The following is a 41,595-nucleotide window of genomic DNA, read 5'->3' as shown; positions in this document are numbered from 1 at the left end:
TTGCGGGATACCGCCTTCCTGCTCAGAGATAGGCAGGATGCGATCGCTTCTTTCCTGAACCATGTTCAGGAGAGTTCAGCGTGAATGTATCAGGTGGAAACCTGTGCCATCCTCAACACTGCCGCCAACCGTCTGATGCAGCTTTTTCACGAGCGGATGCCCGTGATTTTGACGGAAAACGACTACGACCTCTGGCTGGATCCCCAGGTGCAGGATCCCAAGCTGCTTTTGCCCTTGCTCCGCCCCTACCCAGCAGAAGCCATGGCGGCTTATCCGGTCAGCACCTATGTGAACAACCCCCGCCACGAGGATCCCGCTTGCCGTGCTCCTATCGGAGAAGCAGTGCAGGGATCCAGCCTCAGCGAGCCCGCTGGTAGCGCATCCCCGGCAGTTGTACCAGCCAGCCTTCCAATTCCATAAGCAGCAGGGTACTGGAAAGGGTGGCAATATCCATCTGGCTAGCCTGGGCCAGGGCATCGAGGCTGAGGATGCCCTCCCCTAGCAGCTGCCAGAGCAGTTGCTGTTGGGGATCGCTGGGGCCAGTGGACGAGGGCTGCTTTAGCACAGGGGATCCCTGGAGGAGGCCCAAGTCTTTCAACAGCTCCTCGATCCCCAGGATCATGCCGGCGCCACTGCGGATGAGGTGGAGACAGCCACGGGCCGCCGCCGTGTCGATATTCCCCGGCAACGCATACACTTCCCGACCGTAGTGGTTGGCCAGGTGAGCAGTGATCAGCGCTCCAGAGGTCTCAGGAGCTTCCATCACCAAAGTGGCGCGGCAGAGGCCGGCAATGATGCGGTTGCGCTGGGGAAAATGCTCCTTGGCCGGTGGCGTGCCGGGGGGATATTCGCTGAGGATGGCCCCTTGGGCCAGGATGCGCCGGTAGAGAGCTTGATGGTGAGCTGGGTAAACTTTGTCCACCCCCGTTCCCACCACGGCCACCGTCTTGCCGCTGGCATCCAGACAGGCCTGGTGGGCAATGCCGTCGATCCCCGTTGCCAGCCCCGAGACCACCACACAGCCAGCTTCCGCCAGGGCAGCGCTGACTTTCTGGGTCCACTGTCGACCGTAGGCCGTAGGGGCGCGGGTGCCGACGATGGCAATAGCCGGCTGTTGCCAATTGGGACATTCTCCTAGGGCATAGAGAATGGGCGGGGGATCTGGCACCTCCCACAGCAGCAGCGGATAGTCCGGATCTGCAGGCGTGAGAAAGGGGATCCCCGCTTTGAGGGTTTCCTCCAGGATCTGCTCGGGATCAAGGCCAGGACGGGCAGAGACAATAGCCTGGGCCAGGGTGGGGCCAATGCCTTCCACCTGCCGCAGGGCCGGGGCATCCGCTTGCCAAGCCCGCTCCAGGGATCCAAAAAACTCCGCCAGCCGCTTGAGCCGGTGGGGGCCAATCCCTTTGATGCGGGCCCAAGCTAGCCAGTAGGGCCGCTCCCGTTCTTCATGGCCTGGCCCACGGGAAGGCTCCCTCTTGCCAACAGGATCTGAAGGGGAAAGGGGAAAAGACAATTTAGCTCTGCGCAGTAGTGGCTGTATCTTAAATGATTGGCAAAAGGAACGCTTGGCAAAAAAGCAGGAGATGGGTAGATGTCAGGGTTGGATCCCGCCGGTAACCTTCAAGGATCAAGGCAGCTGCGGTTTGGGCGGATGCGCCAAGCTTGGGTGTGGGGGGCCTATCCCCTGCTGTGGCTGTTGACCTGGGTGGGATCCCGCTCGGCCCAGCCCCAGTTTTTGGGGATCCCGGCCTGGCATTGGCTGGCGGGATTGGCTGTCCTGCTGTTGGTACCTCTTAACTTCTACATTGTGCGCGTTTGCTGGCCGAGAGGCGGAGATGAGTAACACGGTTTTGAGTCTGGGTGTGGTGGGGGCATACTTGCTGCTGCTGGCGGCCATTGGCTTCTGGAGCTATCGCCACAGCGGCCGGGATCCGGTGAGCTATTTTTTGGCAGGGCGGGGGTTGGGATCCCTGGCTCTAACTTTGACGACGCTGGCCACCTTGCTCAGCGCCTTTACCTTCATTGGGGTGCCGGCAGATGCCTATACCCACGGCCTAGGGATCTTCCTGGGGGTGGGGGTGACCACCGCCCTCATTTCGGGGCTGTTTTTGTGGGTGGGCTACCGGGTATGGCTAGCAGCCCAACACTTTGGCTTCATCACCCCTTCGGAGTTCTTCGGCCATCGTTTTCAAAGCCCCCTGTTGGCGTTGTTGTATTGCCTGAGCGCTTTGGTGTTTACAGCCCCCTACATCAGCATCCAGATCATTGGCGGGGCCCGAACCCTAGCGGCTGTCTTGGGGGAGGGGATCCCCTACTGGCCCTTGGCGGTGGTGGTGGCGCTGGTGATCTTGGGGTATGTGCTCTTTGGCGGATCCCAGGCGGTGGTCTGGACGGACGTGGTGCAGGGGATCATCTTGATTCTGGGGATGGGGGTGGCCTTTGTTGCAGTGGCTTTCTCCCTAGGGAGAGAAGCGGGTAGCGAACTGGATCCCTGGCTGAGCTTGCCCGGCCCCCAAGGACGCTGGAGCTGGCAAGGGTTACTCGGCAATCAACTGCTGTTTTTCATGGCCACTCCCCTTTTCCCACAATTTTTCCAGCGCTTTTACATGGCCAGGAGTGCTCATCCCTTCAAGACCCTGATGGTAGTCTGGCCGCTGCTGATTCTGCTGGTCTTTTTCCCGGCAGCTCTTCTTGGGGTTTGGGGCCGCCTGGCTTTTCCCGGCCTGGAGAAAGCGGACCAGATCATGCCCCTGATGTTGCAAACTCTGCCCGGCGGTGTGGCAGCGGTGGTGATTACAGCAGCTCTGGCCGCCCTCATGTCCACGGCAGACTCACAGCTCCTTACGGCCAGCTCGTTGGTAACGCGGGATCTGGTAGTGACCCTCTTTAGACGCCAGCTTTCCCCCCACCAAGAAGAGTTGCTAGGCCGCTGGGTGGTGCTGGGGATCGGCCTAGCTTCCTTTGTGATTGCTCTTAACCCGCCGGGGCTGATTGTGGAGATTGCCACCTGGAGCTTTCAGGGCAACGCCATGCTGTTCCCTGTCTTAATTGCCGGCCTGTACTGGAAGCGGGCTACCCGCGCCGGGGCAGTAGCCGGGGCCCTCGTCTCCAGCGGCCTTACCCTAGGGTGGCTAGCGGGCCTGTTGCCGCGGGCTTGGACAGGAGGCTGGTTACCCGTAATCCCGGCAGTGGTGATCGGCAGTGGGGTGTTAATTGGCGTAAGCTTGCTTACCCAGCCGCCCAAGGAGCAGGTGACCGCCTACTACGAGGAAGGGCCTTGGGGAGAGTAGGTTATTCTTTATCGATCAGCTCAATCAACGCTTTTCCAGGTCTGCCGGTAGCCAGCCAGCTTGAGCCAGGCCGTTGAGAAATGCGAAAGTCCCTCCCAGGAACAGCAAGCCCATCAGGCCCGCCAAGGGGTTGCCACCAATCCCCGTTAGCCACGCTGGCGCCCTGCCGGTGTAGTCTATCCAGGCCAAGTTGTTGACCCAGGCCATGCCCCATACCCAACCCGCGTGCAGCCCTAGGCTAAGGCCCAGCTTGTTTTGGTTCCAGACCCTCGCCTGCACCAGCAGCAGCCCCATCAGCCACAGTCCGGGAAATTGCGGCCAGGTGGCGAGAATCTCAGGCAAAGGCTTCAGGAAATGGGCCATAGCAAACAGGAAGCTGGATCCCCACACCGCAGTGCTGCAACCGTAGTCCAGCAGCATCTCCTGCAGCAGCCAGCCGCGAAAAAACAGCTCCTCCGCCAGCGCCACCCCCAAGCCCAAAAGCAACCCCAGCAACCCATAGACCAGCAGGGATCCCCCTCCTACCGCCCTCCAACTCAGCCAACCCAGGGATCCCTCCAGGCCCAAAAGCAAGAAAAGCCCCCCGACCCCGATCCCCAGGCCCCACAGGATCCCGCCTCGGCAAGGCCAACTGCCATCCAGTCCATAGGCGGCAAACCCGGATCCCCACACCCATAGCCAGGCTAGCAGCAGGGCATACAGGAGCAGCCACAGGTACTCCCGTCGTTCAGGAAGAAGCCAACTCCCCAGCCCGAGCAACGGCAGCCAGGCTAGGAGGGGGATCCCCAAAAACAGCAACAGCCGCAGCGGCAAGGGCAAAGCCTTGAGTTTTGCAATCAGCAGGCCCACCCCAACCGCTCCTGCTTAGCGTTCCGGCTCAATGGAGCTGGTGAGGCCGTGCTGACGCAACTGTTCGCAGTAAAACTCCGCGTGCTCCCGCGGCACCACGATCACCACAGCAACACCGTTGTTGTGGGCCTCTAGCATGATCTCAGTGGCTTGCGGCGGCATCATCGCCGGGATCACCTTCACCAGCACCTGCACCACGTACTCCATGGTGTTGACATCGTCGTTGTGCAGCAACACCCGGTACATGGGCATGTGCTTTGGGGTTACAGAAGGCTTGACCAGGGTCTCTGTAGCCACAACGATCCCTCCTTCGGCAGGGTCAAAAGAAGTCTAAGGAACGCAAAACCGCAAAAATGGGGCAAAAGCAGGAAAAACTGTAATGAAATTTTAGCCTTCTCAGCAAGCTCTGTGAAAAGGCCGTGGGGAACCTGGGCGCAGGGGTCAGAGCCGTTAAACCAACCCTAACCCAGCCTTCACCTGCCCACAACCTCAGCTTGGGGGCAAAAGTGCTTGACTAAAAAGGCGATTGGCCTTTGTTGCGGATCCCTTTACATTTGCCTGCGTCCCTGAGGTGGGCCCTATGAGTTCCCTGAGTTCCCGTCGCTTTTTCCTGCAGTTGCTGATGTTTGGAGGTGGGGCAGCTGCCCTGGCTGCCTGTGGGGGCACCTCCAGTTCCTCCATTCCCCCCCTGGGAGAGCCCGGGTTCCCTCAAGGGGTATTTGCCGGGGATCCCACCTCGGAAGGGGCGGTGCTTTCCACGCGGGTGATCCCGGCCAGTGCAACAGACACGGTTGCGGTGACGTTGCAGGTGGCTGAGAATTCCGAGTTCAACCCCATTTCGCAACAAGTTTCGCTTACTGCTCGCCGTGTGGCGGGCCGCAACTACCGCACTGAGCCAGGCGACTACATTGCTCGTGCCGTCGTCACCGGCTTGAGGCCAGCGCAGCGCTACTTCTACCGGTTTGTCAGCGAGGGGTTTACCAGCCCTGTAGGCCAGTTTCGCACCCTGCCAGCTCCTGGGGATGGACGACCCATTCGCTTCTTACACATCAGTTGTGCCAACGAGCCTCCCTTTCCTAATTGTGAACGGCTTTTTGGCACCGGTGAACCCGACCAATCCGCAAGTGAGCGGGATCCCAGGGGTAACCACAGGCAACCTGCGCTTTTTGGAGCTGGCGGTGCCCAACTACAACGTTATTGAAGTGTCCGGCAGCCGCTGCACCATTCAAATCAAAGGCCCCGCCGGCAATGTCTTGACGGATCCCTTGGGGCGACGCGGGGAACTGAGCTTGCCACAATAAAACCACAATAAAGAAGTCGGCTCAACCGATGAGCCAGCTGCGCCGGATTGTCAATCAGAATTAAGGGATCCCTGCTTCGGTTGGGATCCCTTTTTTGTATCCCTTTTTCGCGATTTTTAACGTGGGATCCTTAACGTGATCTGGATCATTCGGGAAAGACGGATCCGGGTGCTAGAGTGTGGGCGTTGAGGTGGATCCCTGTAGAAAATCTATCTCCGTTTTTCAGTAGGAGGGCAGTCTTATGGCTTCGGTGCGGGGCTGGTTGGTGGCAAGCTTAATAGGAGCGGCCACAGTTATCGGGGGCGCTGCCGCCTGGGCTCAGAGCCGTAGTTTGTGGCTTCTTAATGGACAATCGACCGTAGTTACAGGCTATTTCTACCGAGGTGAAAACATCTGGGCGCAGTGCGACCAGGATTGCTTCGATGTGGATCTGGTGCTTTACGATGCCAGCGGTCAGGTGGTGGCTGCAGACGAACTGTTGGACGATTTCCCCATCGTGCAGGCGCCCTACGAGGGCAACTTTTCTGTCAAGGTGATCATGGCTAGCTGTCTCCACCCCAGTGGTTGTGCTGTGATCGTAGACTCGGACTACAGCTTCTAGAAGGGTGCTGGCTGTCCTCACTTCGCTGCTACTGCTTAGGAACTCAGTCCGTAGCCTAGGCTGCTTTGTGAGCAGCTTCCTGGACTTTGGCGTGGGTAAACTTGCTCAGGCCGTGGATGGTCTTTTCCCAGTAGAAGGGCTTGGTAAAGAGCTGCCACAGGGCCATGTAAGCTGCCATAGAGTGCAGTTGCCAGTAGATGGGGTTGAGCAGGGCATAGAAGGCCAGATCGTAGTACCCTCGCCGGAAAACGGCCACCAAGTTGAGGTAAATCCCAATGGCATTGCCCACCAGGAGGTTAAACAAGCCCAGATAAACCAGCCAACTGGGAAATAGGTTTTGCAGCCAATGGGCGCGGGTGAGCAGCCAGTAAATAAACAGCAGCCACATGATGGGGCTGGTGAGAAAGGTAAAGAAGCTGCCGCCAATAAAAAACTGGTAAGACAGCCAGTTCTTCAGGCCCAGCTTGCGCAACGAGCGCAGGGGGTTGCGGTTGTGCACCAGCCAAGTTTGCATGTAGCCCTTGATCCAGCGGGAGCGCTGCCGGATCCAGTTTTTAACAGCGCAGTTGGCCTCTTCATAAGTGGTGGAGTTGATCACCCCCACCGTATAGCCGTGCTGGCTGGCGCGGATGCCTAGATCTGCGTCTTCGGTGACGTTAAAGGGATCCCATCCCTGCAGCTCCCGCAGGCGGTCAGTGCGAAAGTGGTTGCTGGTGCCACCCAGGGGGATGGGCATTCTGAGAGTTTCCAAACCCGGCAGCAGATAGTCGAACCAATAGGAATACTCCAAGGTAAACATGCGGGTGAGGAAGTTCTCGTTGCGGTTGAAATAGTTGAGGGCGGCCTGGACGCAGACCAAGCTGGGATCCCCTTTTCGGAAGGCAATGACTGCTTTTTTGAGTTGGTCTGGATCCGGAATGTCTTCAGCGTCGTAGATGGTGAGGTATTCGCCACGGGCAAAGGCCAGGCCGTAGTTGCAGGCTTTGGGTTTGGTCTTGGGCTTGCTATCTGGCACGATGAGCAGGCGCACGTAGCGGGGGGGCTTGGCAGCCCGGGCCGCCTCAATGGTGGCGCGGTCGTTTTCTTCTAGCAAGATGAGCACATCTAAGCGCTCATGGGGGTAATCCAGCTTGGAGAGAGACTTGATCAAAATCGGCATTACTTCCGGTTCTTTGTAGACCGGCACCAGGATGGTATAGATAGGCAAGTCGCGATCATCCAAAGCGGCTACTTCCTCATCGGTAATCTGGTGGAAGCGATCGGCGGATCCCACTAGGCTGAGCAGCAGTTTGAACAGGATCGAAGCGACGTAAAAAAGATTGATCAGCAGCACCAAAATGGTCAGAGTCGTCCAGGGAGCAGTGGCCAACCCCAATAGAAATAGCAGCAGCAGGCCGTAGCCCACTGCAATCTGAGAAGGAGTAAACACCCGCGAGGCCGATTCCTCCGGCAGGCGGGCCATGAGCTTGTACACCGCCTCTTGGCTGAAGCGGGATCCCTGGTCTTGGCTGAGCAGTTGCGTGATATCCTGCTCGGTGCCCAGCACCTTTTCAATCCGCAAGCCTGGCCGCCAGCTGTAGAGCAGCTCATCCACCGCCCAGTCCAGGGGGTCATTGACCATCACTGTAAGGGTGTGCTCATCCGTCCAGCTCAAGGGGTAGAAGAGGTGGCGCATCATCACCTCGGGATCAAACTGCCGGCTCAGGCTCTCGTCGCGGTGGAGCAGCCCTGTCCCCATTAGTTCTGAGACAGCGGGGTAGCCCAGCAAATGGGCTAGGATGCTGAGATACTCGGGGGTGGAGAGGTAGCTCAGCCGGGTCAGCACCTGCCCCAGGCTGGAGCCGGTGCGGCGGCGGATCTCCAAAGCCTGCTGCCACTGCTCTAAGGTAAGACGGCTGCCCAGCAGCTCGGCGGCCAGCTTGCGCTCAAGGATGACCGTCAGGATCTGCTTTTCAGTGGCTGGGATCTCCCAGAGTTTTTCTGCTTCCGGGCACAGGTGTTTCACAGACTGCCAAATGGCGGGGAAGCCCGGCTCTTCTGTGGCCACCACAACAGTTTGCGGGTCGAGCCAGCCACAGGGCAAAAAGCGCACCGGCACCAAATCAATAGGCTCAATCAGCCAAGGCAGCTCTGGATCTAGGGAGTGCTTGAGCAGCCAGTCTCTCAGCCTAGGCCGGTCCAGAATCTGGCGACACAAGTTGACAAACTTGCCCGGGTGCATGACTCGCAAGCTCCAAAGAGCCCTAGGCAAGGAGCAACTAGCTGCTTCGCGATACTCCTCAGCCTCAGCCAATTGCTGCCGGGTAAGGTAGCCCGTGCGCAAAAGCGAGGATTTGAGGGACTGGAGCATGGAGCGTGGCTGGAAACCCTATTCGCGCAAGTGGGACGGAGTCCTTGCTTGACTCAAGTCTGGTTTAACCGGAAGTCCTCTGCCAACCCCCCTAGGAAAGGGTGGGCGACTCAGGGCGGCGGGCCAAGCGTTGGTAGGTATTCCAGGCTCCTACTGCCAGCAAAAGGGCCAGCAGCAGCACTAACCAATAGCGGTATTGCCACAACAAAAGCTGCCAACTGAAGCGACCGGGGTAGCGCACTCGATAGCCTGCCGGCGTGAGATCCCAGCTTTGCACTTGGGTGAGATCGGGGGCAGCGGCATAGGCGGTGAGCACGTTTCCCTGTAGCTGGTTGGCCAGGCGGGTGCGCGGATCGGCAAGGCCGCGGCTGAGGCGCTCTGCCAAAGCCGGGTCAGATCCCCACCAGGAAAGCCAAAGGTTCGGCTTACCTTTCAGGAGAAAGTACTGCAAAAGGCCGAGGTTTTCTTGAGGCTGAGCGGCCAAGGCCACCTGCTGGTTGAGGGGATTGATGATTTCAAACTGGGATCCCAGCCGGATGGGGCTATTAAGCTCCACCTGATCTGGCCCAGCCACGATCACCTGCCAGGCAAAGTTCCCCGTCTCCAGGTTGGCTTCCTCTTTGGGCAAAACCTCAAGGGTGGGCAGCAGGGGTCGGGCAGCCAGCCGGCTGAGGGCACCGACCAGGTAGGCGGCAGCCGGCAGCAGTTGGGGATCCCCCAGCCCAACCCGTCCGGATCCCTGCAGCACCGCCGGGATCTCCTGCAGCTCGCCGCTAGGGGCTTGGTAGCCGCTCCAGAGAAGGCCAGAGCTATCGGAACGCACTTGCAAAGTCAGCGGGGTCAGGGATCCCTGGCAATTACCGGGGCTGGCCCCGTAATCAAAGCGCAGCTCCAGTTGGTTGAAGCGGCGCAGCAGGCGGGTGGGGAGGGGGATGGTCTCGTTGAGCTGGGTGCGGCCCGTTAGGTTGTAGGTGCGCAACAGAACGCCATTCAAGAACACGTAGCTGGTGAGGCGATCCCCCACTCGGCCATCGACCGGGTTCATGATCACATCCAGTTGCGCCGCCAGATCCCGCGGTCGTCCCCCTAATTGGGACAGGCTGAAGTTGAAGACCAAAGACTGGCTGCCAAACCCCCGCAACATGGGATCCACGATCCCCAGCTCTCGCAGGCTGAGGCGGTTGGCCCTGAGCGCTCTCTCCAGATCCGCCACCCTTGTCACCTGGATGCCGCGGCTGACCAGCCCCGCCCGCTTCCATTCTTCATAGAGAGCAAGAATAGCTTCCCGGCGGGCGGCCACTCGCAGTCGGGATCCCTCTGGGGTAATTTGATGCTGCAAGTGGGGGGTGAAATTGGCCGGCTCTAAGATCACCTGTGCCCCCTGCTTCGGACGGTTGCTCCACAGGATGGGCGTTTGCGGAAACAGGTGAGAAAGGAGGCTGTACAGCCACAGAGCTGCTTCCGCCGTCTCAGAGGAAGGATTGGCCGGCACTACCAAAGTAACCTGAGGATACAGCCGGCCCAGAAAACCGGCCACCGTGGCATCAGGAACGAGGGGCGCCAGCTCAAAGAAACTATCCCGCCCCACCGTCAGCAGCAGGTTGCCGGTATTCAAGTCGGCACAGATGTCGTCGGTAATGCTCAGGAAAGGCTGCACCGACAAGGTGATAAAGCGCTCGCCAGCGGCCAAGCTGGGGATGGGCACTCGCACCACCGGCTCCTGCCGCAGATCTTGCACCAGGAAGATACCCGCCAGCTCGTCATTGATCAGCACCCGCACCGTGGACGTAGGTTTCAACACCGGCGAGGGATCCAGGCGCAACTGCACAAAGCTGGCCTCAGGGTCAACACCGTTCAGGGGGGCAGGGATCCCGATATCTAGACGCGGGTTAGCTCCTTGCAGCAGCACCGAGCGGTCGTAGCCCAGCCTTTGCAGAGAAATGACTTCCGCTGCCTGGGCAGCCGTTGGCCCGCAACACCAAAGCAAACCGGCAACCCACAAAGCCCACTGCCTTGCCTTCTGCGTCACCTTGACCCCCTCTTGCTTATCCCTCACTTGTCTAGTGCAGGCAAGCCCCTTGGCCCACCTGACCCAAGTTTGCCCGACATGCAGAAATCTGTAAGCTTTCGGGGGTCTTTACGCACAAACCGTAGATTCGGATGCCCAGGGGATCCCTTTACTGGCGGGCGTAGTCATCCTCAAAGCGCACAATGTCGTCCTCCCCGAGATATTCCCCGTTTTGCACCTCGATCAACACCAAGGGAAGGGTGCCGGGGTTTTCCAGGCGGTGCTTGGTGCAGGGGGGAATGTAAGTGGACTCGTTGGAGCTCAGCAGCATCACCTCTTCTCCACGGGTCACTTTCGCTGTGCCCCTGACCACGATCCAGTGCTCGCTGCGGTGGTAGTGCATCTGCAGGCTGAGCCGATGGCCAGGCTTCACCTCGATGCGCTTGATCTTGTACATCGGGCCTTCATCCAAAACCCAGAAGGATCCCCAGGGACGGGTCTCTGCTTGAGAGGGTACCAGCTCAAGCGCTGGAACTGCTGCATCATTCACGTCCCGCACAGCCTGCAACATAAGATCATGTCCTTGCAAAGTCGTCCCCATCCTCTCTCAGAATCCGAGAACACCTCATCGACAATATGGCTGAATTGGCCTACGCCAAAACTCGTAGATAAAGTCTCTCAGGCCAGGGAATGCTAATCTAGCCCTGTGTCCAGTGCCTAGACACGTCAGCCCATCCCCACGCCCTACTTGAGACATGTTCTCATTAACACTAAATAGCTCTTGAGGCTCGATTGGCGATTTAACCAGTTACCCTCCAATTAATCTCCAATTAATTCTAAATTCTTGAAGCTACTGAAGTAACCCATGTTTCTCAACAGGCTCAGGGCTTTCTTGCGGCTCTTCGGGTCTACCGGGATCCTGTTTCTGCTGCTGGCTAGCCTTCTGTGGGGTTTGAAGGAAGGCTGGAGCTGGGTGAGCTTGGAGATGCAGTTTCTTGGCTATAAGGGATCCGTGGCGGTTTTGGGGCCGGATCCGCGCCTGCCCATTGTGGGCACCACCTTTCCTCCCTTGCTGGTGCTGGCTACGGCCATTCTGGGACGATCCCCGCTGTTGCTGCAGACCATCTTGGGCTCTTTGCTGCTGGGCTGGGTGTGGCGGCAGTTACGCCGTTTGCCGGTGGAGGTGGGATGGTGCTGGCTGTGGGGTTTGTTGATGGTGGTGCAGCCGACTTTGATCTTGATGCTGCTGCGCAGCCCCGCTTGGACGGCCACCTCGCTTTTGCTGGGGGTAAACATGGCCTTGTTGTTTCCCCTGGCTGACGAGAAACGAGCAGCGGGGAAGTCAGTGGCGGCAGGGGATGAGCTGCCTATTACCCTGAGGCTGCTGCTCGTTGGGCTGGCGCTGGGGCCCCTGATGGTGCTGCGCTGGGAAAGCGGATGGCTGCTGCCCTGGGCGGGGATGCTGCTGCTGGTGGCCTTTCGCCGAGAAGTCTGGGGGTTTCGCTGGGCCTCGCTGTTGGTGGCCGGCTTTGTCAGCCTAGCCTTGATCCTGAGCTGGCTGTATGTGAATTGGCTGTCGGTAGGGGATCCCTGGGCTTTCACCTACCAGGTGGGCAGCGGTCTGCGGCTGCCGCAATTGCGGGAAGACTTGCAGCAGGCGGGTGGCTGGCGGGGGGTGCTGGAGGCTGGGAAATGGCTGGCGGTGCTGGCCCCTGCCTATCTGCTGTTGGGGCTGGGATCCCTGCTGGGCCGAGGCCCGGGTCGCTGGGTATGGGCTCTGGTCTGGGGGATGCCGCTGGTCATCCTGCTGGCTTCTCTAGGGCAGGGGCTGTTTTTGCGGGAGCTGAGCCGCTTTGGCCTTTTCTGGGTGCCGCTGCCTTTGCTGATGGGCGCCTACTTGTGTCGCGGAGCCGGCCCCGGCTGGGCTAAGCGCCTGTTGATCACTGCCCTCTTGGGGTTGAACTGCCTCACTGCCGGTTATGGGGTGAGCCAAGAGCCGGGTTTCTTCATGCCCCTGGTGGCCGAGGAGCGGGATCTCTGGGAGCGGCTGGTGGCAGGGGTAGTGCCCCTTAGTGGCGAGTTGGAAGCTGCCCAAAACCTGTATGAAGTAACCTCTGCTGGGCAAGCCCTAGAAGACTGGCGGAGGCTGCGGCAGGAAAAGCGCCAGGTTGGGCAGTATCTCTATCGCCACCTGTTGCCCGGACAAAAAGTGCTGGTGGACGACGACATCCACTTTGAGGCTATCTTTTGGGCAAGGGATCCCCGCTCTTTCCTTACTCCTCACCAGTACGAGTTTGCCCTGGCCCTTCAGCATCCCCAGGAAAGGGTGGACTACCTCTTGGTAGCGGGGCTGGCGGATCCCTTGCAGAGCGCCGATCGCATCCTGCAATTTTGGCCTGAGCTCAATTTTGAGGGGCTGCCGGGCTTCAGGGAGGTTTATAGCTCCCCCCAAGTGCGGCTGTGGGCTCGCCAACACCAAGAGGAACCGCAGGAGGAGAGGAGATGAAAAGGAGACGATCCTGGCAGCGGCGACAGGTGCTGCAAGCGGGCGGAGCGCTGCTGGCTGCCTATGGGGTTGCCGGCTGTGGCCAGGAGTTTTTGAGTCAGCAGGGGAGTCGCAGCCCGGAAAATGCCGAGACGGGAAGCATGAACTTGTCAGAGCTGCTGGCCCGCTGGCAGGTGGGCATTGGCGAGGATCCCGGTCGCTTCCTCTGGGAAATCGAGTCGGATCCGCAGGTGGCGGCAGTGGCGCAGGGGTGGGATCCCCATTTCCTGAGCGGCTGGCTGAACAGCTTTGATCACCGCCAGGGGGATCTCTCCTTTTGGCGCAACTGGCACCAGGCCGGGCTTTTGCGGCAGTGGTTTGAGCGGGGCTATACCCTCCACATCATCACCTGGGAAGACGACACCCACCGCCCCTGCGGCGACTATCACATCTCCCCGCAATTTGTGGAGGACGTGGCCGAGCTGGCGGGCTATATTGCCCAAGCCAATCCTCAGGGCCGCCCCACCTACTGGAGCTTGGCTACTGAGTTTTCCTATTGGCGGATCCCAGCAGATACCTACAACGCCGACACTGCTTTCTACTACCAAGCCCTAATGCGCAATGTCCTCACAGCCCGCCAAGCCATCAAGGAGCGGCTGCCGGCAGCCGAAGTAGCCCTGTGCTGGGGGGGCTGGATTGCCACCTTTGACGACCCTTCCCAGGGGGCAGGCCGCAGCATGGTGGAGCCCTTTGCCGAGACTATGAGCCAAATGGACGGGATCGCCTTCCAGTCGATGCGCCAGCGGCGGCCCGGAGAGTTTAATCCAGAGTTGAACGGCCCGGATCCCGGTAACCCGGAGCAGATCCGCCTCTGTTGCCGCCTGTTTTCCCCCATCCACTCCAACCTGATGTTGGCCCACTACGAGCCATCGATTAAGGACAAGCACCCCAGCGGCGGACGGGCCGACACCGTCCATACAGACTTTCAGCTCATGAGCCAGCCGGAGTGGCTGCAGGAAGTGTCTCAACTGGGGCTGCGGCGCTTTTCTCTCATGCACTACGGCCTGTATAAGGGGGATCCCTTCGGAGCGCTGACCGCCGCTCGCCAATTCCGGGCACAGGTGGGCCTACCGGCTGCCACCTCATAGTTAGCAGTCGTTCCAAAGCCGGTTTTGTCCCGGATCTTGGCCCAGAGCTTGATCCTGGGGATACAATCCCCCTGAAACTGCCGGGATCCCCCTGCCATGAAGAAGCCTAGATTTCCATGGGCAAGCCTGCTGGCGAGTCTAGTGGTTAGTGCAATGCCGCCGGAGCTGCCGGCCTGGGCAGGATGCGGTTTTCCCCGCGGTGCCGGCAAGACTTTTTTTTCGCTGCAGCCGGAGGTCTATCGGCCTCGCACCCGCTTTGATCAGGGGGGACGCCTGCAGCCGGCCCTTTCGGAGTACGGAGAAACCCGCCTCAACCTTTTCGCCGAGACTGGCCTTAGCGATCAGCTCACTCTCAACCTCAACACCAGCTACGTTTTCATCGAAAATCGCTTTGCCAGCGGGGCTGACACCGTTACCCAGCGCAACCAGGGCCTGCGGGATCTGGAACTGGGCCTGCGCCATACTTGGGGGAACGGGGATCCCTTCCTTTCGGCCCAATTGACGGCCTTGATCCCGCCGGGATACGCCACCCGAGACATCCCCCTGCCCTTGGGGTACGGTGTTTTCGGCTACGATCTCAAAGTTGGGGTGGCGGCCAATACCCAGTTGGGATCCCTGCCCGCCTTTTTCGACTCCTGCCTCACGTTCCGAGATTACTTGGGCTATCCCGGGGATCGGGTCAAGGCCAACCTGACCTTCGGGGCAGACCTGACTCCTGAGCTGCAGGCCATCCTGGCCCTGGATGGGGATTTTACGTTGGGCAACGGCGCGCCTTTGTTGTTCGGGGATTTGGCCGTTCAGGATCCCGACTACGACAACCTCAAGCTTTCTGGCCAGCTCAACTGGCGGCTGGAGGGAGGGTTAACGCTGGGCTTGGGAGGGTTTCAATTCTTGACCGGCCGCAACACCAATGCCGGCGGCGGCTTTACCGGCTATGTGTGGCTAAGTTACTGAAACCCAACAAAATGTTGCAGGATATCCCCTACGGTAACAGGGATCCGCAGGGGCAGATCTAGGATGAGTCTTGGCAAACTACGGCCCGGAGAACGGATCCCATGTCTCGATTTGAGAACCTCATTGCCGCCATCGATGGCAGCGGCCCCACTGAGCAAATGGTGCATACCCTTCTGTCTCTGCCGGCCTTTGCCCAGTGCCACGTGACATTGCTGCATGCGGTGCCTTCCCAGACCTCTGCCGAGGAGATGCGGGCTGCCTGGCAAAAGGGGCAGGAACTGCTGGCCCAAACCCTGCAGACTTTCCCCCCCCGCCCAGGGCTAAAGATCAGCACCCAACTGGTGGAAGGGGATCCCAAGGTGGTGGTGCTGCAGGTGGCCGAGTCTATGCCCAATCCCTTAATTGTCATGGGATCCCGGGGGCGCAACCGCATCATGGCCATTTTGCAGAACTCGGTGAGCCAATATGTGTTCCAGCTCGCCTCCTGCCCAATGCTGCTGGTCAAAGACGACGCCTACGTCAAATACCCCAGCCATGTCATGGTGGCCCTCAACAACTCCCCCGCTGCCCAGGCCGCCTTTGCCACAGCCCTTGACTTGATCTCCGGCATTCAAGGGGCCCAGATCTTCCTGGCCTCTGTGCAGTTGGATGCCGACAACCCAGGTAGAGATGAGGCCCTAGATCGGGCAATCGACATCCTCAAAAACCGGCAAATCGGCCACCAGGTGTTGACGGCTGTCGGGGATCCGGCTACGGAGATTGTCCGCCTGGCTGAAGAAAGCAAGGCCGATCTGCTGGTGATGGGATCCCCGGATCGCCGGCCCAGCATTGCCCGCAGCATCCCCGACCTGGATCGGCTGCTGGGGCGTTCCATCTCCGACTATGTGCGGGTGCACATCGGCTGCCCAGTGCTGATGGTGCGCTCCGTCCAAGACTAAACAGGACTCAAGAGCGAGGGATCCCTAAGGCAAGATAGAGCGGTGCTCTGTAACTCGGTCGCTCTGCTGCTGGCGATCCGGGCTGACGGCCCAAGCTTCAAAGATCAGCTCGGGGACGCCTGGGGGAATGGTCATGCGGGTTAAAGCTTGCCACTGCCCCTGATCGTCGCGGGAGAAGTCCAGCAACCAGCGGGGGCCATCCACCAACGAGCGGGTGCGGCCATGCTTGACCCAAAACTTGATCCAATAAGGTGGCTGGGAGGCGGCGCCGGCGGCGGAGGCAGGGGCCAAGGCCGGCAAACGCAGCACCACATCGAAATTGTCGCCCGCTCGCAATTGCTCAGGCACCAGCAGTTGTGGCGCCGGGCACACTTCTGGCGGCGGGGGCGAGTTTTTGGTGTCCTTGCTGGTGGCAGGCAGGGCGAATGCAGGCGGAGGTGGGGTGGCCGGGCTCCCTGCTGGGGCTGGCAGGGCGGCATCCTCGCCCATTGGCTCAGCTTGGGGGGGTGAGGGAAGAGGGGAAATCGGCGCCGCAGGCTGGGGGTTAGGTTCGGGTGCGGCCTTAGCAGAGGGCTCTGCCGGCTGAGTCGAGCCGGGATCCCCTCCAGCAGGAGCACTGTGCTGCCAGATGCGCAGCAGCTTTTGCAAGGTTCGTTCGGGAGAGAGCAGGGTTGCGGTCGAGGCAGGACTGGCAGCATCGGCCAGCCTCTCTTCCTCTTGCTGCTGCGGGAGGGGGATCCCTGCGCCAAGAAGTCCTGCCTCTTGGCTGCGACAGCGAATGGAAAAGGGGATGGTCAGGGTCTGAGGCGACGGCTCTGGATCCCACCAGGAGGAGGGAGTAAGGGCCAGTTCTCCCCGTAAAGGACGGGCCCACACTTGGCTGGGCAGGGTGATGGGGATGCTGAACACCGCCGTCCGCGCCCCCGCCGGGAGTTGAATTTGCCGTTGTCCCTGGAAAAGCGGCCTCTCCTCCCCTTCTGGCCAAACCTGTACCCGCAGCTCGCCGCTGCAGCCGATCCGCCCCGTCAACACCAGCACCTCCTCCGGGGATCCCTCCAATTCACTGTGCATTAGGGAAAACAGCTCTGGCGGGATGGCGACCTCTTTTTTCTGGGGGGGCTCAAACCCGGCCTCTTCAGCCACCGGGGCAGGGATCCCTCGTTCCGGCTCCAGAGGCGCGGGGGCAGGCACAACCTGAAAACGGAGACAATTGTCCAACTCGGTTTCACCGAACAGTTCTGCGATCAAGTCGGCATCTCGGCAGTGCAATTCCCAAAACCCAGGGGTGAGGCGGCTGGCAGGCAAAATAATGCCGATCCCTTCATCGTTGGTGCGCACAGAACGGGTTTGGACCTGTGGAGGAGTCGTGCCGGTGTTGGGGCCCTGATTCTGTGGCCCTAGAGGACGCTGCCGGACTTCCACCGTGATGGTGAAGTGGGGCTGGGGCGAACGGGCAACAATGGTGTAGGTATCTTCTTCCAGAACTGCTCCCTCGGCTGGTACTGGCTGCCAGTCTTCCTGGCCGTCCCGCCGAACCCAGAAATTTAACATAGCTCCATCACCTTGGTGCTCCGCACTGCTGACGCGAATGGCATGCCAGATACTGAATCAGATCGGCTTGCAAAAGGGTTTGCTGTTGCCCTGTAGGCAGGTGCTTAAGCTGTACCTCTCCGGCTGCAGCTTCCGCATCCCCTAGCACAACAGCCCAAGTTGCGCCGCTGCGGCTGGCCCGTTTGAACTGCTTGCCAAAGGCGCTGCCGCTCAGATCCAGCTCGGTGCAGAAACCAGCTTGGCGCAGCGCTTGAGCGATCCGGAGGGATTGGGCCTCAGCCTTCGCCCCACGGGAGATCACGTAAACCTCGACCGGTGCTGGCGGAGCCTCCCCTTGTTTCTTTTGCAACAGCAGCACCAGCCGCTCCATGCCGACGGCCCAGCCCACCGCTGGGGTAGAAGGTCCGCCCAGCTCTTCCACCAAGCCGTCGTAGCGACCACCCCCACAGACGGTACTCTGGGATCCCAAGTCAGGTGAGACGATCTCAAAGGCGGTGTCGGTGTAGTAGTCCAGGCCCCGCACCAAGTAGGGATCCAACTGGTAGGGAATATCCAACATCTGCAGGTGAGCTTGCACCTGCTCGAAGAAAGCCCGCGATTCTGGGCCGAGGTAATCCGGCAGCTTGGGGGCCCCCTCGGCAATCTCGCGGGTGCGGGGATCCTTGCTGTCTAGAATGCGCAGCGGGTTGCGGGTGAGACGCTCTTGGGAGTCAGGATCCAGCTTCTCCCGCAAGGGAGTGAGGTAGTCCACCAGGGCCTGGCGATAGGCCCGCCGATCCTGCAGATCCCCCAGGGAATTGAGCCGCAAGCTCAGGTTCTCCGCCCCCACCGCTTGCAACAGCTCCCAGGCCAAGGCGATGACTTCCGCATCGGCGCGGGGATCCCGGCTGCCCAGCAGCTCTACCCCCAACTGGTGGAACTGGCGTTGCCGCCCCGCCTGGGGACGCTCATAGCGAAACATCGGCCCACAATACCAGAGGCGTTGCACATCTCCAGCCGTTTGCAGCCCGTGCTGGATGTAGGCCCGCACCACACCTGCTGTGTTCTCTGGGCGCAGGCTCACCTCTTGCTCGCCACGGGTGCTGAAGGAGTACATCTCCTTGCCCACCACGTCGGTGGCACTGCCAATGCTGCGGGCAAAGAGCTCCGTCAACTCCAGGATGGGGGTGCGAATTTCTTGGTAGTTGGCCCGTCCCAGGATCTCTCGGGCGCTGGCTTCCACCTGCTGCCAGAGCCGCACCTCCTGCGGCAGAATATCTCGGGTGCCCCGCACCGCCTGGATCATCTCCATTCTCGTTCTCCCTCCCTGGGGTGGGCCTGGCCGCCTGCTATGCCAATGGCTGTTCTCGTCAAAGGACTCCGTCCCGCTGACGCAAACGGCCTAGTTATTGATTATCGGCGACAACACTCCCCGTCGCTAGCGGAGCCAAATGACCCCGATCCAAGCTCGAGTCCAACCAGGAGTAGGTGGCGGCAATTTGGCTGGTGGCAACAACAGCGGCGGTGGTAGCTCGCAAGATGGTAGGGCCAAGGGAGACGCACACCCCCCCATATTCCTCAGCTTGCCGACGTTCGGCAACGGTCCAGCCCCCCTCTGGGCCGATGGCTATGGCCAAGACGGGATCCCTGAGCTTTGGCAGGGCTTGCACCAGCGGGGGCGCTTTGTGCCGAGCCACGGCTATACCCCACCAAAAGGACTCCGTCCGAGTAGCGCGAACGGCTTGTAGCTCCGCCAGCCAACTTGTCCAAGGGGTAGGGGGATCAACCTGAGGCCAGCGCAACCGCTCACATTGTTCTGTGGCCTCCCGCACAATTTTTTGCCAGCGTTCCTGCCGCCCAGATCCCGGTTCCAACACGGTGCGCTCCGTCAGCAGGGGAGTAATGCGCGCCGCCCCCAGCTCGGTAACCTGGCGGAGCACCTCGTCAAACCCCTGCCCTTTGACCACCGCCAAGCCCAGATGCAAAGAAACAGGCAATTCCCGCGGCAGCACCTCCACCTCGCCCACAACTCGGGATCCCTGGGCTTGCCAACGGGCCGCCCACAGCTTGCCTGAGCCGTCCAAAACCAAAAAGAGATCCCCTGGCCTGAGGCGGCGTACCCGCTGCAAGTAGTGCTGTTGCAGACCAGTTAAATGGAGAACACCGCTGGGATCCCGCTGCGCTGGGTCAATCGCCAATCGGGGCAAAGCGCTCAGGTCATGCGTGCGTTCAGACAACACCATTCCCCCCGTCGCCAGAGGGCTGCCACCACCCATTCGTTGGCCTCCAGCATCTCCGCCACCAACTTGGCCTGCTCGATGAGGATGCCGCTGAGGATCAGCCATCCCCCCTCCTTCACCACCAGCCGAAACTCCGGGATCATATCCAGGATCACATCTGCCAGGATGTTGCACACCAGCCCATCCACCATTTCGGGAATCTGCTCCAGGCTGCCCTGAGCGACCACAATGCGATCCGTCAGGCCGTTGAGATCGCGGTTGTGCATCGTGGCTTGCACCGCCAGGGGGTCGATGTCCACCGCAAACACCCGCTTCACCCCCAACAGGGCCGCCGCCAACGACAAAATGCCGGATCCACAGCCCACATCCGCCAGCGTCGCCGCCGGGGGATCCCCTCCCCAGCTCTCCAGACGCATTTCCAGCGACTCCAGACAGAGCTGCGTGGTGGGGTGAGTGCCCGTGCCGAAGGCCATACCGGGATCCAGCCGCAACAGGTGCCGACCGGGGTGAGGGGGCGGATCCAGCCAGGCCGGACAAATGAGCAACTTATCCCCGATGGGTTGGGGCTGCCAGTGCTGCTTCCAACTGCTGCTCCAATCTTCCGCCTCTATGCGTTCCCAGCGCAGCTTGGGAACCCGCTGACCGGCAATGAGGGCATCCTGCTGCAGGCGCAGGGAGAGGGCTGCCAAATCCAAGAGGCTGACGTGAGGCCAAGGCAGATAGGCGTGAATGCAAATCTGATCTTCGCCATAGGCTTGGCTGGTCATGCCCCGACAGCCAAAATTCTCCAGCCGCCAAAAGATCAGGTCTTCTTGGGCAGGGGAGGCGATGAGACTGAGATCCCACCAGGCTCCACCGGGATCCGGCGCTTGTGCGGGCGAAAATGGGGTGGGATCGGCAACAGTCCTGCTCACAGGGATCCCTTCACAAACCTAAAGGAAAACCAAAGTGATGGCCAACAAGATAGCGCTTCATGTCACCCAGCCGGCCAGCACTCAATGCGGCACTTTATATCAAAAATTGCAGCGCTCTGCTCAATTCATAGTTTAGGCTTATTCTGGCTATTCTGGGATTGAAAGGCTCACAGCGTCGGTTCAGCAGCGAAGAAGGGAAGGATCCCCCCAATTGGGGGATGCCCCCACTGGCTCCTCAGATGCCCAGCTTAGCCCTATGAGATAAATTGAACTGAAAAGCATTGGACAAGAATTGGATACAGCGTCAACATTCGTTTCGAGCCTCAGTGATTTTGCGGATAAATGAGGTTTGGCTGGGGCGTACTGAGCAACGATGGAGAAGGAGCAACGCAGGTGGCGAGGTCGATGTCAACTGATGAGCAATCAGCACAGCAGGGCACTCCCCAGCCCAAGGTGGCTTCTCTAGGAGTTGCCGGGGATCGGGAAGCGCGGAAGAGGGCTGCCCATGAAGATCTTCAGCCGCTCAAAGTCAGCACCCGCAAGGACTCCGTCCCGCTGACGCGATCCGCTCTGATGCGGCGTTTTAACCAGAGCTTTCCGCCTTTTTACAGCCAGTTTGTCAGCAGCGAGGTGCAGGCCCAAAATCTGCGCTTGGCCTACGCCCTCTACCAAACCCGCAAGGCGGTGGTACAGATGCAGGACGAAGGTCGCAAGACGGTGGTCTGTCTGGCCTACCGCAACCGACCTTCTCTGCTCAGCGATCTGTTTGGGGTGTTCACCGCTTTTAATCTCTCGGTGCACGGCATCCATCTCTATGGGCAGATCTACTCACCGCACCTGGTGTTTATCCGCACCATCGTCTCCCGCGATGGCCACAGCCTTTCTTCCCAAACCAAGCTCAGCCTAGAACGGGCCATTCACGAATGCCTGGCGGGTGTGTTTCGCGTTCACGAAACCTTGGCACTGGAGTTTGATCTCAAGGCCGGCCTGAAAGAGGCGCAGGTTTCTTTTTACTTTGACCCAGTGTTTCATTTGCCCACACTTTTGGTGGATGTGGACAACCAGCCGGGCGTGTTCTACCGGGTGATGACGGCCCTCGCGCAGGAGGATTTGACCGTTGTTAACCTCAATTTGATGCTCCGCCGCAAGCAAACGCGCTTCATTTTTTACTTGCTAGGGCCGGATTCAACTCCAACCATGCCGGAGTTCTTAGGGCAAAAATTGGCGTTGAGCATCCAGCAGCGGCTGCAAGGGGATCCCGCCTAGATCTGCACGGGACTGGGAGGCAAGTCAAAAAGGACGGTGTTCATGTAGCGCTCTGCCCAGGCGGGACCGAAGGCTTTTTCTAAAACGCGGCGGGTGCGGTCGTTCTGCTGTTGCTGGCTGCAATAGCGCTGCTGCCCCTGGTAGTGGGCCAAAATCTGGCCGGGATCCGTCTGCGGGGGAATCTGCTGCGCCAGCCGGCAGTGAATTTCCAGGAAACGGCAGGCAAAGTGTAAAAAGCGCTCGGCCTCTGCTTCGTCGGCAGGACGCACGAACAGGCAGTAGGGAGAAAAAATCGTGCCCCACTCCGGCAACCGGCGCCGGTGTTGGAAAGGGACGAGATGGGATCCCAACGCTTCCAGCTCCTGGATATAGAGATCGGGCAAGCTGGGGGTCACCGGCGAGAGATCGACAATGGCGGCGCTCACCTGTCCGCGACCGACCACAATGTCGCAACCGAACAGCGGCAGCGGGTACTGCGGCTGCGGAAACATAACGCAATGGAGAATATCCAGGCTCTGCCCGGCCTGGGCCAGCTCCAGGTGCAGTTTGCGAAAGGGATCCCCTTGGTAGCAGCGGTTTTCAATTTGCAATTTCTCACCCTCTAGGCGGCCTTCCACGTAGCCCAGATCTTCAGGCAGAGGATAGGGGGCTAGGGTGAGGGTAGATCCCCAAACGTTCAGGACTGCCTCGGATAAGCCCTGAATGAGCGGATGCAGTTGGGCAGAGAGAGCAGGAGCGGTGAACATAAGACTCTAGAAGAAAGGCCAAGAACCCCATCCAACCTTGACCTTGGCTCCATGCCAAAAGTGTTATGGGGGAACCGCACCGCTGATGCGAAGGGCTTGGGTGGGATCCCCAAAAATCCCAGAGGCCCTAGCTGGGCAAGGCGTTCTAAAACTGTATGCCTGAAGACGGAAGGGGTGGGATTCGAACCCACGGTGACCTTGCAGTCACAACGCTTTTCGAGAGCGTCACAATCAACCACTCTGTCACCCTTCCAGTCAGCTGTGGGGCTTTACCATCTTAACGGCAAACCGAGTCTCCTGCTTCTTCCCAGCCTCAAAGCCAAGCTTGCTTCCCCCACGGGATGCGGTTGATGGGAAAGTGCTCCGCACCGCTGGCGGGAACGCCCAGATGAGATCATAGGGATATGGCTGCTCTATCCATTCACCACTTTCGCCAGGCCAAACAGGCGGGTCAACCTTTGGTGGCCCTCACGGCTGCCGACTACGCCACCGCTCAGATTTTGGATCAGGCTGGGATCGACTTGATCCTGGTGGGCGACAGCTTGGCCATGACCCACTTGGGGTATACCAGCACCCTGCCCCTGACGCTGGAACAGATGCTCCATCACGCCCAGGCGGTGCGCCGCGGGGTAGAACGGGCCTTTTTGGTGGCCGACTTGCCCTTCTTGACTTATCAAGTCCACAAAGAACAAGCTCTCCTCTCAGCAGGGCGGTTGATGAAGGAGGCAGGAGTCAACGGGGTCAAGCTGGAGGGGGGCTACCCCGACATGGTGGAAACGGTGGCCTTTCTGGTGCAGCGGGGGATCCCGGTTTTGGGTCACATCGGCCTCACTCCGCAGGCCAAACATCAACTGGGAGGCTATCGCCAGCAGGGAAAAACCACTCCGGAGGCGGAGCGTCTGCGACAAGAGGCCCTCAGCCTGGAACAAGCAGGGGCATTTGCCCTGGTTCTGGAGCACATGCCGGCGGAATTGGCTGCCCAAATCTCAGCCCAGGTGGGGATCCCAACCTTGGGCATTGGAGCCGGGCCGGCTTGCGATGGTCAGATTTTGGTCACCCACGACCTGCTGGGGCTGAGCGAGCGGCTCCCCCCTTTTGCCAAGGCCTATACCAACTTGAGGCAGGCAATCCGAGAAGCGGTGGAAGCTTTCGCCGACGATGTTTGCCAAAAAGTATTTCCCCCCCGCTGAAGGGATCCCTTACCCATTCAAAGCTTGGGCAGAGGTGCTATGCCTACGGCACCTCATACTGCTACCTACTGCTACGCAATGCTTATGGGAACGGGAACCGCACTGCTTCCGTCAAGGCTGGGCAAGGATAGGGCGACCTCAGGGATCCCTCACCAGCACCATCCCGGTCACCGCAGCACTTTGACCCAACCGGTCGAAGACCCGCAAGCTGAGCAGGTAGGAGCCGGGCACCAAGCTTAGGGGAGGGCGAATGCGGAAGCGGGTTGTACAGAACACCTCTCCCGACACACAATTCACCTGGGCTGCCGATAGCGTCTGCACCTCGATCCCTGACCACGACACCTGAAACGCCAGCTCCGCCGGGATCCGGCCCGGCACCGATACCGAAACCCCCAGCTCCAAAAAGCCGTTCCGATGTACCACAGAAGGGATATCGCTGCTGGTGATCAAAGGCGGCGGTGGAGTACTGGCCGTCAGCGCATCGGCACCACAACCGACCAAGGCCACGCCCAGCAGGCCCAGCGCCCATCCCCAGGATTTGGATCCCAGCTTCATCACAGGGTTCATCTGAAAACTCACCTTCTCAGTATAGAGGGCGGGGGCAACAGAGTTAGTGTTGGTTCTAGGAAAAGCTAAAAATTTACACTACAGATAGTGGCAAGCTGGATTTTCATCCAGACCATCTGCTACAGTAAGGCCCATAACCTGTCGAGCAGCCTGGATATGGAAGGGGAAGAGGAGCTAAAAGCCTTGCGGGCGCGGGTGCGCAACCTAGAGCGATCCCTCGCCGAATCGGAAGCGCTGTCATTGCAGCAGATTGAGTGCATCCATCGCCTGGAACATCAACTGCTGGAAGCACAGGCCCAGATTCAAGAGCGGGATCAAGCTTTGCAAGCGTGTCAAGAGGAGAAAGCGCGGCTGGCCCAGCGCCCTACCCCAGAGGCTTTTCAGCTTCAGCAACAGCACATCGAAGAACTGCAGAATCTCCTGTGGGAAATGGAGCGCCGTCCAACGCTGGAGCACTACCACATTCTGCAGCAGCAGTTGCAAACCAGTCAGACGGAAATTGAAACCCTCAAGGCGGAATTGCAGCGGCGCGTCGATCCGGCCCGATTTTACCAACTGCAGCAGGAGCTCCTGGAGCTGAAACAGCAGGCCAACCAATTGGGAGAATACGCCGTCAAGTTGCCGCAGGTACAGCTTTTGCAAGCCCAATTGCAGCTCCGTGTACAGCAGCTAGAGGAGGAAAAAGCACAATTGCAAGCGCAAATCCAAGAGTTGGCCGCTCGACCTTCTGCACAAGAACTGGAAACCCTACGGGCGGAGCTAGAGGCTGCCCACCGCCAAGCGGAAGCCGAATGGCAGCGTTTGAAGACCCATCTGGAAACCGAAAAGGCACACATGGAAGCTGATCTGAACACCGCCCGGCAACGTATTCGCGAACTGGAAGAGCGTCCTACCCCAGAGCAATGGGCACGCTTGCAGGCGGAGCTGGATCATCTGCGCCAACAGGCCTCTTTTGCCAAGGCCGAGCGGGCCACCTTGCTGGAAGAGCTGCAGCAGAGTCAGCGGCAGCAGGCCGAGCAAGCCCAACAGATTGCCAAGCTGGAAGCGGAAGCAGCCCAGGCCGCCCACCTCAGGGAAACAGAGTCCTCACAGGCGCAGCGAATCCTTGCCCTGGAGGAGCAGGTGCAGGCTTTGACCCGCGAGCTTGGTGCTTTGCGAGCCGAGCGGGATCAGCTCATGCAAGAGTTGGCCCAGCGTCCCACCCTTGCCCAGTGGCAGGAAGTTCAGCAGCAGGTGCAGGACACCCGAGAAAGCCTGGAAGCAGCCCGGCGGGGGCGAGAACTGGCCGAGGCCCATCATCTGGTCAGCCAAAAGCAAATCGAGAAGTTGCAGCAGCAGGTGATGGCTTTGAAAACCGAGTGTGTGCAGGCCCACGCCTACGCGCAAACCCAAGAAAAGGAAGTGGCCCTGCTGCAGCAGCGCAATCAAGAACTGGAAGAGCAACTGGCCACACTGCGTCAGTCGGCCTCCGCTTCCCCTCAGCCAGCGGTTGTCGAGCCCAGGTCGAATCATCGGGCCCAGGAACGGATTCCTGCCGCGGCTGACGAGTCTGCTCCTTCCCCGGCCACCACCTGGAGAACACCCACCCCAGGGATCCCGCCGCTCACCCTGGACGAGCGGGAAGAAAGTGCCCCGCTCGGCTGGCGCCAACGGACAGAAAGGCTCCTGAAACGCTCCGCTTTGGCCGCTTCACGGGCAGGAGGGGAAACGGGCAGTCGCAACCGGATTGAGTTGCCGACTTTTGTGCAGCGGCGGCCCTAGTAAACTACCCGACTCCGACCGCTAAGCGGTACGGAGCGGGCTTTCAGTAGCCCTGAGCCTGTTCTGCTCTACCAGAGAACAAAACAAGCCCGGACCTCTAGGCTGGTTTACGACAGCCCCCAAAAGCGCAATCACATTCGCACCATTTAAATCCGCATCCCCTTCCCATCCACAGTGTCCACACTTAAACTTCTTTCCACTGCGGTAGGATTGCGCAGGGTCGGGATGAATGTGCAAACACCGGTGGCAGGTCTGCGACGTGTAGGCAGGCGGAACAAGAATCAGAGCAACCCCCGCACGCAGAGCCTTGTACTCCAAAAATTGACGGAGTTGATAAAACGCCCAACTATTTGCCCGCCTACGCTCTGTCTTGCTGCGTGGCTGTTGATTGGCCCTTTCCCGAATCCCTGTCAAGTCTTCCAGAGCAAGAGCGCTATTTGTCGCCTTTGCCCTAGAGACAATAGCTTTGGAGATGCGATGATTGACCCACACTTGAAAGCGTCTCTCCTTGCCAGACAGCCGTTGCAACAGTTCTCTGCATCTGCGCCGCGAACTGCGTGTGCCCTTACTGGCTTTACGTTGGAGTACCGCCCTCAACCGGGAGTAGTGGTCTCGGACTCGGTTCAACTGCTGTCCATTCCAGTTGTCCCCCTCTGACGTATGGGCAATATCTGTCCTTCCAAAGTCCACCCCGATCACCCTGTCGGTATCTTGTTGCTTGGGCGGGTTTTTCTCTACGCAAATCTGGATGTAGTAGGAGCCGTCTTTCCGCTTGACCAGGGTGGCAGATTTTGGGTTGGAACCAGCCAGCATCCCACGCTGGTAGTTGCCAATGGCTAGTTCAAAGCGCTCTCGCCCTTCCACCGTGGTCAGCGACACCGTCCAGTCTTTCTCGCGAAATGAGAAGATACGTGCATCGTAGGTAACGAACCTACGCTTGAACTCTTTAACCGGACGGTTGCGCTGTCTCGCCACTTTGCGAGCGCCTGCCACCCGTCTGCACACCTGTTGAGCCAAGTTACTGGACAAGCCGAACCGAGCTCGAATCTCGTAGTAGCAAAGGGATTGCAACTTGACCGCGTTGACGATCTTCTCCGGCGTGTTCTGGTTGACCCAGTTCAATGCCTGCACAAAGACATCCATCGTCGCGTCCAATTTGGCGGCTTGTGACGGGAACGCCTTGAGCTTACAGGATATGGTCAGGACTTGGCTCATAGGTCCATTGTACTTCATCAAAGCGCATTCCTCCCGGCACTGACCCTACGGGTACAGTGCGGGGCTCCTGCGATTTCTAGCTGAGCGCTCCATTCTCGGGGATCCAACCGTTCTCCAGCTTGAAAACGAGGCCAAGCCCAGCGCAACAGGGCTCCCAGCTGGGCATGAAACCGCTCTGGGGCAAATTGCAGAGCATGGGCCCGAATCCGCTGCGGATCCCATTCCTGTCGATCCGCCTGCCGCAGCCCTTCCACCAGCGCTTCCACACTGGCCTCGGGAATGAGGATGCCGGTTTGGCCGTGGATGACCGTCTCTTGGGCACCTCCCCGGTTGAGGGCAACCACGGGGCGGCCGCAGGCCTGGGCCTCCACTGCCACTAGGCCAAAATCCTCCTCCCAGGGGAACAGCAGCAGCCGGCAATTGGCTAGCAGTTCCCGGAAACGATCGGGGGGCTGATGGGGCAAAAACTCCACCTGCGGCCCCGCCAGTCGCTTGAGCCGAGCCAGCTCCGGCCCTTCGCCCACAACCAGCAGCCGACGACCCAGCCGTTCACAGGCGGCAATCGCCAGATCCACCCGTTTGTAGGGCACCAGTCGGCCTGCCACCAGGTCATAATCGGCGCTGGGATCCGCCACCGGCTCCAACCCCTGCAGCGGAACGGGCGGATAAATGACCACAGCCTCGCGGCGATAGAGCTTGGCAATGCGGCGGCGAATGTGCTGGGAGTTGGCGATCAACAGATCTGGACGTTGAGCTGCCAGAAAATCCCATTGGCGCAAGCGGTGCAGCAGCCATTGGCCAATTGCGCCAACAGGCCCGCTTCTCCCCAGCCCTTCTCGCTGCAGATACAGCTCCCGGTTCTCCCAGAGGTAACGGGTGGGGCTGTGGATGTAGCTCAGGTGCAGGGTAGAGGCTCCCGTCAGGATCCCTTTGGCAAAGGCGTGGCTGCTGGAGATCACACAGTCATACCCCGAAAAGTCGAAGCTCTCGTAGGCCAACGGCATCCAGGGCAGCAGATACTTGAGGCGGGCGTGGTAGTCAGGGCGCAACACCCCCAGCCACTTGGCCCAGCCTTGCAAAAAGGAGGTGTGAATTGTCAGCTCCTGCCAGCTCGGCGGCAGGGTGTGAGCGGAGAAGAGACTGACGTAAAGGGGGGCCTGTGGGGCAAAAGCCACCAGCTCCTGCAAAACCTTTTCCGATCCCCCCGGCCGGATCAGGTACTCGTGCACCAGGGCCAGGCGCTCAGGCCAAGCGGGATCCCGGCTGGGAAGAGTGGGGACAGCCACAGGAAGGGATCCCCAAGGGTCAGGCACGGTCAGGACTTGGCAGAGCGGCGCTTTTTGCCAATTGGGCCGCTCACCTGCTTGGCTTTCTCGTCGATCCGCTCGTTGATGTAGTTGTAGATTTCCCGAAAGCGAGGCAAGGCCCGCATCTCCAGGCGACTGCCGTCCTTGAGGGTGAGCACCATGTCTCCCCACACGCCCAAGCCACGGGGCACCATAACCACCTTGGCAATCTCGCCGTAGATTACATCTGAGCGCTCCTTGCCGCCCCATCCCCCAATCACGGTGATGCGACGATTGGTAATCCGATAGTGTACCCACAGCTTACGCACCAGTGCCCCCACAAACAGAGGCAAGCCGACAAGTGTAGCCCCAATGAAGGAGTTCAACACCAAATCGCCACTGTGGGGGCCGCCCTCAAAAAAAACCTCCTCTTGCACCGCCATGCAGAGCACCGTCCGGTTGTTTAGAGTGTTGCCGTTAACGATCTTAAACGATTTCTCAGCTTTCCCCAACTGGGGCTAACGGCAGGTTCGGGATTGGGTCAGCCTTCGGACGGCTTGTAGGGAACGGCAGGTGGCCAAGACCAGGTAAACAAACAACACCATCACCACCACCGCCACCGCTGCGGCTCCGGCATTACCCAGCCAGCCCCACCCTTCCAGCCCCGTCAGGGCCACCAAAGCCCAAGAAGCCGGGTGCAGCATTCCCCCCAACAGGAGAATTTGCGAGAGCATTTGCCCAGCCGTAAAGCGGGATCCCAGCACCACCAGGGCCAGTCCGCCGCCGATGTTGATCAACCCCATGTTGCCCAAAAAGGCGTAGCAAATGTGCCAGGCGTACTTTTGTTTGGGCACCTCCTGCCAGAGGAGGGGCTCGGCAGGGATCCCCGAAGCCTCCTGGGGGGCGAGCGGCAACGGCTGAACTTGGCTGAGGATCCAGCCGAGGACAATGGCGGCAACCAGCATCGCCACGCCCGCCTTCACGTTCAGCTTGCCGGGGATGGTTAGCTCGGGGTGGGCCAACATCGCAGATCCTCCTGCAACCCGTCCTAGCCTATCCTGTCTTTGCCCCAAATTGGCCAACAGCCTCAATCCCTTGGATAGAGCAGTGTGCCGCAGCGCTTGCAGAATTGGGCATCCCCATCGTGCTGGGAGAGGCCACAGCCTGGGCAGGCCCACTGTACCGAGTTGCCGCTTTTTACCAGTTGCTTGATCAACTCCCCCACTTGCCAAGGGATCAGGGCTATGCCCGTCAAGATCATCAACACTGTCAGCAGCCGGCCCAGCTCAGAAGTGGGGGTGAGATCCCCAAACCCCACCGTGGTCATGGTAACGACGGAAAAGTAGAAAGCATCCAAAAAGGTGGCAAAAGCGCCAGGATTCACTGGATGTTCTACCTGGTAGATCAGCCCAGAGTAGACGAAAACAATGGCAAAGAGGGTGAAGAAAATGCGCAGCAAAATGCGGCTATCGGCGGAGATCACTTGCCCAAACAGGGTTTTGCCCTCCACCAAGCGCAGCAGCCGCAGGATGCGAAACCAGCGCAAGAGGCGGATGAAGCGAATATCGGTTAGCCCGGCAAAAAAGGGCAAAATGGCCAGCAAATCGATGAGTGAATAGAGGCTGAAGACGTAGCGCAGCTTTTGCGGGGCCGCCGCCAGGCGGAGCAGATATTCCACCACAAACAAGCCGAGAATGAGGCGATCCACCCGCTCCAGCCCAAGACGCACCTCAGGGGGAATGGGATAGGTTTCCACCACAAAGAAGGTGGACGAACAGAAAACCAGCGCCGCCACCAGCAAGTTCACCCAGCGGCTTTCCGGAGTGTCTTGATCCCCCCAATAGCGCTGGAGGATCCCGGAACGGGCAAGATCGAGATCAGCTTGGGTGGGGAGAGTGGTCACAAACGGGATCCAGCTGGGAAGATATCGAGAGAGTTTCCTTTCAACGCCCATCAGGCGCATACTAACTAAGCTAATGGAAACTAGCTCACAGAGCGAACTTCCCCTAAGCAAACGTCCAGGCTTTGGGTGTTAATTAGGTGTTGAGTCGATGTTGCCTCCTATCGTACTGGCCTCGCAATCCCCTGCCCGCCGCCAATTGTTAAAGGCTGCCGGGATCCCTTTTCGCGTTCAGCCCAGCTATTTTGACGAAAGCCAAATCAAAAGCTCAGATCCCGTGGAGCTGGTCCAGAAGCTGGCCTCGGCAAAAGCAGAAGTGGTGGCGGCCCAGCAACGGGAGCCCGTCTTGGTCGTGGGGGCCGACTCCGTGCTCTACCTAGATGGCGAGATCCTGGGCAAGCCGGCCAATGCTCTGGAGGCGGAACGGCGCCTGCGGCAAATGCGGGGCGAAGTGGGAGAGCTCTACACAGGCCATGCCTTGATTGACACGAAGCAGAACCGCCGCCTCACCCACTATGCGGTGACGCGGGTGTTTTTTGCCAAGCCCAGCGACGAGGAAATCCGCGCCTATGTGGCCACCGGTGAGCCGCTCAATTGTGCTGGCTGTTTTGCCATCGATGGCCGCGGCAGCCTGTTTGTGGAGCGGATCGAGGGGTGCCCCGGCAATGTTATCGGGCTGAGCTTGCCCCTGCTGCGGCGCATGATGCAGGAGTTGGGCTATTCCCTCACCGATGCTTGGAGCTAGCCGTCGAGGTGTTGCTTGAGCAGGTCGTTGGCCAGCTTTGGATCTGCCCGTCCCTGAGTTTTTTTCATCAATTGCCCGACAAAGTAGCCGAAGAGCTTGGTTTTGCCCCCCCGATACTGCTGCAGTTGCTCGGGGTTTTCTGCCAGCACCTCGGCGATCATCTGCCCCAGCAGAGCGCTATCCGAGATTTGGGTCATGCCCTTAGCTTCCACCAGGGCGCGGGCCGATCCCCCTTTTTCCAGCAGTTCCGGCAGGATCTCCTTGGCGATTTTGCTGGAGATGGTGCCCTGCTCGATGAGGCCAATCAGCTCGGCCAGGGTTTCCGGCTTCAGGGCAATGTCGGGATAGTCCAGCTTGTGGGTGTTGAGGTAGCTGGCGATGTCGCTCATCATCCAGTTGGCGGCTGCTTTCGGGTCGGCACCGGCGGCGATCACGGCTTCAAAGTATTCGGCGGTGTTGCGTTCATCGCTGAGGTAGCGGGCATCGTACACCGAGAGGCCGTACACCTCCTGATAACGTCGCCGCTTCACACCGGGCAATTCCGGCAGCTCTGCCTGCCAGCGGGTTTTCTGCGCTTCGGTAACGCGAATGGGCGGCAGATCGGGCTCGGGGAAATAGCGATAGTCGCTGGATCCCTCTTTCTTGCGCATGCTGATGGTGCGCTGGCTGTTTTCTTCCCAGAGGCGGGTCTCTTGCACGATCCGCTCGCCTGCCTCCACAGCCTTGACTTGGCGGTTGAACTCGTACTCGATGGCCCGTTGGATGGCGTTGAAGGAGTTCATGTTTTTAATTTCCACCTTCGTGCCAAAGGTCTGGGATCCCAGCGGACGCACCGAGATGTTCACATCACAGCGCAGGGATCCCTCCTGCAGGTTGCCATCGCACAGCCCGGCATAGCGCAGGATGCGGCGCAGCTCTTGCACATACTCGGCTGCCTCTTCCCCGCTGCGGATGTCCGGCTCGCTGACGATCTCGATGAGGGGAACCCCCGCCCGGTTGAAATCCACCAAAGAGTAGCTGGATCCCGATAGGCGGTCGCTGCCAGCGTGGACCAGCTTGCCCGCATCTTCTTCCATGTGCAGACGGGTGATGCCGATGCGCTTGGTACGACCGTCGCTGAGCTGGATCTCAATCCAGCCGTGGGTAGCAATCGGCAGGTCGTATTGGGAGATTTGGTAGTTTTTGGGCAAGTCGGGGTAAAAGTACTGCTTGCGGTCGAACTTGCTGTAGGGGGCAATGGTGCAATTCAAGGCCAAACCCGCTTTGACCGCGTACTCCAGCACCTTTTCGTTGAGCACCGGCAGGGTGCCGGGCAGGCCCATGCAGATGGGGTCAATCTGGGTGTTGGGGGGAGCGCCAAAGGCTGTCGCGCTGCTGGAGAAGATCTTGGAGCGAGTGCTGAGCTGGCAGTGAACTTCCAGCCCAATCACAGCTTCGTATTGCACTTTGGCGGGGGCAGCAACAGTCATGGGATAGGAAAAACTGGCGGTGTAACCATTCTAGTGCGACCTTGGGGATCCCAGCTCACAGACAGTTTCTGGGGACGGCAGCCCAGAACCCAGGACGAGGCCGGAGCAGCCCAGCTTGAAGCAGATCCTCAGAACAGCGAAACTTCCTCAAACGGTAGGGCGAATCTCAAAAGTGGGTAGACCTTCCGGCGGCTCGGAACGTTGCTCAATGGCCTCCACAACCGAACCGGGGCTGCCCTGTTGGCACCAGCGCAGCATCGCCTCCACCGCAGCAGGGGATCCTTCAAAAACGGCCTCGACGCGACCATCCCGCAAGTTGCGCACCCAGCCGCCAACACCGGCATTGCGGGCCATGGCTTCGGTGTGGGCGCGAAACCCCACCCCCTGAACCCGCCCCCGTACCCAGACGTGAACGCGAACCCTGTCACTCATGCCGACGGGGATCCCTCCGTTGTGCTGCAGGGTTCTGGCGACTCGGTCGGCTCCTCCGGAGTCTCTGAGGTCTGCCGATCCAGCCACCCCACAAGAACGTTGACCAGGGCAACCAAGCCTAGGAGCCCCAGCGAGATCCCACAGGCATACCCAATCGCTTGCCACAGCACGGAAGACATGAACCCAACCTCACGAACGCTTGTGCAGAGGATCCCACCCTTCATGCACCGTGACATCCTCCCGGCGCTCGTCCTACGGACAAAGCGCGGGCCACCCTTCCCGTCAGCAGGACGGAGTCCTTACCTCGCGGCTGGGCATTCCTGCCCCACGCCACTTGTCTGGGTCTACAACCCCCGACAAAACGACTGGACAGGTGGTTCCCCTTCCCCAGCCTCCCTGGCTACTGCCAGCTTGCAAAACAAGTCTAATCCACAGGGAACGGTGCATCGGCAGGCAGGATGGACTCCTGCACCCAGGAACCCCTGTCCACCGGACAAGAGCAAGAGGCATCTGGATCAATCCGGTACTTGTAGGTTACCGCCAGCATAAGTAGGTTTTACTACAGATTTCGCTCAACAGATTTCGCTCAGAGGTATGGCGGGGATCCCTGTATCCCGGTGCTTACCCTGCGGGTAGAGTGCAGGACTGATTGCCCCTGCACCCCCGTTAGTTACCGCTAGCTACACCGCCGGGAAGCCCCGCCCTCTATTAGTTAGTGGCTAGTGAATAGTGAATAGTCACTATCCACTAACCACTATCCACTATTCACTATCCAGGGTGAGGGTCGGGATGAAAGGCGGGGACATGATGTTTTGTCCTTACTGGTGCCATAAAAAGTAGCGGGGTTTTATACACTGCCGCTATAGACATCAAGTACAGGGGCGGGGCATCTCGTCCTTTTCGCGTTAGCGGGACGTAGTCCTTAAGCCCAGGAAATGTCCTTTTCGCGCTAGCGGCGCGGAGCGCTAACCGGAGTCACTGTTCGCGTCAGCGGGACGGAGTCCTTGAAGCCCGCACTCTCTCGCTTTAGCGGCGCGGAGCGCTTTGCATCAACATGAGTGCGGGAGTATGTCACTTAAAATGACTACACCAGTCTTGTTCAGCACCAATCTATTGGGTTAGCTTATGGGGGTGTGGGGGTAGCTAAGCCCCGCACTGTACCCGTAGGGTCAGTGCCGGGATACAGATACCCCCACATGGTGTATGATAGGAGTAGTTGCACAAAACGGCTTTTGCCGGAATCTGGTGCAACTACGCGGTAGGGCATTCCGTGTCTGCTCGTGGAGGGTTCTTGCGTAGGCTCCCCGATGAAGCGAGAAGCCCGCTCCGTACTGCCAGCAGTCGGGGTCGGGAGTATGTCACCGCAACACCAGGGCTAGAGCAGTCCCTTGGGATCCCGTCTCGACCAACCGCAAGTCCCCCCCGTGGGCCTGCAGGATGCGCCTGGCGATATATAGCCCCAGACCTCCTGAGCCGGTTGGGTAGTGGTGGCCGGCAATGTGAATGGGCTGGGTCACGTAGGGTTGGGCCAACTCTTCTAGGGGAGCCGGCAAGCCGGGGCCATCATCCTGCACCTGGATCTGGTGGGGGCTGACGATTAACACCACCGCATGGCGTGCGTAGCGCAAGGCGTTGTCCACCAGATTCACCAGCGCCCGCTCCAGCTCTGCCTCATCGGCGTTGCCCCACCCTTCTCCTTCGACTCGCAGATCGATCCCCCGCTCCTGGGCCAGGGATCCCATGCGCTCGGCCACCTTTCTGGCCAGGGATCCCAGATCACAAGGCCGAGGATGCAGCTCGATCTCTCCCCGCTCCAGGCGGTGAGCCTCCACCATTTTTTGCACCAGAGAGAGATTGTGTTGATTTTCCTGCAGGATGCGATCCAGCAGAGCGCGACGTTGCTCCGGCTCGAGCTGTTGATCCTGTTTAAAGGCGCTCAGCAGGTGCCCAAAGGCGATGAGGGGGGTTTTGAGGTCGTGAACGAGGGTAGCGGTAAAGGCTTCTCGCCGCATTTGATCGATCTGGATCTGGCGCAGCAACTGGGCAAAGGCCTGCCGCAAGATCAGGGCTTCCTGGGGATCCCCGGGGCGGAGCAGCAGATTCCAACGGGCGGGCTGGTTAATCAAGGTTTCCAAATGAGCCAACTCGCGGGCCAGCAGGGTGAGGGGGCGCAAAATCATGGAGGACAGAGCATAGCCCACCACCGCCGACAGCACCGCCAGCAACGGGATCCACAGCAGCAGCAGGAGGATCCCTTCAGTGCTGAACTGCGTGTCGGGCCAGATCCACTGCACCGACAGGATGAAAACCAAGTTGGGGACGAACGAAAGGCTGGCAATGACCAATGCCACCTGGGTGCGCAAGCTGTGGGGAAAGCGGCGGCCCCAAAACTCAAGTACGCGGAGTGGTTGCTGTTTCAAACTCGGTGCGCTCGCTTTGACAAGACCTGCTTAAATAATGAATCAATGGTACGGAAGAATGAACATCCCCTCACGGTCAAGGCTGAAGAGTTCTTTCCTAGGTCTTAGAATGACCGTTATGTCTTGAGCCACTTCATCCCCATGAATAAAGAAGGATGCCGTAACCCCAGCTTTTAGGATACCCAGCTACCCCATTCTTTAGAGAAGCCGCGCCGTATTCCGGTTGGCAAAGCTGTGGACATCACGGCAAAGGCAGCTTGATCCCCGGGCGTAACCAACGTTGAGCAATCATAGTCGTTTCAGGTTAGGGTGAGGCGCCTGGGCCATTGAGAAAAGCCTTTGGCCGCATGCATTATTGCTCGGCAACGCTGACGCGACGACGCGACCAACGTTTTGGGTGTAGTGTCCCAGTTTGGGTCAAAGGACTACAAGTTCAACAGATCAAGATCGAGGGGCAGAGCGGAGCTCTCAAGCTCCTGAGGCATGAAAAAACCCCTGGGCGTCTGTCCGTGTTTCGACCCCAGAGGCTTCTTCTCTTCACTCCTCACCACTATTGAGCGTAGCCGCCCTTCCAAAGGCTGTCAAGCACTTTCCCATTGGGGTTGGCGTGTGGGAAATTGCGCTAGGGTGGCACTGCCGTACAGGATCATCTGCTGGGGCTGCAAGTTCACCCGGTCTACCCGCAGCTCAGTGCCTCGCAAGGCGAGCCGATCCAAATCCAGAAGCTCATTCAGGCAGCGTACCAAAGCTTGGCTCAAGGCTAGCTCCTCTTCTGTACCGCTTTCAAACACTGGATCTGTAAAGCGGATGCGACGCCGCTCCAGCACCTCAACCTGGGCGGAAAAACCGACGCAGAAAGCCCTGGCTTCTCCCTGCTGTACATTTGCCTGGAATTGCAGTCGTCGCGCCGGGGTGATGCTGATATGGACGTGATGGAAGGATAGGGGGCTATCATCCTGCTTTCCTAAGGCCAGCCTATTCAGCACAAAAGGTGTGTTAAACGATTGCGCCAGATCGTCTTCGCTCAGCACCACGCGCATTGTGGCCTGTACTGGCTGGCGCAGCTTGATCTTCCCCTGCCAAATTTGGCTGAAATCGATGGCCACCGCATTGCAGAATAGCTCCAGAGCCGAAAGCCTCAGGCCGTTGTACATCTGCAGATGCTGGCCCAACAGTTCAAAGCTGTCGATACGACCCTGCAACAATTTGGCAACAGGCTCCACTCGCACGCGCGCCTCCAGCCGCTCTGCATGCTTAAAGAGGGCACGAATGGCTGCGCCTACCCCTCGGCTAACCCAATCGACAGCCATGGGATTCTGGAGGGAAAGTTGGGGCAGGAGTCCTGTAGCCATGGGACAAGGTGAAGTTCGCCTACAGGGATCATAACCAACCATTAAGAAAAGTTACAACCTTTGCCAACGGAGAGGCTGTTCTCTCAGGGGTAGGTGCGTCCCTCCTGCATAGCCGAGCGGGCCACGGCTGCGATCCCCTGGTCGGTGGCACGGGGCAGATGAAAGTACCGTCCGCCCGCCAATTCCGCCAGTTCGGCGCTGAAGCCGGTGGTTACAAAGCGGCTTTGGGAATCGATCAAAAGCAGCTTCAACCCCAGGGCGCGGATGCGCAGGGCGATCTCCCGCAGCTCTTGCTTGAGGTCGATGGGATCCGCTCCCAACTGGCTTTTGCTGTCGCTCCGTCCCAAGGAGCGGCTGAGGGGAATGTTGGCCCGGCCATCGGTGAGGGCCACCAGCATCACCTGACCTACATCGCCAGCGGTGCGGGCATTGACTCCCATGCGCACGGCTTGGGTGAGGGCATGGGCGAGAGGGGATCCCCCGCCACAGGGCAGGGATTCCAGACGGCGGCGGGCCAGCTCGATGGAGCGGGTGGGGGGGAGCAACACTTCGGCAGTTTCCCCACGAAAGGCGATGAGGGCCACCTTGTCACGGTTTTGGTAAGCCTCGGTGAGCAGGCGCAGGGCGGCACCTTTGGCCGCTTGCATGCGGTTGAGGGCCATGGAGCCGGAGGCGTCCACCACAAAGATCACCAGGGCTCCGGCCTTGCGAACCAGCTTTTTGGCGCGGATATCGCTCGGCTCCACAATCACGCTACGTCCCGGTTGCCGCTGGCGGCGGCTTTTCTGATAGGGGGCAGCAGCTCGCAAGGTGGCATCGACGGCAACGCGGGGGTTGGATCCCTGGGGCAGGATGGGCTTGACGTAGCGGCCTCGGTCGGCGCTGAACACCAGGCTGCGGGATCCCGTTTTCCCCTGTTGGTTGAGGGACTGGGCAAAGGCCAGCAGGCGCGGGTCGAGGGCCACCTGCTCAGGATCGAAAAAAAACTCCTGCGGCAGGCTGAGGCTTTCCGGCTGGGGATCCGTCTCCTCCTGGTCCTCGCCGGTGTCGTCGGAATTGCTTGGGGAAGGATCCGACTGTTGGGATGGTGGCGGGGGGGGAGGGGGGGGCTGGTCGGGGTCGTATTGGGCGCGGGGCAGCAGCACCAGTTGCACAGCCTGCTGCAGATCCTCGGCCAACAGGCGATCCCGTCCTTCCAGAGCTGCCAGGGCACAGGCGGCTCGCAGGGCAAATTGTTCTCCCCGGTGCCCTTGGACGTTGCCGCGGATGGCCTCCTGCACCAGGTAGAGGAGCTGTTCCCGCTGCGGCTTGACCTGGGGCAGCCACTCCCGCGCCAGGAGGATGCGGGTGCGGATTTCCTCCAGTTCCGCCTGGTGCTCGGCCAGGAAGGGCTCGGGAGCATCGACAAATTGCGTTGCCCGTTGGACAATTTCCCCTCGCTCTTCTAGGCTCAGCTCCTGCCCCACCGGCACCACCAGTGCCAGGCGATCCAGCAGGTGGGGGCGCAGGGATCCCTCTTCGGGGTTGTAGGTGGCCACCAAGAGAGGCCGGCAGGGGTGTTGCAGACTCAGCCCCTCCCGTTCCAGGCGGTTGACCCCATCCCCCACCACCGTCAGCAACAAGTTGACGATGGCGTCGTCCAAGAGGTTGATGTCATCCACATAGAGCACGCCCCGGTGGGCAGCAGCCAAGAGCCCTGGCTGGAAGACCGTTTCCCCCTGCCTGATGGAGGCCTCCACATCGACGGATCCCAGCAGCCGATCTTCGGTGACGCCCAGGGGAACCTGGACAAAGGGGGGCGATATCACTTGGGTGGGCGGCACCTCTCCGGCTGGGTAGCGAGCCTTGGCCCAGTCGGACCAGGTATCCGGTCGCGCCGGATCGTCGTTGCAATAGGATCCCGCAATCACCTCGATGGGCGGTAGCAAGGCGTGGATCCCTCTGGCCAAAACCGACTTGGCGGTGCCGCGAGGCCCCACCAGCACCACACCCCTTAGGCTGGGATCCACTGCTGCCAGCAGCAGAGCCAGCTTGGCCGCCTGTTGCCCCACTACAGCGGTGAGGGGAAAGGTACAAGGAGCGGATAGAGTTGCGGATCCCATGGTTGGCGGGTAGGCTTGGCGAGCAACGGTTCAATCGAGCAGATTCGCAGCGGAGCGGGAGCTGTACACCCCAGTCTATCGCTTGAGTGCTCCGCACCGCCTTTGCAACTGAGATTTTCTGGGGAGCATGCCTCTAACCCCCAAAACCCTGAACTTTGCTGAATTTACTGAGCTTTAGGCGGTTTGGCAAAAGTCATTGAGAGGGATATAGTAGACCAAGTTTCCCCCTGATCCTTGAGTCCACCGCAACGGTTGCCGGGAAGTGAAGGGGGAAAGCGCTCGGGGGGTATTCCTCAGGGCTTTGCGGGATACCGCCTTCCTGTTTGGACTCCGTCCCGCTGACGCGAACAGAGATAGGCAGGATGCGATCGCTTCTTTCCTGAACCATGTTCAGGAGAGTTCAGCGTGAATGTATCAGGTTCCAAACCGGCTCCAGACAGTTCCCCAAGCCCTCTCCCAAGGGGAAGGGGTAGGTCGGAATCAAGGCCACCAATGGCCTACGGCGACTGGGAATACCCCTGGTGAGCCGCCGCTGTTTGGTGGTCATCTTCTGTTCAAAATGGGCATCACTTCAGCGGGTTGCAATCATCACGTGTTTGGTGATTTGGTAGTCGCGCACCGCTTCTGCCGAGAGATCTTTGCCAAATCCCGATTGCTTAAAGCCGCCATGGGGGGCCTCAGAGGCAATGGGAATATGGTCGTTGATCCAGACGGTGCCGAACTCCAGATCGGCGGCCAACCTCATCGCTCGTCCGATGTCTTGAGTCCACACAGAAGCCGCCAGCCCGTATAGGACGTCATTGCCCAAGCGTAGCGCTTCCGCTTCTTCGCGAAACGAGCCGAGCGTGAGAACCGGCCCAAAAACCTCACTCTGTACGATCTCCGCTTTTTGATCGACATTGGCAATCACCGTGGGTTCATAGTAGTAGCCCTGGGCAAGCTGGGAAGGGATCCGACCGCCGGTCAGCACCTTGGCTCCCTCTGCTTTGGCCCGCTCCACAAATCCCATCACCCGCTCCCGCTGGGCTGCTGAGACCAAAGGCCCCATCTCCACTCCCGCCTCGAAAGGGGATCCCACCGTTACTTTGCGCATGGCTTCTACAATGGCCTCTTGCGCCTGCGCCAGCTTGCTCTCGTGCACATAGACGCGGGTGGCTGCCGTACAGTCTTGGCCGGTATTGACGGTGGCAGCAAATGTGGCCTTGGCAGCAACGGTCTCTACGTCCGCATCCTCGAAGACGATAAACGGCGCTTTGCCCCCCAGTTCCAAATGCACCCGCTTCAGGGTATCTGCCGCTGTCCGCATCACCTGCTTGCCGGTGGCGGTAGAGCCGGTAAGGCTGACCATGCGCACCTGGGGGTGCTCCACCAGGGCTTGGCCGGTGGCATTGCCTCCGGTAACGATATTGACTACCCCGGGCGGGATCCCAGCCTCGGCGATCAGTTCCCCCAGCATCAGGGTGGTCAGGGGGGTGGCAGGAGCGGGCTTGAGCACCACCGTACAGCCGGCGGCCAGGGCGGGGCCGATTTTCCAGACAGCCATCATCAGCGGATAGTTCCAAGGGGTAATTTGCGCGCACACCCCCACTGGCTCTTTGCGAAAGAGGGAGGTGTAGCCCTTGGCGTATTCCCCAGCACTAAAGCCATGGATGTCGCGGGCGGCGGCGGCGAAGAAACGCAGATTATCCACCGCAAACGGCAAATCTCCCCCTAAGCTGAGGAACTCGTAGGGCTTGCCGGTGTTTTCCGATTCCACACGAGCCAGTTCTGGGGCACGAGCCTCGATCAGATCTGCCAATTTCCAGAGGGCCAGGGATCGCTCGCCGGGGGTAAGTTTCGACCAACGGCCATCGTAGAAGGCTGTTTGGGCGGCCTGCACCGCCCGATCCACATCGGCAGGGCTGGCATCCACCACCTCTGCCAGTTTCTCGCCGGTGGCCGGGTTCTCGATGGTCATCAGGCCCCCCCCTTGGCTATCGACCCATTGGCCGTCGATCCAGAGTTTGTAGGCCATAGCGATGTCCTCAACAGCTTGGTGAAATGGCTCTCCCCATTGTGCCGAATCTTTTTGGCTCGGCTTGAATCATAAGCTTCATTCAACTTTGGCAACTTTGGGGTGCAGAGATGGGATCCTTTGGGATTGGGATGGCCCAAACGGCTATTCGCAAAGCGGGCCGTAGACTGTGGCCAACGGTGCACTGGTGAGGATCCCGCATCTGCTAACTAACGGAGGTGCAGGGGCAATCAGTCCTGCACTCTACCCGCAGGGTGAGCACCGGGATACAGGGATCCCCGCCATACCTCTGAGCGAAATCTGTAGCAAAACCTACTTATGCTGGTGTAACCTACAAGCACCGGATTGATCCAGATGCCTGCCAACAAGCCGCTCGCGTCAGCGGGACGGAGGCCTTGCTGTTGGCGTGGCTGGAGATTGGCCGGGACGTATACAACTACACTTTGCCGGAAATCAACGAGTGGATAGCATCTTGCTCTTGGCCGGTGGACAGGGGTTCCTGGGTGCAGGAGTCCATCC

38 protein-coding genes and 1 tRNA gene are annotated in these 41,595 nt (G+C 59.7%); 14 read left to right on the top strand and 25 right to left on the bottom strand.

Annotated elements, in window-relative coordinates:
• Positions 1 to 84 precede the first annotated feature (84 nt).
• The gene (locus ACVWYY_RS10295; protein ID WP_457402304.1) at positions 85 to 420 is read left to right on the top strand and encodes an SOS response-associated peptidase family protein; all 336 of its coding nucleotides are present in this window, start codon (positions 85 to 87) and stop codon (positions 418 to 420) included.
• On the opposite strand, the gene dprA is transcribed toward ACVWYY_RS10295, so the two are convergent.
• Positions 359 to 1,516 (bottom strand): DNA-processing protein DprA, encoded by a 1,158-nt coding sequence (gene dprA, locus ACVWYY_RS10290; protein ID WP_457402306.1) that lies wholly within the window; start codon positions 1,514 to 1,516, stop codon positions 359 to 361. The genes ACVWYY_RS10295 and dprA overlap by 62 nt on opposite strands.
• Positions 1,517 to 1,654: 138 nt before the next feature.
• Here dprA and ACVWYY_RS10285 point away from each other — a divergent pair, with 138 nt between their 5' ends.
• Together ACVWYY_RS10285 and ACVWYY_RS10280 are read left to right on the top strand one after the other, a co-directional pair.
• Positions 1,655 to 1,846 (top strand): hypothetical protein, encoded by a 192-nt coding sequence (locus tag ACVWYY_RS10285; RefSeq protein ID WP_457402308.1) that lies wholly within the window; start codon positions 1,655 to 1,657, stop codon positions 1,844 to 1,846.
• The gene (locus tag ACVWYY_RS10280) at positions 1,839 to 3,293 is read left to right on the top strand and encodes a sodium:solute symporter family protein (protein WP_457402310.1); all 1,455 of its coding nucleotides are present in this window, start codon (positions 1,839 to 1,841) and stop codon (positions 3,291 to 3,293) included. The genes ACVWYY_RS10285 and ACVWYY_RS10280 overlap by 8 nt, the downstream gene beginning before the upstream one ends.
• Before the next feature lie 24 nt (positions 3,294 to 3,317).
• Here the strand turns inward: ACVWYY_RS10280 and ACVWYY_RS10275 are convergent, their stop codons facing one another.
• Both ACVWYY_RS10275 and clpS read right to left on the bottom strand, forming a co-directional pair.
• The gene (locus tag ACVWYY_RS10275; protein ID WP_457402311.1) at positions 3,318 to 4,142 is read right to left on the bottom strand and encodes a CPBP family intramembrane glutamic endopeptidase; all 825 of its coding nucleotides are present in this window, start codon (positions 4,140 to 4,142) and stop codon (positions 3,318 to 3,320) included.
• 15 nt (positions 4,143 to 4,157) lie between these two features.
• Positions 4,158 to 4,439: an ATP-dependent Clp protease adapter ClpS gene (gene clpS / locus ACVWYY_RS10270; RefSeq protein WP_099812808.1), complete on the bottom strand. Its 282-nt coding sequence runs from the start codon at positions 4,437 to 4,439 to the stop codon at positions 4,158 to 4,160.
• Positions 4,440 to 4,722: 283 nt separating this feature from the next.
• On the opposite strand from clpS, the gene ACVWYY_RS10265 reads away from it, so the two are divergent.
• The 3 genes from ACVWYY_RS10265 to ACVWYY_RS10255 all read left to right on the top strand — a co-directional run bounded on the left by ACVWYY_RS10265 (position 4,723) and on the right by ACVWYY_RS10255 (position 6,044).
• Positions 4,723 to 5,343, top strand: coding sequence for a PhoD-like phosphatase N-terminal domain-containing protein (locus ACVWYY_RS10265; RefSeq protein WP_457402314.1), 621 nt, complete (start codon positions 4,723 to 4,725; stop codon positions 5,341 to 5,343).
• Positions 5,321 to 5,443, top strand: a complete 123-nt coding sequence (locus ACVWYY_RS10260) for a hypothetical protein (RefSeq protein ID WP_457402316.1) — start codon at positions 5,321 to 5,323, stop codon at positions 5,441 to 5,443. Before ACVWYY_RS10265 ends, ACVWYY_RS10260 begins: the two co-directional genes overlap by 23 nt.
• 241 nt (positions 5,444 to 5,684) lie before the next feature.
• Entirely contained in the window at positions 5,685 to 6,044 is a 360-nt protein-coding gene (locus ACVWYY_RS10255) for a hypothetical protein (protein ID WP_099812809.1), read from the top strand.
• Between the two features lie 55 nt (positions 6,045 to 6,099).
• On the opposite strand, the gene ACVWYY_RS10250 is transcribed toward ACVWYY_RS10255, so the two are convergent.
• The 3 genes from ACVWYY_RS10250 to ACVWYY_RS10240 all read right to left on the bottom strand — a co-directional run bounded on the left by ACVWYY_RS10250 (position 6,100) and on the right by ACVWYY_RS10240 (position 10,973).
• A complete protein-coding gene (locus ACVWYY_RS10250; protein ID WP_457440454.1) occupies positions 6,100 to 8,394 on the bottom strand; it encodes a glycosyltransferase in 2,295 nt (764 codons plus the stop codon).
• A 91-nt stretch (positions 8,395 to 8,485) separates the two neighbouring features.
• The gene (locus ACVWYY_RS10245; protein WP_457402319.1) at positions 8,486 to 10,423 is read right to left on the bottom strand and encodes a cellulose biosynthesis cyclic di-GMP-binding regulatory protein BcsB; all 1,938 of its coding nucleotides are present in this window, start codon (positions 10,421 to 10,423) and stop codon (positions 8,486 to 8,488) included.
• Positions 10,424 to 10,571: 148 nt separating this feature from the next.
• The gene (locus ACVWYY_RS10240; protein WP_414412749.1) at positions 10,572 to 10,973 is read right to left on the bottom strand and encodes a cupin domain-containing protein; all 402 of its coding nucleotides are present in this window, start codon (positions 10,971 to 10,973) and stop codon (positions 10,572 to 10,574) included.
• 294 nt (positions 10,974 to 11,267) lie between these two features.
• Between ACVWYY_RS10240 and ACVWYY_RS10235 the strand changes: the two genes are divergently transcribed.
• The 4 genes from ACVWYY_RS10235 (at position 11,268) to ACVWYY_RS10220 (ending at position 15,927) form a co-directional block, all read left to right on the top strand.
• Positions 11,268 to 12,908, top strand: coding sequence for a hypothetical protein (locus ACVWYY_RS10235; protein WP_457402320.1), 1,641 nt, complete (start codon positions 11,268 to 11,270; stop codon positions 12,906 to 12,908).
• Entirely contained in the window at positions 12,905 to 14,035 is a 1,131-nt protein-coding gene (locus ACVWYY_RS10230) for a hypothetical protein (protein ID WP_457402321.1), read from the top strand. The genes ACVWYY_RS10235 and ACVWYY_RS10230 overlap by 4 nt, the downstream gene beginning before the upstream one ends.
• A gap of 153 nt (positions 14,036 to 14,188) precedes the next feature.
• Complete coding sequence (locus ACVWYY_RS10225) at positions 14,189 to 14,989, top strand: hypothetical protein (protein WP_457440452.1); 801 nt, start codon at positions 14,189 to 14,191, stop codon at positions 14,987 to 14,989.
• Positions 14,990 to 15,090: 101 nt separating this feature from the next.
• Positions 15,091 to 15,927 carry a universal stress protein gene (locus ACVWYY_RS10220; RefSeq protein ID WP_457402324.1) on the top strand — a complete coding sequence of 279 codons (837 nt, stop codon included), beginning with the start codon at positions 15,091 to 15,093 and terminating at the stop codon, positions 15,925 to 15,927.
• Positions 15,928 to 15,951: 24 nt separating this feature from the next.
• Here ACVWYY_RS10220 and ACVWYY_RS10215 read toward each other — a convergent pair whose 3' ends face one another.
• From ACVWYY_RS10215 to prmA, 4 genes are all read right to left on the bottom strand, one after another.
• Positions 15,952 to 17,478, bottom strand: coding sequence for a hypothetical protein (locus tag ACVWYY_RS10215; protein WP_457402326.1), 1,527 nt, complete (start codon positions 17,476 to 17,478; stop codon positions 15,952 to 15,954).
• Between the two features lie 7 nt (positions 17,479 to 17,485).
• Entirely contained in the window at positions 17,486 to 18,769 is a 1,284-nt protein-coding gene (gene hisS / locus ACVWYY_RS10210) for a histidine--tRNA ligase (protein ID WP_414332193.1), read from the bottom strand.
• Positions 18,770 to 18,863: 94 nt separating this feature from the next.
• Positions 18,864 to 19,700 carry a 16S rRNA (uracil(1498)-N(3))-methyltransferase gene (locus tag ACVWYY_RS10205; protein ID WP_457440450.1) on the bottom strand — a complete coding sequence of 279 codons (837 nt, stop codon included), beginning with the start codon at positions 19,698 to 19,700 and terminating at the stop codon, positions 18,864 to 18,866.
• The gene (gene prmA / locus ACVWYY_RS10200; RefSeq protein ID WP_457405216.1) at positions 19,670 to 20,611 is read right to left on the bottom strand and encodes a 50S ribosomal protein L11 methyltransferase; all 942 of its coding nucleotides are present in this window, start codon (positions 20,609 to 20,611) and stop codon (positions 19,670 to 19,672) included. Before prmA ends, ACVWYY_RS10205 begins: the two co-directional genes overlap by 31 nt.
• Positions 20,612 to 21,016: 405 nt before the next feature.
• On the opposite strand from prmA, the gene ACVWYY_RS10195 reads away from it, so the two are divergent.
• Positions 21,017 to 21,877, top strand: coding sequence for a hypothetical protein (locus ACVWYY_RS10195; RefSeq protein ID WP_457402330.1), 861 nt, complete (start codon positions 21,017 to 21,019; stop codon positions 21,875 to 21,877).
• Here the strand turns inward: ACVWYY_RS10195 and ACVWYY_RS10190 are convergent.
• Together ACVWYY_RS10190 and ACVWYY_RS10185 are read right to left on the bottom strand one after the other, a co-directional pair.
• Positions 21,874 to 22,623, bottom strand: coding sequence for a phycocyanobilin:ferredoxin oxidoreductase (locus ACVWYY_RS10190; protein ID WP_457402331.1), 750 nt, complete (start codon positions 22,621 to 22,623; stop codon positions 21,874 to 21,876). The genes ACVWYY_RS10195 and ACVWYY_RS10190 overlap by 4 nt on opposite strands.
• Positions 22,624 to 22,789: 166 nt before the next feature.
• A tRNA-Ser gene (locus tag ACVWYY_RS10185) sits at positions 22,790 to 22,876 on the bottom strand.
• 151 nt (positions 22,877 to 23,027) lie between these two features.
• Between ACVWYY_RS10185 and panB the strand changes: the two genes are divergently transcribed.
• Entirely contained in the window at positions 23,028 to 23,813 is a 786-nt protein-coding gene (gene panB, locus ACVWYY_RS10180) for a 3-methyl-2-oxobutanoate hydroxymethyltransferase (protein WP_457440448.1), read from the top strand.
• A 138-nt stretch (positions 23,814 to 23,951) separates the two neighbouring features.
• On the opposite strand, the gene ACVWYY_RS10175 is transcribed toward panB, so the two are convergent.
• On the bottom strand, positions 23,952 to 24,380 hold the full coding sequence (locus ACVWYY_RS10175; protein ID WP_457440446.1) for a hypothetical protein: 429 nt from the start codon (positions 24,378 to 24,380) through the stop codon (positions 23,952 to 23,954).
• Between the two features lie 87 nt (positions 24,381 to 24,467).
• Here ACVWYY_RS10175 and ACVWYY_RS10170 point away from each other — a divergent pair, with 87 nt between their 5' ends.
• Entirely contained in the window at positions 24,468 to 26,141 is a 1,674-nt protein-coding gene (locus tag ACVWYY_RS10170; RefSeq protein WP_457440444.1) for a hypothetical protein, read from the top strand.
• A 21-nt stretch (positions 26,142 to 26,162) separates the two neighbouring features.
• Here ACVWYY_RS10170 and ACVWYY_RS10165 read toward each other — a convergent pair whose 3' ends face one another.
• From ACVWYY_RS10165 to ACVWYY_RS10145, 5 genes are all read right to left on the bottom strand, one after another.
• Entirely contained in the window at positions 26,163 to 27,356 is a 1,194-nt protein-coding gene (locus tag ACVWYY_RS10165; RefSeq protein WP_457440443.1) for an RNA-guided endonuclease InsQ/TnpB family protein, read from the bottom strand.
• Between the two features lie 17 nt (positions 27,357 to 27,373).
• Positions 27,374 to 28,642 carry a glycosyltransferase gene (locus tag ACVWYY_RS10160; protein WP_457440441.1) on the bottom strand — a complete coding sequence of 423 codons (1,269 nt, stop codon included), beginning with the start codon at positions 28,640 to 28,642 and terminating at the stop codon, positions 27,374 to 27,376.
• 29 nt (positions 28,643 to 28,671) lie between these two features.
• The gene (locus ACVWYY_RS10155) at positions 28,672 to 29,085 is read right to left on the bottom strand and encodes a PH domain-containing protein (protein WP_011432347.1); all 414 of its coding nucleotides are present in this window, start codon (positions 29,083 to 29,085) and stop codon (positions 28,672 to 28,674) included.
• Between the two features lie 75 nt (positions 29,086 to 29,160).
• Positions 29,161 to 29,667, bottom strand: coding sequence for a hypothetical protein (locus ACVWYY_RS10150; protein WP_011432348.1), 507 nt, complete (start codon positions 29,665 to 29,667; stop codon positions 29,161 to 29,163).
• 62 nt (positions 29,668 to 29,729) lie between these two features.
• Positions 29,730 to 30,545, bottom strand: coding sequence for an ion transporter (locus tag ACVWYY_RS10145; protein WP_457402337.1), 816 nt, complete (start codon positions 30,543 to 30,545; stop codon positions 29,730 to 29,732).
• Between the two features lie 148 nt (positions 30,546 to 30,693).
• Between ACVWYY_RS10145 and ACVWYY_RS10140 the strand changes: the two genes are divergently transcribed.
• Entirely contained in the window at positions 30,694 to 31,287 is a 594-nt protein-coding gene (locus ACVWYY_RS10140; RefSeq protein ID WP_457402339.1) for a Maf family protein, read from the top strand.
• Here the strand turns inward: ACVWYY_RS10140 and gatB are convergent.
• The 7 genes from gatB to ACVWYY_RS10105 all read right to left on the bottom strand — a co-directional run bounded on the left by gatB (position 31,284) and on the right by ACVWYY_RS10105 (position 41,076).
• Positions 31,284 to 32,756 (bottom strand): Asp-tRNA(Asn)/Glu-tRNA(Gln) amidotransferase subunit GatB, encoded by a 1,473-nt coding sequence (gene gatB / locus ACVWYY_RS10135; RefSeq protein WP_011432351.1) that lies wholly within the window; start codon positions 32,754 to 32,756, stop codon positions 31,284 to 31,286. The genes ACVWYY_RS10140 and gatB overlap by 4 nt on opposite strands.
• 147 nt (positions 32,757 to 32,903) lie before the next feature.
• Positions 32,904 to 33,188: an acylphosphatase gene (locus ACVWYY_RS10130; protein ID WP_414351467.1), complete on the bottom strand. Its 285-nt coding sequence runs from the start codon at positions 33,186 to 33,188 to the stop codon at positions 32,904 to 32,906.
• The gene (locus tag ACVWYY_RS10125) at positions 33,185 to 33,367 is read right to left on the bottom strand and encodes a hypothetical protein (RefSeq protein WP_041436250.1); all 183 of its coding nucleotides are present in this window, start codon (positions 33,365 to 33,367) and stop codon (positions 33,185 to 33,187) included. Before ACVWYY_RS10125 ends, ACVWYY_RS10130 begins: the two co-directional genes overlap by 4 nt.
• Before the next feature lie 1,179 nt (positions 33,368 to 34,546).
• Positions 34,547 to 35,608: a sensor histidine kinase gene (locus tag ACVWYY_RS10120; protein ID WP_457402341.1), complete on the bottom strand. Its 1,062-nt coding sequence runs from the start codon at positions 35,606 to 35,608 to the stop codon at positions 34,547 to 34,549.
• Between the two features lie 581 nt (positions 35,609 to 36,189).
• Positions 36,190 to 36,918 carry an LmeA family phospholipid-binding protein gene (locus ACVWYY_RS10115; protein ID WP_011432355.1) on the bottom strand — a complete coding sequence of 243 codons (729 nt, stop codon included), beginning with the start codon at positions 36,916 to 36,918 and terminating at the stop codon, positions 36,190 to 36,192.
• Between the two features lie 125 nt (positions 36,919 to 37,043).
• Complete coding sequence (gene bchD / locus ACVWYY_RS10110) at positions 37,044 to 39,062, bottom strand: magnesium chelatase ATPase subunit D (protein WP_457440439.1); 2,019 nt, start codon at positions 39,060 to 39,062, stop codon at positions 37,044 to 37,046.
• A gap of 571 nt (positions 39,063 to 39,633) precedes the next feature.
• Positions 39,634 to 41,076: a gamma-aminobutyraldehyde dehydrogenase gene (locus ACVWYY_RS10105; RefSeq protein ID WP_414344852.1), complete on the bottom strand. Its 1,443-nt coding sequence runs from the start codon at positions 41,074 to 41,076 to the stop codon at positions 39,634 to 39,636.
• Between the last annotated feature and the right edge of the window lie 519 nt (positions 41,077 to 41,595).

It is taken from the genome of Thermostichus sp. MS-CIW-34, from assembly GCF_054060435.1.
The sequence above is the reverse complement of the archived record's forward strand: the minus strand, read 5'-3'. Positions and strand labels throughout refer to the sequence as shown.

Excerpts from the sequence above, each read along its gene's own strand:
- ACVWYY_RS10235 (WP_457402320.1), top strand. The coding sequence starts at position 11,268 with ATGTTTCTCAACAGGCTCAGGGCTTTCTTGCGGCTCTTCGGGTCTACC.
- ACVWYY_RS10255 (WP_099812809.1), top strand. The coding sequence starts at position 5,685 with ATGGCTTCGGTGCGGGGCTGGTTGGTGGCAAGCTTAATAGGAGCGGCC.
- ACVWYY_RS10205 (WP_457440450.1), bottom strand. The coding sequence starts at position 19,700 with ATGGTGTTGTCTGAACGCACGCATGACCTGAGCGCTTTGCCCCGATTG.
- ACVWYY_RS10220 (WP_457402324.1), top strand. The coding sequence starts at position 15,091 with ATGTCTCGATTTGAGAACCTCATTGCCGCCATCGATGGCAGCGGCCCC.
- ACVWYY_RS10285 (WP_457402308.1), top strand. The coding sequence starts at position 1,655 with ATGCGCCAAGCTTGGGTGTGGGGGGCCTATCCCCTGCTGTGGCTGTTG.
- hisS (WP_414332193.1), bottom strand. The coding sequence starts at position 18,769 with ATGGAGATGATCCAGGCGGTGCGGGGCACCCGAGATATTCTGCCGCAG.
- ACVWYY_RS10130 (WP_414351467.1), bottom strand. The coding sequence starts at position 33,188 with ATGAGTGACAGGGTTCGCGTTCACGTCTGGGTACGGGGGCGGGTTCAG.
- ACVWYY_RS10175 (WP_457440446.1), bottom strand. The coding sequence starts at position 24,380 with ATGAACCCTGTGATGAAGCTGGGATCCAAATCCTGGGGATGGGCGCTG.
- ACVWYY_RS10140 (WP_457402339.1), top strand. The coding sequence starts at position 30,694 with ATGTTGCCTCCTATCGTACTGGCCTCGCAATCCCCTGCCCGCCGCCAA.
- bchD (WP_457440439.1), bottom strand. The coding sequence starts at position 39,062 with ATGGGATCCGCAACTCTATCCGCTCCTTGTACCTTTCCCCTCACCGCT.
- panB (WP_457440448.1), top strand. The coding sequence starts at position 23,028 with ATGGCTGCTCTATCCATTCACCACTTTCGCCAGGCCAAACAGGCGGGT.
- ACVWYY_RS10115 (WP_011432355.1), bottom strand. The coding sequence starts at position 36,918 with ATGGCTGTCGATTGGGTTAGCCGAGGGGTAGGCGCAGCCATTCGTGCC.
- ACVWYY_RS10280 (WP_457402310.1), top strand. The coding sequence starts at position 1,839 with ATGAGTAACACGGTTTTGAGTCTGGGTGTGGTGGGGGCATACTTGCTG.
- ACVWYY_RS10230 (WP_457402321.1), top strand. The coding sequence starts at position 12,905 with ATGAAAAGGAGACGATCCTGGCAGCGGCGACAGGTGCTGCAAGCGGGC.
- ACVWYY_RS10225 (WP_457440452.1), top strand. The coding sequence starts at position 14,189 with ATGCCGCCGGAGCTGCCGGCCTGGGCAGGATGCGGTTTTCCCCGCGGT.
- ACVWYY_RS10195 (WP_457402330.1), top strand. The coding sequence starts at position 21,017 with ATGTCAACTGATGAGCAATCAGCACAGCAGGGCACTCCCCAGCCCAAG.
- gatB (WP_011432351.1), bottom strand. The coding sequence starts at position 32,756 with ATGACTGTTGCTGCCCCCGCCAAAGTGCAATACGAAGCTGTGATTGGG.
- ACVWYY_RS10265 (WP_457402314.1), top strand. The coding sequence starts at position 4,723 with ATGAGTTCCCTGAGTTCCCGTCGCTTTTTCCTGCAGTTGCTGATGTTT.
- ACVWYY_RS10190 (WP_457402331.1), bottom strand. The coding sequence starts at position 22,623 with ATGTTCACCGCTCCTGCTCTCTCTGCCCAACTGCATCCGCTCATTCAG.
- ACVWYY_RS10295 (WP_457402304.1), top strand. The coding sequence starts at position 85 with ATGTATCAGGTGGAAACCTGTGCCATCCTCAACACTGCCGCCAACCGT.
- ACVWYY_RS10215 (WP_457402326.1), bottom strand. The coding sequence starts at position 17,478 with ATGTTAAATTTCTGGGTTCGGCGGGACGGCCAGGAAGACTGGCAGCCA.
- ACVWYY_RS10250 (WP_457440454.1), bottom strand. The coding sequence starts at position 8,394 with ATGCTCCAGTCCCTCAAATCCTCGCTTTTGCGCACGGGCTACCTTACC.
- ACVWYY_RS10165 (WP_457440443.1), bottom strand. The coding sequence starts at position 27,356 with ATGAGCCAAGTCCTGACCATATCCTGTAAGCTCAAGGCGTTCCCGTCA.
- ACVWYY_RS10155 (WP_011432347.1), bottom strand. The coding sequence starts at position 29,085 with ATGGCGGTGCAAGAGGAGGTTTTTTTTGAGGGCGGCCCCCACAGTGGC.
- ACVWYY_RS10125 (WP_041436250.1), bottom strand. The coding sequence starts at position 33,367 with ATGTCTTCCGTGCTGTGGCAAGCGATTGGGTATGCCTGTGGGATCTCG.
- ACVWYY_RS10150 (WP_011432348.1), bottom strand. The coding sequence starts at position 29,667 with ATGTTGGCCCACCCCGAGCTAACCATCCCCGGCAAGCTGAACGTGAAG.
- ACVWYY_RS10240 (WP_414412749.1), bottom strand. The coding sequence starts at position 10,973 with ATGTTGCAGGCTGTGCGGGACGTGAATGATGCAGCAGTTCCAGCGCTT.
- ACVWYY_RS10105 (WP_414344852.1), bottom strand. The coding sequence starts at position 41,076 with ATGGCCTACAAACTCTGGATCGACGGCCAATGGGTCGATAGCCAAGGG.